Raw genomic sequence first — 43,637 nt, forward strand, 5'->3', positions numbered from 1 at the left:
CAATGGAGCAGGCTGACTAAGCCGATATTCGACAGCGGGAGAGAATTTACATGCGTCCTTGGAAGCGCAAGCGATCCCTTCTCGGCGGTGGCGTCAAGTACGTCACGGCTTTTGAAGGCACGGAGCGGGATTTGCTGCTGAATCTGGCTGCTACTGTGGCGGACTCGCTGATGGAGCGAGCCCGGTCGGCACCGAAGGATGAGCTCGCGGAAATGACGGGAATGCCTGTCGGACACTCCGAGGCCCCATCCGATCCGAAGCTTGCGCGCCTGTTGCCGGACTTCACCAAGCCGGGTGAGGAGAGCGTGGAGGGGGAAAACGCCCTCATGCGCCAGCTGCATGAATCGGAGATTGTAGAGAGCAAGCTCCATTCCCTGCGTGCGATTATCGACGCCCTGGAGCCCGCCGAGTCGGGGCAGGTATCCATTTCCGAAAGTGATGCCCATGCCTGGGTGGCGGGTATCAATGACCTACGTATTTACCTGCATGTTTCCATGGAGAACCTCAATGGCTCCATCGAACAGATTGAGCAGACCGACGCGATGTACCAGTGGCTGTCCTACAACCAAGAGTCACTGTTGGACCAGCTCATGGGTGAGTAGCGAATCCGAGCAAAACCCCGAAAAGATGCAGTAATCAACTGAGGTTAGCTGCCATGAACTGTGGTGAAAGGTGCCGTGGTCGACAATGAATTCTGAGATCTTCGCAATCAGCCCCACCGACATTCGACACCAAGCCAGCAGTGCTGCGCTGGGCGCGAGCATCGACATCGGCGCAGGCTGTCTCGACTCCATCGACGGCATCTCTATCGGCCATGCTTCTGAGGGGGATACCGGAGTCACCGTCATCGCCGCTCCAGGCGGTGCTGTCGGCGCTGTCGATGTCCGCGGCGGCGGTCCGGGCACCCGCGAGACCGACCTGCTCGCACCGGAGAATACCGTCGAACGCGCCCACGCTGTCGTTTTGGCTGGCGGCTCCGCGTACGGCCTCGCAGCTGCCGACGGAGTTATGCGCGAACTGCGCGACCGCGGCATTGGCTTTGAGGTCACCCCAACTCGTCCGGATATCCTCGTGCCCATCGTTCCCGGTGCTGTCATCTTCGACTTGCTGTTGGGGGAGCCGACGCTGCCCACCGCTGAACTAGGGCGCGAGGCGTTGTCGCACGCGCTTGACGACGTCCCGGAGGACACTCCCTCCGGGACAGTAGGTGCCGGTGTCGGTGCTATGGCCGGGGCAATCAAGGGTGGTTTTGGACAAGCCCGTGTGACCTCCGCCGATGGTAAGTACTTTGTGGCTGCCGCAATGGTGGTGAACTCCTTTGGTGCGGTCATTGACCCGGAGGGACACCTTTACGGAATGCCCGCGGCTGCCGGTGCCAGCAAGGAGGCATTGGCCCGGCTGGACCAGGTTTTCGTCGGTAGAACCAAAATTCTCGCCGATGCGGCTGGCGACGGGGAGTCGTCGGCAAACACGCGAAACACAACGATTGGCACGTTGATAACCAATGCGCCGGTGACAACTGCGCAGTTGAAGCGGTTGGCGATGTGCGGTCATGACGGGTTGGCGCGAGCGATTCGGCCGGCTCATGCGCCGATGGACGGTGACACGCTGTTTGCCCTCAGCTCGGCCGAGGCGGCGGATAGCGGAAACGCTGAACCCGTGGGCTCGGATGTGGTGGCCCTGTTGGCTGCGATGGCGGCCGATGCGGTGCAGATGGCTATTGTCGATGCCGTGATGAGTGCAACGGGACGCGCGGAAGTAGCCGCGCTGTCAGAGATGCTGGACAAGTAGTGAAGGAAGTTCGCCAATGAATCCGCAATGGAGCTCGGGACAACAGCAGAATTACCAGAACTATGCGCAGTACCCGATGGGCGGTCCCGTGCAGACGCGGCGGAATAATCAGATTGTTCCACAGGATCGCGACGGCGGGCTCGGGGCGGCCATCAGTACGGCTATTGGGTACCTGGCACTTATCTGGACGGTCTTTCTTGTCAACGAATTCATCTTTGGTGGGGCGCTGAACAACTTCGGTGTGCGCCCACGCGAAACCTCGACGCTGTGGGGAATTTTGACCGCACCGCTGCTGCACGCAGATTACGGGCACATTGTGGCGAACTCTCTGCCCGGGGCGTTGTTCGCCGGTTTGATTGCAATGTCGTCGAAGCGGCTATTTTGGCAGGTCACACTCTTGATTACGGTCGTTGGTGGCGGTCTGACCTGGCTGGTCGGCGGTGTAAATACCGTCCACATCGGTGCGTCCGGCCTGATTTACGGCTGGCTGGCGTTTTTGGTCGTACGCGGTTTCGTGAATCGTCGGGTGATGCAGATTATTTTGGGCGTGATTCTGGCATCGATGTATTCGGGTCTTATCTGGGGAGTGCTGCCAACACAGATGGCTGTTAGTTGGCAGATGCACCTCTTCGGTGGGCTTGCGGGCATCTGGGCTGCGGTGATGTTTAAGCGCGGTCGTGCACGTGGCTAAGAGTGCACGTCGCTAAGAGCCCGAGGTACGTGGCATCAGCTCCTGACGAAATCGGCCTAGAATAGGAGCTTCGGTGTTTGACCAACGATATGAGGAGTCCAGATAGCGGTGGGAGCAGGAGCAGAAACTCAGGCAGTCAATCAGCTGAGAGCGCAGGATAGCGGCTTCCCCGACCGAACAGCGCCGATTGGCATCTTTGACTCCGGCGTCGGTGGGCTGACAGTGGCACGTGCCATCATGGATCAGCTGCCGCACGAGTCGATTATGTACATCGGCGATACTGCCAACGGCCCTTACGGCCCGTTGCGCATCGCCGAGGTTCGTCAGCACGCGGAAGCGATTGCCGATGAACTGGTTGCACGCGGCTGCAAGATGATTGTCATTGCCTGCAACACGGCTTCGGCCGCATTTTTGCGTGATGCCCGCGAGCGCTACCCAGTCCCAGTAGTCGAGGTCATTCTGCCCGCTGTGCGCCGTGCGGTCTCGACTACCAGGAATGGAAAAGTCGGCGTAATCGGTACCGCCGCCACGATTCGCTCCCGTGCCTACCAAGATCTCTTTGATGCAGTGCCTGGCGTGGATGTCTCTGCGGTCGACTGCCCGCGATTCGTGGACTTTGTCGAGCGAGGAATCACCTCTGGTCGCCAGATTCTGGGACTTGCGGAGGGCTACCTCGCGCCATTGCAGGCCGATGGTGTAGACACCCTCGTTCTGGGCTGCACCCATTATCCGCTGCTGTCTGGTGTGATTCAGCTGGCTATGGGGGAGGACGTCGCCCTAGTGTCGTCGGCGGAGGAGACGTCGAAGGATGTTCTGCGCATCCTCACAAAGACCGACATGCTCGCTGACCCGGAGAGTAATCCGAACCCTGTGCGCACATTCGAATCCACTGGAGATCCGCAAGTTTTTGCATCCCTGGCAAAGCGCTTCCTTGGGCCGGGTATTAGCCAGGTCACTATGCATTCCCAAATGTGACCTTTCTTATTAAATCCAGACACTCCATTGGTTTTTTGCTCGTTTTTGATCAATTACATGGCAAGCTTGAAGTATGCGATTGAAGGTTCTGGGATGTACAGGCAGCATGGGTGGCCCATCGGCGCCAGCATCTGGCTACCTCATTGAGCTGGATAACGGTCGAACCTTTGTCATTGATTTGGGTCCCGGTGTCCTCGCCGAATTGCAGAAGATCTCTGATCCTGCAGCTTGTGATTTGTTACTAACTCATGTGCACCCAGACCACACTGCAGACATTCCAGGGCTGCTCGTCTGGCGTCGCTTCCACCCGACAGCCCCGGCGAGTTCCCGGAATCTCCTGGTTGGCCCCGGAGACATTCACGACCGGATAGGCACCATGTGCAAAGCACTGGGAAGTGAAGAAGATGCCAACCTGGAAGACACTTTTGACCAGGTTGTGAGTAACCCAGGTGAGCCACTGTTAGTCGGTGGGGGCGAAGCGGACGGAGGCGCCGTCGTCACGCCGTATAACATGGTCCACCCGGTGCCAGCTGTTGGATATCGCATTGAAGCAGATGGTCTGACCATTGCGTACACCGGAGATACTGCGTGGACCGATGAACTGGTGGAGCTGGCGCGGGATGCGGATATCTTCATTTGTGAAGCCACATGGTGCAGCAACGAAGAGGGCACCCCACCGGATATGCACCTGACGGGCTACGAGGCCGGAAAGGCAGCGACGCTGGCGGGGGTTAAGAAGTTGGTGCTGACTCACATTCCGCCATACGCCGACGGTGAAGAAGCACTACGTGCTGCGAAGAGTACCTTTGTCGGTGACGTTGAATTGGCCTACCTGGGCATGGAGCTAGGCGGCTAGTCTCAGCGACTATCGGGTTTCCGTACAGCTGTCGCACCGCTTTCGCGCCGGGCGGTAGGGTAGTTGGCATGACTACAGCTAATTCCGATTTTCGCCGTGCCGATGGACGCGCGGTTGATGAAATGCGCAAGGTGACCATCACTCGTGGCTTCACCGACAATCCGGCCGGTTCTGTGCTGGTTACTTTCGGTAATACGCGTGTAATGTGCACCGCTTCCGTCGAACAGTCGGTGCCACGATTCAAGCGTGACTCCGGCGAGGGCTGGTTGACCGCTGAGTACTCCATGCTGCCGGCCTCTACCCACGAGCGCATGCCCCGCGAGTCAATGCGCGGCAAGGTCAAGGGTCGCACTCACGAGATTTCCCGTCTGATCGGTCGCTCCTTGCGAGCTGCTATCGACTTGAAGGAACTCGGTGAGAACACCATCAACATCGACTGTGATGTTCTGCAGGCGGATGGTGGTACTCGAACCGCTTCCATCACCGGTGCGTACGTCGCGCTGGCTGATGCCCTGACCTACCTGCATGCAGTGGGCGCTGTTCCGGGCACCCCGCTGAAGGCACCAGTCGCAGCTGTTTCGGTTGGCATTATTGACGGCCGTGTCTGTCTAGATCTGCCTTACGAGGAGGACTCCCGCGCTGAGGTCGACCTCAACGTGGTGATGACCGCAGAGGGCAAGTTCGTCGAAATCCAGGGCACTGGCGAGGAAGGCACCTTCGACCGCGATCAGCTGAATGACATGCTCGACTCGGCGGAAAAGGGCCTGCGTGAGCTCGTTGCCCTGCAGCAGGAAGTTCTGCGTGCGCCGTACCCGGGTGAGCTGCCGTGAAGCTCCTCGTCGCTACCCGAAATTCTAAAAAACTAGTCGAGCTCGACCGCATCCTGCGTGCGGCGGGTATTGATTCGGTGGAACTTCTTTCGCTTAGCGACGTCCCGGAGTACCCAGAGCGCCCCGAAACCGGTCGCACTTTTGCGGACAACGCCTACATCAAGGCTTTCGATGGTGCGAAACACACCGGCTACGCGTGTTTGGCAGACGATTCGGGGCTCAGCGTCGATGAGCTAAACGGCATGCCGGGTGTGCTCTCGGCGCGCTGGTCGGGCACTCACGGCGACGATGTCGCTAACTACGAGCTGCTGCTCGCCCAGATGGGGGACTGCCCAGATGAGCGTCGTACGGCGTCCTTCCGTACCGCCTGCGCGTTGGTCGTCCCCGGTGCCAAGGAGGTGCCGTCCGCGCTTGCCGACGGCGGTTTCCCAGCGGTCCTCGATGAAGCCGGTAATCTGCTGCTGGTTGTAGAGGGCCGCTGGCCTGGCGCCATTCTGCGCGAGCCTGTTGGGGACAATGGGTTCGGCTACGATCCGGTGTTCGCGCCCGCAGTTGGGGAGGGCAACGAAGCTGAGGGGGCCTTGTCTGCGGCACAAATGAGCGCCGAAGACAAGGACGCTTTTAGCCACAGGGGGCGTGCACTGCGTGCCTTGACTCCGGCGCTGAAAATTCTGGCTGAGGTTGAGGCTAAGGGGTAGCCCTGGGGCGAGCCCTCGGGCTGCCGAGAGCCCGCTACTTCAGCTGGAAAGCGGTCTCGACTTCCTCACGGCGCTTCTTCTCGACAAAGAAGGAGAGGAACGGGACCACGCCACCGAGCGCGGTGATGATCCACTTTGCTGGTTCCCAGCGGGCTTTGGTGCCCAGGTTTACGGTGGCAATGAGGAATGCCATGTAGCCGAAGCCGTGAATCTGGGCGGTGTAGAAGAACCACCGCGGCGCGTCGGCGGAGTTGTCGAGGATGAGGTACTTGTAAATCATCTCGGCACACAGCAAGAGCAGCATCACACCCGTGAAATAGGCGGTGACGGAGAAGTACGTCAGTGCCTTCCTTACGCGCTCTTGACGATCTGGATTGATGTTGGTCACTAAAAGTCCTTTTCTCGAATAAGCAGTTATCGCCTAGGCGTTGGTGCCAGAATCCGTCGATTGTGTCTCATCCACACGCTGCACCTTTCGCGAGCCATCCGGGTTGGTCGGCAGGAATTCGTCTGGAATTTCCGTCATGACATCGTCTTTAGCCTCAAATGCGGCCTCGCTATTGCCGCTCAGGCGTTCGCGTTCGTACTCCATGTACTTGCGGTAGGCCCAAATAAAGAACAGGCCGAAAGCTGGCCACTGCAGTGCGTAGCCCAGGTTTTGGAATGAGCTGGTTGTGTTCCACCTGCTGAGCTGCCAGTAGGCGAGTACAAGAGTGGCGCCGACTGCAAGAGCCAAGAAGATTAGTTGCACCACGCGGGTACGAGTGGGAATCTTCGCTGGCTTGTCAGTGGTATTGGGATGCTGTGAAGTGGACACATAACCACCATAGCTAGTCCGTGACCTGCCAAGCTAGCGCGCTCGCTGGATAAGGCAGGGGATGGGACATTAGGAATTCAGCTAGGACATTAGGAAATCTGCGGCAAACCCGTTAAAGTGTGTACAGTCCAAATGAGCTGTGAAAGTTCGTTGCGCCTGTAGGTGGCTTATCAGTAGTCCATGCTTACGGGGACTGTACGTAACTGTCACGGATTCGCGACGGGCGCCTGTGGCGGAATTGGCAGACGCGCTGGATTTAGGTTCCAGTGCCTTAGGGCGTGGGAGTTCAAGTCTCCCCAGGCGCACACATAAATACCCCGTGACTATGCAGGTCACGGGGTATCTTCGTTCTCCACCCCGTCAGATTTTCCGCCCTCATTAGGCCGCGTGCCCAAAATCTGGCCCATTTCCCGCCCGAAGCTATTCCAAGGTCGCTAATCTCCCGTGCACGGTGTAGAACCATGACTATGAAAATTGTTGTCTGCGTCGTTTATCCCCGCTACCCAGATAACACTGAACCTCTCGGCGGGTTCGTCGAGTCTGAAGAAACCGCCCTCGCGATTGACAACTGGTGGCGCGCACAACCCGGCGACATGATTGGCACCTGGGAAGACTTCGAAGTCGAGGTTGAAAGCCGCGACCAGCTCCTCTACGGAGTGTTTAGTGGTACCCCCACTCTTGAAATCACCGATAGCAATTTCTGGGACCCCATCTGTCACGGGGTGTACACCGACCGCAAGGTGGCTGAACACGCGGCAAAACCCAAGACAATGTGGGAGGCCAACAACTGCCCGCCAAAGTTCGTGCTCCCCTTCCGTCTGGGCTGGAAATTTGACCGGTATTTCCCCGATGGAAAACCCTGGCCGCCAGACCAGTTGTAGACCTGCGACAGTCCTGCCTCTTTTAGCGGGAACGCAAGACGGGGCAGTCGCACAGCGCGCGTGAGTGCCATTCTGGGAAACCTTTGTTCGCTCATTCCACTGCGTAGGGCAATCGAATCTGTCGATACAATGACGCTGATCGAATCGTATCTTGAATCGTAAGGTGGAAGCAGGGAGGCAACATGAGCATCTCGATGCATCTGGATGAGTACATGGCGCGTCGTGGCATAGTTCCCGACGACACTGTGGTCAACGATGATCCCTGCGCAATCTTCGACGGCAAGGTCGAGCGCGATGGTAAGTCGCAGCAGGATCTTGAAGAGTCAGAGCGGCGCTTAGAAGAAGCGGAGTCCACAATTCTGGATATGCTAGGCGATTAATCGAGGAAAGATTGAGCGTTCTCGGCGCCCATTGACACGCATTCCGGGTGTGATGTTCATCACCGATTGGGCATAAATTGGCTCGGTCTTCCGCGTTTTATTTTCCACCGCCGGCGCTGCCAGGGTGGTGAAGCGCAAGCAACTTTTCGACAGGGGAACACTGTTTCCTACCTGCGAAGTTCTTGCGCTTTCGAAGCGTTGTACTCGCTGATTTCGCAGCCGTGTTCAGCCTCTCGTTTTGGGGCTGCAAATTATCTTCGCGTTGATGGCGCCGCGAAACTGCGCGAGAAAAACATGATGGATTCCTCATGATTTATGGCATAGTGTCCTGGCAAGGATTTGGAAACAAAAGATGTTTTCATTTCGTACTCCACAAGACAAGGACCTCAGCCACGTGAAATACGAAAAACTCGCCACTTTGCAGACCAACGTCGTAACTGCTCCAGACCTGGGCACTTTTGCAGTCACTTTCGCCGGTCAATCGCAACCATGGCTGGACACTCTCTCCAGCGTCATGGCCAGTGGCAACTCAAAGAAACTACGGGAAGTTTTCACTCGCGCTGAGGAACTGCTCACACCGCTTGACGACGATCTCATCGGCCAGCTTCCCGCAGGTTTCGACCCCTTTGGCTGGGCAATCTCACTCGTTACAGACGAGCCATTTACCGGAGATACAACCAACCCTGCGGTCAGCGTCCCGGGCATCGTCTTGGCACAGTTGGGCATTGTCGAGTTGCTGGAAAAGCAGGGAATTAATATCACCGAAGCGGTAGCGGTAACCGGTCATTCGCAAGGTGTTCTTGCCGCTGAGATTGTCGCTCGCCCAGAGAAGGCAGCAGAGCTTCTGGCGCTAGCTCGCCTCATCGGTGTGGCGTGTGCGCGCGGAAGCCGAGTAGCCGGATTTGGGCACGCGCCGATGATGAGTATCTCTGGCCTGACGGTCGAGGAGTTGGAGCCTTTCCTCCCCCAGGGCTGTGTCATCGGTCTGAAGAATACGCAGACTACCAGCGTAGTTATCGGCAAGCAGGATGAACTAGACCAGCTGGCAGAGCAGCTCACAACGCAGCAGCCGAAGGGTCGGAAAGTCGAATGTACAGTTCTGCCAGTTAGTGGCGCATTCCATCACCCAGCGCTGGTACCTGCTGTGGCATGGGTAGTGGAGCGAGCTGAGCGCATTGGGCTAGATGCGGAAACGGCGGACCGGCTTGCGCGTGCAATCTTGGTTGACCCCAGTGACTGGAGCGCCGAGGTACGGGGGCTCATCGACCAAGGAGCAACCACCATTTTGGATCTGGGGCCGAACACAGGCGTCGTCAAGCTGACAGAACGCAACGCTGAAGGCTATGGCGTGGCGGTGATTCCTGCGGCGACAGCTGCGGGGAGGGGCGTCCTGTCTGAGAGCGACATTGAGCACCCGACATCGTGGCTGGAGTTTGCGCCGCGTCTGGTCACTGGAGACAAGCCCCGTGTCGAGACGAAGTTCACCAAGTTGACCGGGCGCTCGCCAATTCTGCTCGGCGGTATGACCCCGACAACCGTTGACCCTGAAATTGTGGCGGCTGCTGCGAATGCGGGGTTCTGGGCGGAGCTGGCCGGTGGCGGCCAAGTCACGCCGGAAATCTTCGAGGCTAATGTGGCGCGACTCTCCGATCTGCTCGAGGAGGGCCGCAGTGCACAGTTCAACACCATGTTTTTGGATCCGTACCTGTGGGGTTTGCACATTGGAAGCCGCCGTTTGCTCCCGCGCGCAGTGGCAGCGGGGCGACCGATTGATGGCGTCACCATCTCCGCGGGAATCCCCGAGGTGGACGAGGCAGTTGAGCTAGTAAAGCAGCTGCGTGAGGGCGGGATTCCGCATATCTCCTTCAAACCGGGCACAATCGCTCAAATCGAGTCGGTGCTCGAAATTGCAGACACCTTGGCGCAGCAGGGCACGCCGTATCCAATCATCATGCAGGTTGAAGGTGGGCGTGCCGGTGGCCACCACTCCTGGGAAGATCTCGATGACCTGCTAATTAACACCTACGCAAAGATCCGCAAGCGAGATGTGGTGCTTGCTGTTGGCGGCGGTATCGGCAAGCCAGAGCAGGCCCGTGATTATCTGATGGGCACGTGGTCGACACGGTGCGGATTGGCGCCGATGCCGGTAGATGCTGTCATCATCGGCACAGCTGCGATGGCAGCAAAGGAGTCGACCGCCTCCGAGTCCGTGAAACAAATGTTGGTCGACACCGTCGGCACTGACAACTGGATTCCCGCTGGTAGCGCCATGGATGGCATGGCGTCGGGGCGCAGCCAGTTGGGTGCTGATATCCACGAAATTGATAACGCCGCAGCACGCGCAGGCAGATTGCTTGACGAAGTCGCAGGTGACCTCACTAAGGTGACTGAACGACGCGCAGAGATCATCGAGGCGATTAACGCCACCGCGAAGCCGTACTTCGGAGATGTCAGCACCATGACGTATGCCGAGGTGCTGAACCGCTATCTCGAACTGTGTGCGCCCGAAGGGACGTTCCTCGATCCAACGTGGTCGACGCGCTTCGTCGCACTCGTCGACCGCGTAGAGGCACGACTGAATGCAGTCGACGCGGGCACGTTTGACGCGCTTGCCGACGGCGACAGCTTGCACACCCAGCCGCAGAACGAAATCTCGCGACTGTCCGGCCTGCTGGATCTGGATACCCAGCTCCACCCAGCAGATGTCACCTTCTTTATCTCTGAGCTCTGCCGCACACCTGGCAAACCTGTGCCATTCGTTCCGGTTATCGATGATGAGGTTCGTCGCTGGTGGCGATCGGACTCCCTATGGCAGGCGCATGACTCTCGCTACGATGCGGATCAAGTCTGCATCATCCCAGGGCCGCAGGCTGTTTCGGGCATTACCCGCGCGAATGAGCCAGTAGCGGAAATTCTGGGTCGGTTTGAAAAAGCTACTGCACAGGCATTGACGGATACCGGCTACCTGCCGGAGGCACCTGTTGACGCCCTCAGCCGGATGCTCGCAGCACCTGTGATTTGGTGGGCTGGTCGACAGCAGCCGAATCCGGCGCTGGCACTTGGCGCGGAACATGAGTGGGTATGTGTATCTGACGCAAGTGATGTCTCTCGTTCACAACGCCTGGAGCACCCAGGTACTGGTGCCATTTTGGAGACCATTGGAGCTGATGGCAGCAATGATGAGGGCGGGGAGGAGCTCGTCTGGGCACAGCTGACCGTTCCGCTGCCCGATGCTGCGGGGGAGAATACGCAACTGCGAATTCGCCTGTGCCAGAGTGCAGCGGTGGGCGCAGTGCCCGTCGTCAAGCATGAGGATGCGGCAGCCGCGATGCGGGAGCTGACGCGAATCGCGGCTGGCGGTGAGCTTGCAAACATCGTCGATGGGGTCGCGGAGTGGGAATCCGTGTGGGATCCGATGGCGATGGCTGACTACGATGCGGTCACTATTGCAGCTGCCGGCGATGAGTCACAGGCGACGGTGCCGGACGCGTTGGTCGGGCATGCTTGGCCAGCGATTTTTGCGGCAGTCGCGCAGGCGCGTACTGAGACCGGCATTGATGTTGTTGAGGGCATGCTCGCGCTTGTTCACCTTGAGCATCACATTCGTATGATTGGAGCTCTGCCGCAGGAAACCACAACGTTGCGGATTAGTGCGCGTGTCGACGAGGCCGTTGATACGGACTTAGGGCGACTAGTTGTGGTGCGCGCGGAGGTTCGTGATGGCGATACGCTGCTCGCCACCTTGAGTGAACGCTTTGCCATTCGTGGCCGAAACGGCGGCGAGACAGCGCGGACCAATACTGTGCCATTTCCAACGGTCACGGATACGCCACGGAGTTTCCGCGGTGCCTTGACCGTGGAAGCGCCTAAGGCGATGGAGCCATTTAGCTGTGTCACGGGCGATCGCAATCCTATCCACGTCGATTCCCGGGCAGCAGCGCTAGCTGGTCTACCAGGGGTTATTGTCCATGGAATGTGGCTGTCGGCGATGGCCGAGCATGCGGCTGTTGCCACGTCGGATGCCGGCATTGGCAATCGGGTGATTGAGTTCACTGCGACTATGCTGAGTCCGGTTCTACCTGGTCAGGAAGTGAAATTCTCTGTCGAACGCCGTGGTTTTGATGACCGTCCAGGCGCCGGTGAAGTCCGTGAAGTCACGGCCACAGTAGAGGGCGAGCTGGTACTGACTGCCACTGCTGTAATTGCCGCACCGACGACTGCATATGTCTTCCCTGGCCAGGGGATTCAATCACAGGGGATGGGGCTGTCTGCCCGGACTCGCAGCGTAGCGGCCCGCCGCGTGTGGGACCAGGCGGATGCGATGACCCGAGAGAAGCTTGGCTTTTCCGTACTGGCTATTGTTCGGGACAACCCGGTAGAGGTGGTTGTGGATGGTGTGCGCTATTTCCACCCAGAAGGTGTCCTGAATCTGACTCAGTTCACCCAGGTTGCGATGGCGACGTTGGGGCTGGCGCAGGTTGCGGAGCTCCGTGAAGCAGGGCTGCTGGATGAAACAGCTCACTTTGCGGGACACTCTGTCGGTGAGTACAACGCGCTGGCGGCTTTCGCTGGTGCGCTTGACGCAGATGCCGTGTTGGAGGTTGTCTACCGCCGCGGTTTGACCATGCATGAACTGGTCGAACGTGATGAGCAGGGGAGGTCCAACTATGGTTTGTGCGCCCTGCGTCCGGACAAGATCGGCGTACGCGAGGACGAGGTCACTGAGTTTGTTAATCGGTTGTCGCAGGAAACCGGTGAGTTCCTCGAAGTCGTAAATCTCAACCTGGCAGGCAAGCAGTACGCCGTCGCCGGCACCGTCGCGGGCCTTGCGGCACTGGCTGAACAGTGCGAGCGCCGCAGCTCGGACGGCAAGGGATACGTGCGTATCCCAGGTATTGATGTGCCATTCCACTCCAGTGTCCTACGCGACGGTGTGGATTCCTTCCGTAAACACCTGGAGCGGCTGCTGCCAGCGGAAATCGCTCCAGAACGCCTGGTGGGACGCTATATCCCGAATCTCACCGCGACCTCTTTTGAGCTGACCGAGAAGTTCGTCCGCCAGATGGCTGCAGTCGTCGACTCAGACATTCTGGAAAACATCCTTGCCGACTTTGATACTGCTGCTGAAAACCCGGCGCGCCTGGCCCGCATGTTGCTGGTCGAGTTGCTGGCCTGGCAATTCTGCTCACCGGTGAGGTGGGTCGAAACTCAGGATCTGTTGCTTGAGGATCTCGGTGTCAGCCGCATTATTGAAGTCGGTGTAGGTACAGCGCCCACACTGGCAAACCTGGCTGCCCGTACCTGCCAGTTGCCCCGCCACCGAAGCCGTGACATTCGAGTGCTCAATCTCGAGCGTGATGCTGATGCAGCGTTTATGCGCGACCAAATTCAGCCGGAAAAGACTGAGCCCGAGTCGGAGGTGACACCAGAGCAGGACGCGGCGCAGACCCTATCTGGAGCAGCAGGAGCATCGGGAGAAGCAGGATCAGCGGCGCCGGCGGTATCCGCAGACCAATCCGCGGCGACCGAACAGGCAACCACGATCACGAGTGCTGCCACTCCGGCTGCCGAAGTTGCTGATATCGCAGTCAGCCCGGCAGAAGCGCTGGAAGTTCTTATTTGCCAATGGACGAAGGTGCGCCCCGACCAGCTCGGCGCCGCCGACTCCATTGAGACTCTGGTCGATGGAGTCTCATCTCGACGCAATCAACTGCTGCTCGATCTCGGAGTGGAATTCGACCTCGGTTCAATCGAAGGGGCCGCAGATGCGGAACTGGCTGATCTAAAGGACAAGATTGATAGCTTGGCCAGTGGGTATTCGGCATTCGGTCCGATTCTCTCCGAAGCCATTGCCGACGGTATTCGCCGGATTACCGGTCCTGCCGGTGCAGGCGCGAATTACATCGATGACTATGTGGTCGATGAATGGCAGCTCGGCAAGGGGTGGGCAACCGCAGTTAGCGCCGAGATGATGCTCGGTACTCGCGAGGGCGCATCCCTGCGCGGCGGTGATCTTGCGCATCTGGCACCGGCCGCCCCAACCAGTACTGCTGAACTCAACCAGCTGATCGATGAAGCAATCCTCGCGGTCGCCTCGCAGCGAGGTGTATCTGTCGCTAAGCCGTCGGCAAGCGACAGTAGTGCTGGGATGGTCGACTCGGCTGCACTCACTGAGTTTGCAGATAAACTGACTGGTCAACGAGGAATTCTTGCCACCGCTGCACGCACGATTCTGGAGCAACTCGGCCACGAGATTACCGGTGCCATTGACTTCGATGCCGAAGACGCCGACAGCAACCTGGTAAATCTCGTCACTGCTGAACTCGGTGCGGACTGGCCGAAGCTGGTCACCCCGACGTTTACGCCCACCAAGGCAGTGCTGCTCGACGACCGCTGGGCCACCTCCCGCGATGACCTAGCACGCCTCTGGGCAGCCGCTGATGAAGACGTGGCTGACACCGCGCCGGGCAGTATCCACGAAACCGCAGTCGAGCAGGCACAGTGGTGGGCTGCCAAGGCAGACGCGGCAGGGCGAACACAGTTGGCGAGTATCTACCGACAGCTGGCGGATGAGTCCATCACGAATGTGGACGAACTATCGATGAATGCCGACATCGCAGTTGTTACCGGTGCATCGCCAAATTCGATTGGCTCCGCTGTGACTGCACAGTTGCTGTCTCAGGGAGCAACCGTTGTTGTCACTACCTCACGCCTGGGACATGAGCGCCTGAGCTTCTACAAGCAGCTCTACCGCATGCATGCGCAGGGCGAGGCGAAGCTGTGGGTGGTACCGGCGAACCTGTCCAGCTTCCAGGACCTGGATTCCCTTATCGACTGGATCGGAACCGAGCAGACTACGACGATTGGTGCGGAAGTGGTTGTGACCAAGCCTGCACTGTCACCGACGTTGCTATTCCCGTTCGCGGCGCCTACGGTTTCGGGTTCGCTTGCCGACGCCGGTCCTGCGTCCGAGACCCAAATGCGTCTGCTTCTGTGGTCGGTGGAACGACTCATCGCAGGGATGTCAGCACTTGGCGGGGACAATAATCTGGACCATCGTTTGCATGTGGTGCTGCCGGGTTCACCGAACCGTGGTCGCTTCGGCGGTGATGGTGCCTATGGTGAAGCCAAGGCCGCACTCGATGCAGTGGTGGCGCGCTGGAATGTGGAGGACGCTTGGCGCACCCGCACCACTCTGGCTCATGCACAGATTGGTTGGGTTCGAGGCACCAACCTGATGGGTGGAAACGACCCATTGGTTGCTGCAGTGGAAGCAAAGGGAGTACGCACCTTCTCCACCGAAGAAATGGCAGCTGAACTCATTGAGCTCGCGAGCTCGGAGGCTCGGAAGAAGGCACAAACCCGCCCGATTCAGGCCGATCTCACCGGCGGATTGGGTGACGTCGACCTCAACATTGCGCAAATGGCGCAGGAGGCTGCACAGGCGGCTGCCCCAGCAGCTCAAAACTCTGAGATCTCTAGCGGGGCGAGCTCGCAGGAGCCGTCGTCAAGCCGTGTTTTGAGCGGCCTGCCAAGCCCTCGCCGACCAATTGCGCAGACAACACCGACCTTTGGTGACATCGCAGCGGCTCTGGAGGACATGGTGGTCATCGTGGGCGCCGGTGAGCTTGGGCCGTACGGTTCTTCCCGGACGCGCTTTGAGGCTGAAGTCGATGATATTTCTGCAGCAGGAATTGTGGAATTAGCCTGGTCAATGGGGTTGATTTCCTATGAGGGTGGCTGGCGCGACGCCGACGGGCAACCGTTGGCAGAAAGCGACATTGCTTCGCGTTACCGCGATGAAGTGCTGGCGCGAGTTGGTGTGCGTCGTTACGCCGATGATGGCGATTTGGTTGATAATACGATGACTGAGCTGACCACGGTCTACCTGGATCGTGCGTTGAGCTTTGCTGTGCGTGACCGCGCGGCAGCGGAGACTTTTGTCAGTTCCAACCCGGACAACACCACTGCGAGCTTCGATGCCGAGACAGGGCAGTGGCTTGTGACACGAGCCGCTGGCACACCAGTGCAGGTTCCGCGCCGAATGGCGATGAGCCGCTATGTTGGCGGTCAAATTCCGCAGGGCTTTGACCCGGCACGATACGGTATTCCGGCAGACATGATGGACAATCTGGACCGCGTGAGCTTGTGGAACATTGTCTGTACTGTCGATGCCTTCTTGTCATCGGGCTTCAGCCCAGCGCAACTGCTGGAAGCGGTCAACCCGGCGCGAGTGTCGTCGACCCAGGGCACAGGTATTGGTGCGATGGAGTCGCTGCGCAGTCTCTACATCGACGGCCTGCTGGGGCAACCGCGAGCCAATGACGTCCTGCAGGAGGCATTGCCAAATGTTATTGCCGCCCACGTTATGCAGTCTTATGTCGGTGGCTACGGGCAGATGATTCACCCTGTCGCAGCCTGTGCGACGGCAGCGGTGTCGGTGGAGGAGGGCGTCGACAAGATTGCCCTGGGTAAGGCAGATTTCGTTGTCGCAGGTGGCTTCGATGACCTATCCACAGAGGGAATTACAGGTTTCGGCGACATGGCCGCCACAGCTGACTCCGCCACCATGGAAGACAAAGGCATCGACCATGAGTACTTCTCCAGGCCGAACGATCGTCGACGCGGAGGCTTTGTGGAATCGCAAGGCGGTGGCACGGTGCTGTTGGCTCGCGGAGACATCGCTCGTGACATGGGGCTCCCCGTGCTCGGTGTCGTCGCATACGCCCAGTCCTTCGCCGACGGCGCGCACACGTCCATTCCGGCGCCGGGTTTGGGTGCGCTAGCGGCCGCTCAGGGCGGCGAGAAGTCTCGATTGGCTCGCGCACTTGCAGTACTCGATGTCACTGCGGATCAGGTCGCGGTGTTGTCCAAGCACGACACCTCGACCAATGCCAACGACCCAAATGAGTCCGAACTGCATGAACGCATTGCAGATGAACTCGGTCGCGAGCGCTCTAACCCGCTGTTGGTGGTCTCTCAGAAATCGCTGACGGGACACGCTAAGGGTGGTGCTGCAGCGTTCCAGATCATTGGTCTGACCCAGGTATTGCGCAGCGGCATTGTGCCAGGTAATCGATCGCTGGACTGCGTCGATCCCGCATTGGCTGCGCATTCGCGTCTGGTATGGCCAACGAAGGCAGTCAATTTCGGCAATACGTTGCCGCTGAAGGCTGGCTTTGTTACCTCGCTCGGGTTCGGACATGTCTCGGCACTGGTGGCAGTCGTCCATCCGGAAGCTTTCTACCAAGCGATAGTGCAGCACGATGGCGCTGAGGCTGCGGAGCGTTGGCGGTCCGCGGCGCACAACCGCGAAGCGGCTGGTCTGCGTCGCATTGATGAGGCTATTTACGGTGGGGAAGCTCTCTACGAGCGTCCACGCGAGCGAAACCTGGCGGACGGTGGTCGGTTCGGTTCACCCGCTGCATTGGAAAAGGCAGTTCTGCTTTCCGACGGCGCCCGTCTGATCGATGGTGTCCTCCAGCCATGATTGGCGTAGACCTCGTCTATATTCCGGGCTTCGAAGAGCAGCTGAATATGCCAGGAAGTCAGTTCGCGCAGGCTGTTTTCACACCTGCGGAGCTACTGGTAGCTAGGCGCCGCGGAGCAGTCGGCGGCGCTCTGGCGCGTCACTTAGCGGGCCGCTGGGCTGCGAAGGAAGCCTTCATCAAGGCCTGGTCGCAGACTCTCTTCGGCAGCCAACCGCCGATTGCGCGCGATCAGCTGGACTGGCGGGAAATAGAGGTGCAGCCGGATGCCTACGGTCGCGTGAGCATCAGTCTCCACGGGGCTGTGAGCCGCCATTTCCACGATCAGGAGTGGCAGCTGGGGCCGTCGTTAAGCATCTCGCACGACGGCGACTACGCAATCGCCGTCGTACGCTTGGACTAGCCCGGCGCCGTGCTAATCGACGGACTTCTGACGGCGACCGACCAAGATGCCGGCACCGAAGATTAGCGCGCCCAGGATTGCGCCGGTTCCGGCGACTGCGGCGGTTTGGAGCGGGGAGTTGGTCGCGGCCTGCTGAGTCTGCACATCAACTTCGTCGAGGCCATTGCCGGAAGCGTTGGACTTTGCGGAAGCCTTGCCAGATGCCTTGGATGAGCCGCTGGCCTTGGACTCTCCGGTCTTGGAGGCACCGGTCTTCACAGCTTCTTCGCGTTCCTTGGCGGAGCCGCCGACGCTGAGGTCCGTGGCCGTGTCCTGGCTGCGGTCGGAGGAACCGTGAGCAGCAAAGGTGTAGAGTGCGCAGTCATTTTCGACGCAGTTGGCGGCCGATGTGACGGCCTCGACATTGAGCGTTGTGGAGAAGCTGCCGTCGGAGGACATCTGGGAGGTGCGGACAAACTCAGCGGCGGAGAAAGCATCAGCGTTGGTGGTGGAGAACTTGTTCTTCTCAGCCACTGCGACGTAGATGCCGTTGCCACTGGTCTTGAATCCGGTGCCGGAGACGGTAATTGGGGTGCTGCCCGATGGATTCAGTTCCGTGGTGGACAGGCTTACCGACGGGGTGCCGGTCGAGGAGCTGCTGCCGTTGGAGCTGCTGGAGCCGCTGGAGGCGCTGGTGCTACTCGTTCCACTAGACCCTGTGCTGCCACTGGTGCCGGAGCTTGCGCTGCCTGCGGACTGTGAGGAGCCACCGCCGGAGGGCAGGGTAGCGTCCTGCTTGGCAGCTCCGCCGGCAAACGATACCGCGGTCGCCGTGTCCTGGCTGCGGTCAGAAGAACCGTGAGCAGCAATGGTGTAGACCGAGCAAGCGTTCTGCATGCAGTCTGCCGTGCCGAACTTCGCGCTGACCGGAAGATCCACGCTGAAGCTGCCGTCGGACTTCAGGTTGCCGCGAGAGGTAGACACAAACTTGGTATCCGGGCCGAAGGAATCGGCGTTGGTCACATCCATCTGGTCATTTTGCGCGATACCGACGTAGATGCCCGGTCCAGAGGTCTTGAAACCCTTGCCTTCGACTCGAATGGTGTCGCCGCTCGGGTTCAAGTCTGAGGTCTTGGACAGGCTCACCGATGCGTTACCCCGTGACTGCGACGGTGACTGCGAGCCCGACTGTGACTGGGAGCCCGAACCAGCGCTCTGGCCACCGCTCGGCGCCGCGCCGGTGGAACCCTGCGATTGAGCAGCCTGGGAAGTAGCACCCGCCTTGAAGGTGATGGGGACCCACTGGTCATTGCTGCGGTCAGAAAGATTAGGGAACGCAGTAAAGGAGGCTACGTAGCACTGGGTAGAGGTGCAGTCGACATCGCCAAAGCTGGTCGCGACCTTCATCTCCTGCGTAAAACTTCCGTCCGCGCCAACCGTGACCTTGGCCGCTTCGCCGTAGGTCGAAGGGTAGCCCGACTTTGGCTTCTCGATTGTCTGGGCCAGGTAAATATTTGCGTTAGCGGGGTAGCCGACTCCCTTGATGGTCACGGTGGCGCCGTCGGACAGATCGGTGGCAGGGGTCACGGAGAGCTGGCGCTCAGACTGATCGGTGCTGCCGCCGAGAAGGTCGCCGATGCCGGGGAGCGAACCGCCGAGCTGTCCAATCGATGGCAGTGACTGTGCCGATGCGGGGACTGCGGGTAAAAATCCCGTACTCACTACGATTGCCGAAGCTAAAACAATAGAGCGGGGAAGCAGGCTCCGTCGGAAAGCGCCCTGCGTCGTGGACATGTGAACCTCTGATTCTGTTTGGGAGTTCCGGCGCAGGCGCGGCGAAAAACAGGGAACCCCACCGCGCTGACCAGAGTAAAGCGTAAACTAAGGCAAGCCTACCCTCCGCGTATTGATAAGGGCAATAAATGCCCCTGCCGAGGTGGGCGAGGGGTGCTCTCTAGTCTGCGGCCTCCGCGACGCTCATGAGATAAGAGATTGTCATGCGTTTGATTTCCTGCACCGTCAGCTCGTAATGAGCTTCCCGCTCAGCATCGCTTCCCGGATGGTCCACCGCATAATTCAGCAGGGCGTACGTGGCGTTAATCATGAGGTCGGAGATGAAGTTCAGTTCCGCATCGCTTGACGACGGCACCAGCGGGCGCAGCACCTTTGAAATCTCGGTGACCAGGCGTGACTTCGTATCTTCTGCGGTTGCGCGTGTGGCGGGCGTTGATTGAACAGCCAGCCATACGGCTCTTCTGGAAACGTCCTCGCGCCAGAGTTTTGCCAGGTGATCGATGAACTCCGAGAGAAACTCCGGCCATTTCAAGGTGGGGACTGTTTCGCCGAAGCGTGAGACTTCCTCGATGACGGCCTCGGTGTCCTGACGGTCGAGCTCGCAGATCATCACATACTTGTTTGCGAAGAATTGGTAGAGCGTGCCAATGGGGATATCTGCGATGCGAGCGACTTCGTCGAAAGTGAAAGACTCAAACCCGTGCTCGATGAGCACTGTGCGTGCCGAGCTGAGCATGCGTGCGTACCGCTCTCGGCTGCGTTGCTGAGCCGGAGTGCGACGGGGACGAAGAATATTCGGTGCGTCCTGGGATTGAGTCACTACTACGAAACCGTCTAATCGGGATGATGTGGGAGGAGAGTTTGGGGCCAGGGTCAAAGTAGGCCTTGCGGCTAGTTAGCTTTCGGAAGCCTGTGATTCCACGCCCAAGTCACGCAGTACGCGCTGGACGTGCCCCTTGGCGCGAACGTTGTACCAGGCCTTTTCAATTTCTCCTTCGGCATTAACCAGGAAAGTCGAGCGGATGACGCCCTGGACAATCTTGCCGTAGTTCTTCTTCTCGCCGAAAGCGCCGAATGCGGTCATGGTTTCCTTGTCCGGATCGGACAGAAGGGTGAAGTTTAAGCCGTGGTCCTCGCGGAACTTTGCGAGTTTCGCCGGCTTGTCCGGAGAAATACCTACGACAGGAATGCCGGCATCGTTCAGGGCAGCGGATTCATCGCGGAAGTCGCATGCCTCAGTGGTGCAACCTGGGGTGTTGGCCCGCGGGTAGAAGTAAATCAGCACGGGCTTGCCCGCGTAGTCCGACAGAGAAACCTGCTCTTCGGCGTCGTTGAGAAGAGTAAACGCTGGGGCAGGGTCGCCAGCTTCCAGACGGATGTTGTTCTGGCCGTATTCTTTGTCGCTGGAGGAAGAAGTAGTCATGGCTTCATCGTATCGACTCTGGAGCGGTGCGTGTCGACTCTGAAGCAATGCGTTGAGTTTTTCCCCGTGCTCGCCCACGTTGCTGTAGTGGAAGTGTTAGTCTTTTAGGCGAACAATCACTTTAGATATTCAACTTTTTAGGGAGTTTACGTGGCTCGCAGCATTGAAGATATCCAGCGCGATATTGAGCGTAACCGTAACCAGCTCGCCCGTACTCTGGATGAGCTAACCGTGCGAACGAATCCGAAGAACGTTGCGGATGACGCAAAGACCCGTGTTTTCGATGCTCTGAATGAGCCGAAGGTGCAGGCAGCACTGGGCGTCGTTGCCGCACTTGTTGTTGGTGGCATCGCAATGGGCATTCGTCGCAACCGCAATCGCAGCAAGGAAATTGACCGCATTCGCGAGATGATTGAGACTGCTGCTAAATAGTTTTTCGGTAATTAGCGCACGCGCTTCGGGTGGTTGCCTGGGGTCGTGCGCTTTTGCGTATCTAACCCTTGTTTGAGTCAGGCGTGGGGTGCGAGCGAGGGTTGCAAGTTGGCGCCTACGCTTGTTATGCAACAAAAAGACCGGGAGGGTATTTCTACCTTCCCGGTCTGTATTGTGCGCCATCAGGGACTCGAACCCCGAACCCGCTGACATTAAGCCATTGTGACAGTCAGACGATTTCCCCGCATGTGGTGGAAACTACTACAGCCACGTTCACTATCTTTCAGTTTCAGTGTCATGGTGTGACATGGCAAAAAGGGAACAAAAAGGGAACGTGTTAAAGAGTCAACGCCGCCGACTCACGGGAGGGGAGAGGGCTAACGCACTCGCTAGCGCTCGTTTGTTCTGCCGCGCAAAAGCTAACGCTTTTGCTTGCCTAACATTCTCACCTTTGGTTAAAGATGAGTTTTAAAGATAAGCCTCTGACCTGTGAAGATACAGAAGAAGTTGAAGATGAGGGTATATAGAGACAGTCCGCATCTTCGCAGGTCACGGGGACGCGCCGAACAGGGCGCGGGGTTTAGCTTTTCGGGCGATAATCACCGAGCGCGCCGGAAACATCGGGCGCTACCGCCGCCCGCTGGACGTAGTGCGATTCAGTGATAGCCGTCGTGGTGTGCCCGGCGACGTCACGGGCTGCAACCATGCCGTAAACGTCCGCAACCGCCGTGAGAGCGGTCGAACGGAGCAAGTAAGGGTGAAAGGCAATCCCCGTGTGCTTCAAGGCGTCTCGCAGCGACCGGCGGACGTTGGCTAGATCCATCAGGCCGCCGCGACTGCTCGGAAAGACTAGACCGGGTGGCGTCGTAAGTTTCCCGCTGTCTTCGCCCCACGGGCTTAGCCGTTGGAGCTCGAGCGCTGTCATTGACCAATCCGGCAGGGTGACCGCGCGGAAACCCCGCGCCGTCTTTGTCGCTTCCTGTAAAAACAGGTGACTTTTTCCATCTTCGCCGCTATGTCGCGTCACTGTTGACCGGAGCGTAATTTGCCGCGTCGGAATATCGACGTCTTCCCAGCGGAGCCCCAAAATCTCATTGGGGCGCGCACCGGAGCCAATGAGCACATCGAGAAAGTGCAGCAGGTACGGAGCGCGGCCACCGGCCACGGGGGTGGCACTCTGCCAAGCGCGGATAGCCGCGCGCACGGTTTCCATATCCGCCGGGGTGATGGCCGCCGCTGTCGGACGTGGCCGGGGGACGGGTGTTGTTCCCTCAACGGGGTTGGACGTCACAATTCCGATGCGCAGGCCGTGCGTATACGCGCCACGCAGCAGGACGCGCGCCGCGCGCCGCCTAGAGGGTTGCTTAATGGCCTGTAGGTGGTGCTCGAAAATTGGGGTCGTTCCCTCACGCGCCAAGAGCGACCCCATAGCCGGGTACACGTCTTTTTCCGCGTGATAGTCGTATATGTCGGCTGTTTGTGGCCGCCACTTATGGGCGCGTCCCCACTCAAGATAAGTCTCTACGAGTTCTTTCACCGTGCAATTGGATTGGGAGCCGACGCCAACGCGGGCAACCTGTTCGACGGCTCGCAAGGCGTCACGTTTCGCCGCTGTCTTCGTCGTGGCCACGCGCTGCACGCGCTTAGTCTCGCCGCTGGCCGCGCGATAGAGCACGCGGGCGCGCCAACGGCCATTAGGTATTTGGTGAAGCTGTACGCCGCCCCATTCACCGGGAGCTAATCTAATCCGCGCCATTATCACGCCTAAATTCATCGGGAAGATGTTCAACCAATGGCGATTGTGAGACATCTAAGCCAATTGGAATACCTAAGAGTGCCGCCACGCGCAGAACCTCGCCCCCCGTGACCTGGAGGGACTTAAGCGAGTCCTTGTAAAGCAGTGCGCCAACCTCAGCGCCGTATTTTTCTTTCAATGTTTCCAGTGGCTGACTGCCCCTAGCTTCAGTGAGATAGGAAATTAGCGCGTTGTAAACGTTTCTGTATCTGTCGTCTGAGGTGTAGCCCTCCACCATTCCAACGAACCGTAGTGCTCCATATCCAGAAGCGTCGTGCTCGCCTGGCAAGTAAGTGACTGTCTCACCAGCGGGGTTAGGGAAAAGCAGATACAGGGGTGGCATGTCTAACGCGCGGGCTAAGACCAGGAGATCAGCGACCGATACGCGCGGGCGTCGATTCTCGTTTGAATAATCGGCAATTGCTGACCGGGAAATTTTGTGACCGAGCTCAGCAGTCTTATCGCTCAATGCTTGCGCGCTTAGTCCTAGTTCTTGACGCCGCGCATCGACCGCCCGGCCAATTTGCACCGTTAGTTCACGTTCCCAGTCCATAGGGGTAAGCATACAGGCGATAAATCTAGCGTAACTGAACGCAATCCACGCAGTTATTGCGTTGCTGTTCAAATTAGACTACTGTCGTTCATGTACGCAGAGAAAGTGTGAACTTGCGTACAGCAACCGAATAGGAGTCTTTTATGTCGAAGTCGGAGCCCCCAGCCGCGACGCTCACGGTTCCCCAAGCGGCTGCCGCGCTCGGAATCAGCACCCGAACCGCCTACTACCTCATAGCCGAAGACAAGTTTCCCGTCCCTGTCATTCGTCTAGGGCGCTCTATCCGCGTTCCCCGCGCCGCTCTGAACAACCTCGCAGAGACCGGAACCGCAACAAATGAGGGCGAACTATGAGCCGGCCGGCAATGACCGCGCGGCTCGCCGGCGGCATACAGATTGAAGTCGACGCCGACGGAACGACACGGCTCAACGGCCACCGCGTCAACACCAAGGATCCCGAGACAGTGATAAATCTGCTTGCCCTCGTAGCGCGCCTAATGGCCGTAGCCAACGACTGAAAAACAAACCCCCAGAAACAGCGAAACCCGCCGCCCCTTTAACTGCTAATGCCTTTGGACTGGAAACCAGCAGAGAAAAAGGGGCGAACGGGAGCCGTCTACGCAATCCACGAAAAGAGGAACTGCAATGAACACCATACCAGCACCCCGCATTCATCGGTCTACCTGCGGATACGTCCCCACCGCTAAGGCACACGAGGAACTGGAACAGCTCGAACTATTCGCCGTCGACCTGTTGGACAACCTCGACACCGCCGCTTTGATTGGAAAGGAAACCCAGGCATGAACTTCACTGAATACGACTTCGCCGACAAGCTGAAAATCCGCGACGAACTAGCCCGTGACCTAGCCGACATCATTTGCGTTGCCGCCGCCGCTGATAGTGCTGTGTTCACCCGCCCAATCCCGGCGGTTATTGCCTACCGGATTGACGCCTACCAGCGCGCCGACGCTCACATCAAGGCATGGCAGGCAGAAGTAAACGCCGTAACACCCGAAACCGTAGAGCAGGTAACCCGTGACGCTAAGTAACCGTGATTACAGCCCATTGATTGAGTCCCTTAGTGTCGCGCTTGTCGAAGCCCGCGAAACGGCTGATTTGCTGGCCGCTGAACTGTCCGACGCCGCCGAAAACCGCGATACACAGAACATCGTTGAAATCGCTGCGGAGTGGCTACAAATCACCGAGATAGCCGCCGATATGGCAACCAACCGCGCAGCCCTAGCCGAAAGCGAAAGGTGAAACCATGTCCCGATTAATTGACCACCGCGTTAGTCGCACAGCGCTGCTAGAAATGCAGGGCTTCGCTCTGAATGTTATTTGCCCCGATATTCCTATCCTCGAAGAAGTCGAAAAGGGCGAATGCATAACGATGGAACACGTATCGATGATGACCCAAGCGCTCAAAGACATCACTGGTAAAGATTTACGCCTGGACGTTTCCACGTTGCTAGAGGTGATTTTCTTTCCGCTAAGGGACGAAAAACGCCAATGACCGAGCCGACACCTACAAACGTGTACCAAGCCGTGTACGACGGACTAGCCCAAGTCGCATTTCTGCACTGCTTCCCATCGATGCCGCTTCCCGCGCCGGACGTGATTGCAGACCTGACCGTCCACGATATTCACCGCGCGTGCCATGAATTCGCCGCCAAAACAGGAGGGCAAACCGCCGATGTTCTCCAAGCTGTCTTACGCGCCGCGCTCGTGGCCACCGAAACGCAACCAATGTTTACCGTCCTTGACGGCCACAGCGTCCCCGATATTGTCTAGAAAGGCCAACCCATGACCACACCACACCGGCCAACCGCCACCGCCCTCTATGACGGGCTTACGAACGAAACTGCCGCCTACGCGCGCGGAATCGCCGCCGGGCTGATCCTCGCATCGTCCACGCCGAACACTGAAAACTACTTTGTGGCGCTGGTGACGAACTTCGAAAACGTCGCTATCGGTGCGTACCTCACCGACACCACTAAAGCGGTCGACGCCGCCGCCCCGAACCTCGCCACGATGCCCGCCGGGAAAAAGATTGTCATTGGTTCCACGACACGGCACGCCATGATTTCCGCGTGGGCAGAGCTCAACGCCGCGAATCAATGGAGCCCCCGCGATTTCCTGATAGGCACCGACGTCACCAACGACACAGGTCTTGTAATCAGCATCTGCCATGAATCGGAATACACCCCAGCGTCTAGAGGTGAGTTCATTTCGGGAATGTACGAAGCCCTACGCCTTGTAGCAGCAAAGTCACAGTGACGAAAAAGAGCCGGGCGCTCGCACAGAAACGCCCGGCTCATTCCCACCCGAAAAGGCAAATCATGGAAACTCCGCCCCCACAGAATAGCAGCACCCGCGAACTCACACCCCGACGAGCAAGCGACGTTAAACCCGCGCGCCTGTCCTGGCTTATCCCGTCATGGCTACCCGCCAACGCGCTAACCCTCATCGCAGGCCGTGAGGGCATCGGAAAAAGCACTATCGCCGCCGACTTCGCCGCCCAAGCGACCAAAGGCCAACTAGGAGCACCCACCCGCGTGCTCTACGTCGCTATCGAAGATTCCCGCGCACTGGTCACCGTCCCCCGGCTCATTGCCGCCGGAGCAGACCTCAACCGCGTTGACTTCCTCGACGTCACCAGCCACGGCCAACCCGGCGCGCTCGACCTACCCCGCGATATGCAGCGCCTAGCCGCACTAGTCGAAGCCGGAGACTACGGCATGATCGTCATCGACCCGATTACCGCCGTTTTGTCGCCGCGTCTTAACCCCAATCACGCCGGAGACGTCCGCCAACTACTCGACCCGCTGGCAGCGCTAGCCGAACGCCACCGGCTGGCAATCCTGGCCGTGACTCATTTCGGAAAGACCGCTACCGCCGACACTGGCCGCGCCGTCCTCGGTTCCGCCGCATGGTCACAAGTACCCCGCAGCGTCCTAGCGGTCGCCGCCGACGAAACCAACGGCGACATTCTTGTGACCAACACGAAAACCAACCTTGCCGCCCGCACAATCACCCGCCCGGCGCGGATTGTGGACACTCTGGTGCCTATCCCCGGCGCGGCTGCTACCCGTGTGGGTGCTGTGTCGTGGGGTGAGGTTACCGATCGGGACGCGCGTGACGTTCTCGAAGCTGACCAGAACGGAGACACCCGCGCCACGCGCCGGGGTGTCGATACGTGGCTAAGGGAGTACTTGGCTGACGGGGCGCGCTGGTCGACGGACATTAAGGCCGACGCTTCCGGCGCGGGGTGGAGTATGCCCCAAGTTCGGGACGCTAAAACCCGCCTTGGAGTCCAAGCCCGTAAACAGGGCTCAGGTGGGTGGGCATGGCACCTACCGGGCACAGACCCCACGCCGCCGACCACAAACGCCGCAGCTAAGCCAACGGGCATGATAACTAGCGCATAAATGCCCGTGGCCACGCTTGCGCATAATCCATCAACCAGCACAAACAACAAATTTAATGTTGTTTAGAAAGGCAAAAAGTAGTGACATGGAAGAGCAGCCAGAACCAATTAACGCAATGCTGTTAACAGACCCGTGGGCATGATAACTAGCGCATAGACCGGATAAGGAGAATAGCCGCCGTGACACACAAACGCCGACGCCGCGCCGAGATAGAGATCAGCACCGCGCTAGCCAAGCACGCCGCCGAACTGGCCTCCTGGTCAACACACCACATGCCCGGCGCCGCGTGTCGCGGCAGCGGCTGGCTATTCGACCTTTCCCACCACAAAGAACGCGAACACAAACAAACGATTCGCCACCGCGCCGCCGCCCGCATATGCGCCACCTGCACGGCCAAACAGTCATGCAGAAAAGCAATCGAACAACTACCACCAGAACAACGCGCCGGAGTATGGGCAGGAATGGTTTACGACAACGGCCACAAATACGCGCCGGGCTGCAAAAAGGAGAAAGACCAATGAGCAATAAACACGATGCCGCTGGAATATGCCCGACATGTTCGACACCGGTTAACTGGTGGCTTAATCCTGTGACTAGTCACGCGCCGGGGTGCCGGATTGGCAGGGCTGAAGATTCGGCGCGTGCTGCTGATTTGGCGGCTATTGAGTGTTCCCCGGCTGCTGTTGGTGGCCGGTTGCCGCGTTTTATTTTGGCGCATGAAGCCGAGCTTTTGGCCGCTACTGGTCGTGTGCCTGGCCGTCGTGTGGTTGTCCACGCGGTGCGTCCGACGGCTATCACGTCCGGGTATTTGCCGCCGGATAGGCAGGGTATGCCCGCGCAGTGGCTTAGGCATTTCGAGTTCACGGAGAAAAAGGAGACTGACAAATGACAGATGACACCGCCGCCGATGCTGTGGAGCAGGCCGACGGAGATGCCGCCGATGCTTCACCGACCGATAAGCAGGAGCGACACGGAAGCGTTGCAAATCCAGACGCCGCCGACGGCCACGCCGCCGACGGTAGCGACGATGGGAAGCACCATGACCCACGCCTCGCGGCTGCTCGGAAAGACGCCGCGAAATACCGGGAGCGCCTACGTGAGACAGAAAGCGGACTAGCCCACGCCACCGCGCGGGTGACTGGCCTAGAGCACGCCGTTATCGAGATGGCTAACCCCATTGCTCATAACGTGTCGACCGCCGCGCTGGTGAAGCTCGGTCTCAATATCGGCGACTACATCTCTGACAGTGGGGAGGTTGACCTGGCTGGCATTAAGCAAGCCTGTATCGACATTGCCGCCGACGCTGGTATCAACACCGCCCCACAGTCGGGCTTGCCGATTGTGGAGTCGGTCGGTCGTGTCAATGGCACGGCTGGCGCGGCTGGCAATTGGATTGGCCGGGCTCTCGATCAACGCTGATAGGATTAGCGGCAGGGGGAGCGTCAACGCCCCCGCGTGACCGGATTCATGCGAACAGTTGACCTCTATCACCCGCCCGGAGCGGGGGCGTTAGCCGGTACGACACCGACTAACAGCAATTTCTCGTACACGTACACCGTCGTGCGGAATGCACCCCCGCCCCGGGCGTTTGCATACCCCAAGGGGCACCGACCGCCACCGCCCCCTACAGGCTTGACCACGGGGCACCCCGGCGACACAGGCAGGAGGGTGCAGCCCCGCGCGCCAACCTCAATAGGAGGGGCAACCCAATGCCAAGCTTCACATCTAACGACGCGCTACAAGGCAGCGCACTACTGACCCCGGACGTCGTGGCCACCGTCATTGAAAAGCCCGTGATGGAACAGTCACTAGCCGCGCTGCTCTCGCAGCAGATGCAGACCGGCAGCGAGTCCGTCATCGTCCCAACCGTGACCAAAGACCCAACAGCGCGATGGACAGCAGAGGGCGCGGAAATCACAACCGACGACATGGAAATGAAGCCGCTGGTTATCCGACCGGCAAAGGTCGCAGGTCTCACCGTGGTCACACGTGAGCTCGCAGACGATTCCAGCGCAGACGCCGCGAACCTCGTCGGTGCAGGACTGACACGCGACATCATTCGACAGATTGACGCCGCATACTTCGGCGCGCTCGAAGCTCCAGCGCCAAGCGGTCTTGCAGCACTGGACGGCACAACCGAAATCAAGGCAGGAGCCGCATTCTCAAGCCTTGACCCATTCATTGACGCCATGCAGGCCGCGCAGTCTCAAGGCCACCCGCTGACCGCTTACGCCGCCAACCCCGCCGACGCCGCAGCGCTGGCCAAGATCAAGAAGGCAACAGGCAGCGCCGAACGGCTGCTAACCACCGAACGCGACGCCACCGGCCAACTGGTGCGCCACATCGATGGTGTGCCGCTGATGGCCACGCCACACGTCGAACAAGGCACGATTTGGGGCGTGCCGTCGACAACCTCAATCTTCGTTCGACGCACCGACACCCGCGTTGAAGTAAGCGACCAAACATATTTCAGCTCTGACCGCATCGCTATTCGCGCGATCATGCGGGTTGGTTGGGGCATCATCAACCCGGCTGCAATCATCAAACTGACCGCCGCCGAATAGGCGACCCAGGGGAGGGAACCCTGTCCCAACCACGGAAGCAAAAGGGGCACGGCATTGCCTGGATACCTCCCCTGACCTGCGAAAACGTGCCGGGACAAATTAGGGACAGCCTATTAAAAACCAGGACAAGCAGACCCCAATCAATCACCCGCCGACACCCCACCGACAAAGGTGGGGGCGCGCCGGGCTGTAGGTGCCTGACCTGCAAAGATGCGGAATAGGTCTATATACCCTCATCTTCCTTATCTTTGTATCTTCACAGGTCAGAGGGTGTTTCTTTGGTCTTATCTTCCTTGCCTTTGCCCTTATCTTTCGTTGACCTGCGGAAACGTCCAAAAAGGGAACAAAAAGGGAACAGCCCCCGGTAGTCGAACTATCAAAGTCCGTCTACCAGGGGCTTTTGTGCGCCATCAGGGACTCGAACCCCAAAGGGGTTTTAAGTCACTATCAGGAGCGCATCAGCGCAGGTAGAAACGTTTTTAGCGGCTTCTCTGTTCTAGGGAAAACAGTAGCACACAGCCGTGTGCCCAATTTGTGCCCAATAACAGAGGAGTAAAAAACAATGAAGGTGTCAATCCGGGACATGATGAAGCATGAGAACATCACCTTGGCAGACGTGGAAGATGGTCTCATTATTGAGATTGCAAGCACCGTTTACGCCCGCATTCATGACGGTGTTCTGTTCGTGTCCTTCGATGCTGGAGCAAGTCCGAAGGCGGTAGGCATGTCCGTGGTGCAAGAAGTCGTGCAGCACACCGGGGCAGCTCTGAAGTTCGAGACGGTTGTCGATTCGCCTGATTATCCCTCGGGCAAAGAAGTTATTGCCTGGTTGTCGTGATTACGCTGGGAACGGGGCAGAGATGACCGTCATACTATTCCGGTCACCGACCGTTTTACCAGGTCACAAGGCGTAACAGGGTGTAACTTCCGTGTCGTCTGGACGAAGCGGACAAGGGGCTAGGTTCAATCTACACCCCTGGAGGAAAACAGCAGGTCACAGTGGTTAATGAGTCTAGCCTAGATAGTTGTAGACCGATTGGCGGCTAATACCGAAGTCGTTAGCTAGTTTGGTGACTGACACGCCCTCTGCCTTGAGTTTCTTGAGTTCTGCAATCCGTTCGGAGTTGAGGGCCTTTTTGCGGCCCTTGTACTTTCCTTTAGCCTTAGCGATTGCAATTCCTTCCCGCTGACGTTCCAGAATCATGGAGCGTTCAAACTCTGCCACAGCCCCAAGCATGGATAGGAGGAGGTTGTTCATCGGGGAATCTTCTCCGGTGAAGGTAAGAGCTTCTTTGACAAACTCTACTCGGATTCCGTTGCTGGTTAGTTCCCTGACGGTGCGACGAAGGTCCTCTAGATTGCGTGCGAGGCGGTCCATAGAGTGGACAACGAGCGTGTCGCCTTCTCTACAGAAGCTAATCGCGGCCTGAAGCTCCGGCCTGTTGGTGTCCTTACCGCTGGCCTTGTCCTCAAAAACGCGGTCGAGTTCCACGCCCTCTAGTTGCCTATCGGTGTTCTGGTCTACGGTGCTAACTCGCTTGTACCCGATACGAAGCGCCTTGCTGGTCATTGTGTCCTACTCCCTTTGTCTGCCATGCCGTGGTGTCAAAATAGACTCTAAGACATTCCTGGACATGTGTCAATAAATAGACAACCCCACCCTATTTAGACGGGGTTTAGGTGGAGGCTCGCCTGTCTAGTTAGGGTGTACCCCAGGTGCCCCTACCAGCGCCCGCAGTTGAAGGCTTCACCTACCAAATGGTAAAGTTAGCTATATGCGAACCGGTCAGCGCTCCGAGATCCTGGAAGCTGCCCTCCGCGTCATGAACGCAGCGGAGGGTGGCGACATTACCCTTGACGCAGTGGCCCACGAGGCCGGGCTCACCAAACCGGGATTGCTATATCACTTCCGCAACCGCGACGTACAGCTCGCCGCGATCGTCGACCACGCTGCGGCCAACGTCGAGAACGACATGACTGCCACCCTTGGCAAGCCCCTCGAGAACGCCAACGCCACCGAGCGGCTCCTGAGCTACGTTCACGTCGCCGCCCACGGGGCCGCCAAGCGCGCCGAGTTCATCATCTGGGGCCAAGCGACGTACCGGCCCGAACTCACCGAACCGTGGACTACGCGGATGGGCCGCTGGCTCGAACTCCCGGACGATCTCGACGCCGCCACCCGAGCCAGGCTGACCACCGCCCGACTCGCCGCCGACGGACTCTGGGGCGCCCAGGCCACAGGTGTGTCCACCCTCCACGGCGCGGATCTCGAAGCCGTCGTCTCCAGCATTCGCTCCCTGATCGAAGGAACAACCCCATGAAGCAGTGGTTCCTGCTCGCTGGTGCCATCACTACCGAAGTGGCGGCGACGCTGTCTCTCAAGGCGGCGCTCAATCACCCATCCTGGTACATCGTGGTTGCTGCCGGATACATCGGCACTTTCGTCTTCCTCACCTTCTGCCTGCGCGAAGGAATGCAGATCGGCGTCGCCTATGGCATCTGGGGAGCCAGCGGGGTCGTGCTCGCCGCTGTGCTATCCGCCGCGATTTTCGGTGAACCTCTGACTGCTGTGATGGGTCTTGGAATGGTTCTGATCATCAGCGGTGTCCTCACCGTCGAACTCGGCTCCCAGAAAGCTCAGCAAACCGCAGCCCAGGAAGCAGGAGTCAACTCATGAGATGGATCTTCCTCGCAGGCGCCATCTTGTCCGAAGTCGTCGCGACCATGTCGCTACGAGCCTCCGACGGTGGCCGGGTGAAGAAATGGTTCATCGGCGTCATCGCGGGGTATCTCGTGGCGTTCGTCGCCTTAAGTCTCGCCTTGGCCGACGGCATGGCCCTTGGCGTCGCCTACGGCATCTGGGCAGCATCCGGCGTAGCTCTCACCGCGATCCTCGCCCGGGTCATCTTCCACGAACCCCTCACCCGAACCATGGCCCTCGGCATCCTCTTCATCGCCGTCGGAGTTCTCACCGTTGAAATCGGCGCCAACTTGGCGAACTGACGCATTTCCGCAGGTAAACCAGGCAGATTGGTGTGCCCCAGGTGCACCACGAGGCGCACAGACAAAGGCTCCCCAATGAGCGCCTGTGGGCCTAGCGTTGTGGATGTGATCACCTGTGTCGTCCACTACACCATCGACCCCGACCAGATCGCGGCCTTTGAACAGTTCGCCCGCGCTTGGATGCGGCATGTCGACGAACACGGCGGCACCCACCACGGGTACTACCTACCCGCGGAAGGTGTGAGTGACCGTGCGGAATCCCTGTTCAGCTTCCCCAGCCTGGCTGCCTACGAGCAGTACCGCACCTTGTTCGGCACCCACCCGGACTTCATCGCCGCTGACCGGATTCGAGACGAGTCCGGGTGCGTCCTGCGGTACGAGCGCACCTTCATGCGGCCGCTCCTACCCCAGGGACACTGAAAGGGACTCCGGCAGCACGCTCGGCACAACCCACAACGCCGCAGGTCAGCGCGTACAGATGGGTGTGCCCTACTTGGACACCGGCAGGGTGGTCCTTGGGTTGCCTAGTGTGAGACACCCGGACGGCGGGGGCCCGCCGGGACACCTCCGGGTAGGTGGCACCACCCTAGGAGGGTGGTCGGGGTGCTAGGCACCCGCTAGGCAGGTTAGGGCGCGCTAGGCAGGTACGCCCGGCGCGCCGGGCAGGTCTAGAGGCTTGGACGTAGACAGGGTTGCACACGGGGGCGTGGCACCCCTCCTAGAGGCCTCCTGTGGCGAAGGTGGGTGTCGTGGTGCGAGTCCTCCGGCGGTGTTGGATAGTCCTCCGGAGTGGGGGTAGGTGGGCACCGTTTGCGACCCACGGGGGTTACCCCGCCCCGTGTAGGGGCACCGTACGTGATAGCGGGTGTTCTCCCGTGTACGGGTTGCAGGGTCGATAGAGAGTGATGTTCCTCACAATCCTCGATTTTTATTTTGACACAACAAAACGCCCTACTGTAAAATGGTAGGGCTGAGGTTTTTGCATCTCGGCACCGTTGTTTGAAGAACTGAACAGTGTAGCCACCGCGCCCGGTGACGTAGATAACCAAGGGAGGATTGTATGAATTTATAGGAAAAAGACACACCAAAGTAATGCGGAAAATATACGCGGTCTAGCCGCCGCGCCAATCGCCTCAAAAGAGGCAGTAAGGACAGTATGACGGGACTTAAGAAAGAAGTCAAGCTACTACAGGAGTTCTACGCACTCCAGGGAAAAAGGGTTTGCAACACGTGCAACGATGTTCTAGAGCTGTGTGAAGACAACTTCACCAGAGACAAGAAGGGCTTAGGCGGGTTTATGTCCCGTTGTAAGCGGTGCACCCGCGCAGCAGTACGGCAGCGGGCTAAGTCCGGGTACGGCTTCGGGTACTCGTTAGAAAACGGGTTCACTCGGGCTAAGGCGAAGGGACGTAAAGCATGGAAGGTCACCGAGCCGCAGCTAGTAAAGTACCTCCGGAACCAGCGCAACCACGACCCGGAGAAGTGCTACTACACCGGGGTGACTCTCCAGGACCAGGACAGCAGCAACAGGGCGACCTACAGGCACTTAGAGCACGTCGTTCCGCTGAGTAAAAAGGGGTCAATGCACCGGGTAGGCAACCTTGTGCCCTGTAGTGCAGCGTTCAATCTGTGGAAGGCAGACCAACCGGCACACATCGCAGTGTTAAGAGCACCGGAGCACCTGCGAGCAACAACGTCTTACCTGGGTTGGGTAGACGGCTTTGCACAAGCCGATGCTAACGGTAACCCCGATGTTCCTGGGCAATTAGTCACCTGGGAACCTAACGGCTGTGACCAGCCACCACGGGAATTGAGTCTAGAAGAGGCTAAGGCAATCCTAGGCTAGACCGGACACCACCACCGGGGAAACTACAGCGGGCATCGCTGCAAGTCCCCGGCTTACCAAAGGAAAAACAATCACCGACTACATCGACAACGACGGCAACCTGACGGACTTGGGAGAACGCTCACTAGCGTGGCACAAACTAGGGGCCGTGTGGCTCGAAGATATGCAAGAGGTTTCTCACAAGGACTTTTGGATTATCGAAGGAGCATTAGCCAAACAAGGCACCACGTACGTTTACGGCATGTCCAAGATGGGAAAGTCCTTCTTTGTCTCGCAGGTCATTAATGCAGCCTTACAAGGCACCGACTTATTAGGCTTACCCACCTACGAAAAAGTAGACAGCGTTTTAATTCTCACCACCGACGTAGGCAGTGACCTGGAATACAAGAAGCGCTTAGACGCACTCGGAACAGACCCGGGGCGGGTCGGTATCCGCAAACTAGACACAGCGGCCTCCGAAGTACCTTGGGAGGACATAGCCGGGTACGCTAACGCATTCGGCTTCGGTCTTGTCGTCGTAGACCACGCCACAGCCCTTGTAGAGGGCGAAATAAACTACCGAGAAGGCTGGGTAAGGCTGTACGAGCACCTAGCAAGGTTTAACGCCCCAACGGTGTTGGTGGGGCACTCTACAGACTCCAGACAAGAAGGCAAACAGATTAAGCGACCGGCGGGCAACGCCGCAGCAACTCAGTTCGCACGAGCCAGAGTGTTTTTAAACGCGCCGGGCGGTCTCGTGCAGTCTCCTAAGAGGGTTCTTGAGTTTCTAGCCAATAATGCAGTGGTTGACCCGATTCATTGTGTGAGGGATAAACACGGCTTCTTGGTTGTTGATTCCGGAGCTCCGAAGGAGTCCGAGACGAAACGACAACGCAGCGAACGGGCCAAAGACCTAGATGCCATGGTTCGAGACCTTGCAACGAAGGCACCCCGGGGATTGAACAAGTCCGAGGTAGCTCGTTGCGTGAGAGAACAGTTATTGAACGTTCACGATATCGAACGTAGTGAAGGTACGATTAGAAACATCTTGAATCGTTCGGAGTCGCTTGCGTGGAACGACGAAGAAGGAGGCTGGGAACCGGTGTAGAGTTGCATTTTTAGATGCAAACTCGTATGCAACTTTTTTACATATCCGCAGGTCACAGGGTTGCATTTTGCATTTTGCACCCCCTATGGAGGCTCACCCCGTGCAAGTATTCCTTTTAACGGGAGGCTTACGGCCTCCCTTCTTAGGAGGAGTGAAGAAACCAAAGGGCGGCTTATTGCCGCCCGGTCACGATAAGAGGCCCTTTAGGGGCCTTGAAAAGGGGCGAACAGCCCCGGTCGTGATTGTTTCTGTGGTCGTGTTTGTTTCTCCAAGGAGGCTTTAGAAGCCTCCGTTGGTCTAACTCGTTCCCGGCGTAGGTGCCCAACACCGGAGCCGGTTGTTACCGTCGTAGGGGACGAAGCAACAAGCGGAGTCCCCGGAGGACTCCTACAGTTACCAAAGGAGACAGTAACGGAGAGACCGGCCCGCTTGGGCGGGCTGGGTTGTCTCTCCTAATCGTCGAGGTTCACCGAAGACATAAGCGCGTTAGCGCGTCTCTGTCTTGCTCTCATGTACGTGTTCACGATGGTGGACACGTCTTCTTGACCAAGGATTAAACCAATCTCCCTAGGAGTAGCACCGGCTTCAGCAAGCCGGGTAATGAGGTACACACGCCCGTAATGGGGCGTGAGGTCTTCTTCAATCCCGGCTTTATCTTTGGCTCGGTAGAAGATTGACCTGTAGGACGTATCAAACACCGCAGCACCGTTGTCGGTCTCGGTTGCATAGCCCTCCGGGCGTGGCTGATACGTGGCCAGGTGCTCGGTAACGATGTGCCGGAACTCTGGCATAACCGGGACGGTTCTATAACCGGCCTGTGTCTTGGGTGGGTGCAGTTCCATCTTCACACCACCTTTGCCGTTGGGCACCCTGGCTAGAGTGCCTTCGATTATCACCCTGTCCGGAAAGACGTGTTTGCCGTGCAGGGCTAAAGCTTCTCCCACTCTAAGACCGTGGAAGAGACACAGCACCGTAATGAGTCGGTAGCGGTGCGGAACGTTCTCCAAGATTGCCTTGAGTTGTTTGGTGGTTGGTAGTTCCTTCCGCTTGCTCTGTGGCTTGCGAGACGCAACCCTGACGTGAACCGGGTTTGATGGAAGATAGCCGTATTCGACAGCAAGATTCATGATTGTTCGGAGCTTTTGATAAGCCCGGTGATTGCGGTAAGCGGTATCGGGAAAAGCTTCTACTGTGTCCTGCCACCACCCGGCAACCTTGCGAGGGGTTAGTTTATCCACCGGGGTAGAGGCAAGCCGCTCGTGTCCTAGGACTCGGAGGTTAACTACTTCCTTGTAAGCCCGGAGCGTGGTGATTCGTACGCCCGGCGCGATTAGTTGAAACCAGTGGCGTGTTAGTTCACCGACCGTTGGGACAGTTTCCTTTTCGGTGTTTGGTGGTTCCCATGCACCTAGGTCAATCGCCTTCTTGTTTTCGGCTAACCATGCGAGCGCGCTTAGTTTGTCCGGAAACGTGGAGCTGTATCGTTTGCCGTCCGGTGCGGTGTATCGAGCTTGGTATCGTCCGCTTTTCAGTAGTCGTAAATTACCGAAGTTTTGTGCCCAATTCGTGCCCAATGTGTGCCCTTTAGAGGTCATTTTCCCGGGTACACGGGCGCCTAATGTACCCTGGGCATGTGTTACTTTAAAAACGCCCTGAACAGGGAGTTTCCTCTAAAACGCCAAAGGGCCAGACAGTAAAAACACTGTCTGACCTGGGCTTTTGTGCGCCATCAGGGACTCGAACCCCGAACCCGCTGATTAAGAGTCAGCTGCTCTGCCAGTTGAGCTAATGGCGCTTACTGTTTCCTGCTTGGTGCTCTCTGTGTGAGCTCCTCGCCGGCAACGAGAAGATATATAACCAGGTTTCTGATTGTTTGTAAAATCGGCTGGTCAGATGCTGTTTTTGAATTGATGTTTTTGCATGTTTTTTGAAAGGTTTTGCGCAACCGTTTGAAAAAAGTTCAAAAAAAGTTTGGAAATCCTCAAAGTGGGGTAGGGCCTGTATCAATGCCATCGACGTTGGGAGTGTGCATAGATGTCGGAGTTACGTTCGACAGTGTTCAGTAACGTCCGGAAGCGTCCGGTGGCACTTTTGAATAGCGAACTGATTACTTTTCGGTAACGCAGCTTCAAGGGGGCGCTGTTTTCCCAGGTCGGTTGAAGTGCCCCGGTTTTTTGGGGTTGCACAGCAATTTTCCAGAGGGTTAACTGTAGGAACCGTTGGGCTACTTTGCGTGCTGCGCCCTGTGAGGGGTTGATGACTGCGATTGGGCAGTCAATAAGGCTTTTCAGTTAGGGCGAGCGTTTTATCGGTGGCTAGTGCCGCTGCAGGGCAGTCTGACCTTTTTCGAGGGCGCACCAGGGGCTGTAGCAGGACTCCGCTGTGTGTCGCAGTGTGTCCCCGGGACTTACTACTTAATAATTGCACTGTTGGAGTGAAGCACGATCATGCGGCAATCTTTTAAGCGCCTGTCGATGGCGGTGGTGACATTTGCGACCACCATCTCGCTAGCTGCTTGTACCGTCGGCGGAGATAATGCCGAGCAGCAAGAGGCGGAGAAGCCAGACGTTGGTCTTGTCGCCAGTGTGAAGGACGACGCCACCGATGTTTCGGTGGTTGACCCGATTTCGGTTCAGGTGGAAGAGGGACATCGCCTGGACAAGGTTGTTATGACCAACCCTGAGGGCAAAGAGGTCAAGGGCAAGCTCGACTCCAGTGGTACCAAGTGGACCACTGCAGAACCCCTGGGCTACTCAAAGACCTATGAGATTAACGCCACCTCGGGCACAGAAAAGCTGGCTACTTCTTTCACCACCGTCGAGCCGACTTCTCAGGTAAATGGTTACCTGTCCCCGCTGGATGGTTCCACCGTGGGTGTCGGTCAGACTATTGCTGTGAAATTCAGCGCGAGTATTTCGGACCGCAAGGCTGCTGAGGAAGCAATTAAGGTGACCACCGAGCCTAAGGTGGAAGGCGCTTTCTACTGGCTGAATAACAGTGAGGTGCGCTGGCGTCCAAAGGAGTACTGGAAGCCGGGGACCAAGGTTACCGTGAAGTCCGATATTTACGGCACGGATCTTGGTGACGATATGTACGGTGCGGAGTCCGCCGAAACCAGCTTCACTATCGGTGATGAAGTCATTGCTATCGCTGATGACGCGACGAAGACCATGGTCATTAAGAGGAACGGTGAAGTCGTAAACTCCATGCCTATCTCTATGGGGTCGAATGTTCACCCGACTCCGAATGGCCAGTACATCATCGGTGATCGCAACGAGACCATGGTGATGGACTCTCGTACCTACGGCCTGTCTCTGGAAAACGGTGGCTACGTCACGCCGGTTAACTATGCAACGCAGATGTCTTACTCCGGTATCTACGTCCACGGTGCACCGTGGTCAACGTGGGCACAGGGCAGCGTCAACCAGTCTCACGGCTGCATCAACGTCACTGACGCCAACGCTAAGTGGTTCCTGGACAACACTAAGCGCGGTGACATCGTGATTGTGAAGAATACGATTGGTGAGACGCTCTCCGGTGTTGATGGACTCGGTGACTGGAACATCCCGTGGGAGACCTGGAAGAAGGGCAACGCCGACGAGACCAGCTCTTGGTAGTCCATGTCCTCTAAGTGAGGCCATCATTTAAGCCACGCGGGTTAGTCCGTTTCCTAATCACCCAACATTCCCAGCTCCTGCGCCCGAGCAACAGCCGCGGTGCGGGAGCTGACGTCTAGCTTGGTGAAAATATGTACCAGATGCGATTTCACAGTCGCTTCGGTGAGCACCAGCTGTTCTGCAATTTTTCTATTCGACATACCCCGCGCGACCAACTCGAGCACTTCGAGTTCGCGCGGGGTTAGTGCTGTATTGGGGTTGCGCATCCGACCCATCAAGCGCCCGGCCACTTGTGTGTTCAGCACGGTCTCGCCGCGAACGGCACGACGGATACCATCGATGAGCTCCTCCGGAGCGGCATCCTTCAGCAGATAACCAACTGCGCCTGCGGTGACAGCGCCGAGCACATCGGAGTCCGAAGAATAATTGGTCACCACCAACACTTCTGGAGCCTTTGCGCCGCGCCCGGCCAGTGCGCGGATGGCTGCGGTGGCATCAACTCCGCCTGCGCGGGTAGCAGTGCCAGGGGCCTCACCAAAGCGAAGGTCCATGAGTACCAGATCGATGTGGTCGCAAGAGTCGTCGTCAAGCGATGCGCGCACCTTCTCGACCGCCTCGTCACCGCTGGCCGCCTCGCCAACCACGACGATATCCGGCGCCGATTCAACGACTGCGCGAAGACCAGCGCGGACGATGGGGTGATCGTCGGCGATGAGGACTCCGATGGGCTTGGTCACCTGGCTAACTCCTCGGGTGATGTGAATGGTCGTTTCCTACCTGCATACCAGGCGCGGGACTTTAAGAGGCGAGCTCGTGCGGGATGCTGACGCTGACACCGCAGCCACGCCCCGGTTCCGACTCGATGGTGAAGGTGCCGCCGAGCTTCTCCACGCGTCGGCGCGCGTTGGCGATCCCCACGCTGTCGTCGTTAGTTGGTGCGGTGGGGTCGAAGCCGATGCCGTTGTCGACGCAGTCGAGCAGAATCTCGTCGGGCTGGTAGGTCAGGGTGACACGGCAACGCGTGGCGTGTGCATGCTTGACGACGTTCGCCAAGCTCGCCTGGGCCACCCTGATGATGGTTGCTTCGACGGTGGCCGGCAGCCGCGTGGGTGTGCCGTCGACGCAGAAGCTGACAGCATCGCCCAGCACCGTGGAGGAGCAGACTTTCTCCAACGCGCCGGATAGGTCTGCGCCTTCGAGGGGAGCCGGCTGAAGTGCTGCGATGATGCGCCGGGTCTCGGCGAGATTGTCGGCCGCAACCTTGCGGGCGAGCTGTAGCGAATCCACCGAGGTCTGGTCATGCTGAGTGGGAGCACTTTTCATGCGGGACTCCACCGAATGCAGCAGCAGCTGGATGGAGGAAAGCCCCTGCGCCACGGTGTCATGAATATCGGCTGCGAGGCGTGCGCGTTCGTCCAGCTCACCGGCACGACGGGACAGTGCTTCCGAGTGGGCGCGGGCAGCTGAGAGCTCCTCCAGCGCCTTGGTCTTTTCGATAGTCTCCTTCTGCAGGAGCCGGAACCCCAGCCCCACCGTGAGTACAAACGTCCCACCCAGAATGGGGCCGAGGACACCACCAAATGTCAGCGGAGTGTGGACGGCGATAGCACCGATTGCCGTCGCCGTCGTTGCCACCACCATAACCACGGCCATTAGGCCACCGGTGACCTGCAGAATTACGAAAAACAGCGGGAAGACCAGGAAAGAGGCATCCAGCGTCGCAAACGACATTGCCGCCCAGCACAGCAGCAGAATCACAAGCCAGCCCAACAGCAGGCCACGCGGCTTAGTCAGCGCGACCTCGTTGGCTACGTTGCCATGCCGAGCCCGACCAATCGGCCCGACCGAACCTGCGATGTACACCGCTAGAAAACACGCCGCATAGGTGATGATTCGCCACTGCGGATCCGGAACCACGCATACCGCCAGCAGCACCAGCACCAAAACATCCAGGGCAAACCGCAGTAATTGCCAGCTGCGGTTCAGGGTCTCAGGAGTATCCACGCTCTCGAGCTTAGGGCAGTTCCGCCTGCCAAAACACCGCTGACGAGCCGGAATTGTCAACATCAACCGAAAGTTGGAGACGAAGTTCAACCTCCATGGCGATTAAATCCGCCTTTGAATCCACGACCATAATGAGTATGTACCAGTCAATGAAAGAACTTCGAGCCGCTCCAGGCCGTGCCGCACTGATCACCATCACCGTCGGGATGATTGCTGTGATGGTCACGTTCCTCTCGGCTTTGGCCGCCGGCCTGTCCGCCCAGTCCGTCTCCGCACTGGACGAGGTCTACGACAAAAACGACGCCGTCGTCATCTCGGAGGGGGCCACGTCGCTGTCGTCGTCAAGTATCGGCGAGACGGCGCGAAAGAGCGTCCAGACGTGGGCGAACGATAACAACGCCACCATCCGCGATGTCTACGTCAGTCGTGCGCGCGTCGATGAAACGCCCGTCACCGTCATCTCCGACTTTTCGCTTAACGACGACCAGGTGGCCGTCACCGACGGCGTCAGTGAAACCGCCATTGCGGAAGGTGACTCGCTGACCCTGTCTGGCGCGATGGGCGAGCACGAGACCACCGTTGCGCGCGTGGCGGGGGATAAGTGGCTGGATCACCAAGCGGTCATTTATGCCGGGCGCGGCGTGATGGAAGACCTGACGCCGGGGCAGATGGTGCCAGCGGCGATGGTTGTCGACGAGTCCGCGGCGCAGCTGCCGAATGTCCCGGAAGGAACCATTCTGCGCGACGGCGAGCGCAATAACCTGTCGGCTTCCTACCAGGGTGAGCAGACTTCGCTGAACGCGATGACCTCGATGCTGTATGTGATTTCTGCGCTGGTGGTAGGCGCGTTCTTCACCGTGTGGACTGTTCAACGACTGCGTGGTGTGGCCATTTCCTCGGCGCTCGGTGCGTCCCGCTCCGTGCTGGTGGCTGACTCTCTGGCGCAGGTCCTGGCCGTGCTGGCAATCGGAGTCGGCGGCGGTGTTGCGGTGACTGCAGCGGCGGGCTGGGCTCTGCAGAGCGGCGACGTCATGCCAATTGTGGTCGATGCTTCCACGACCGTCGTACCGGGGCTCATTCTGGCCGTGACCGGCGTAGTTGGTGCGCTGCTGGCACTGGTGCCGGTATTCCGCGTCGATCCGACCACCGCATTGGCGAATGCGTAGTGGCTCGTTAGTACGGCCTAGCACGGCGGCTTCCCACAGAACACTCACATCGCGTTAATCATGCACAACCTGCAACTGAGGAATTGAGGAATTGAGGACAAAATGACTACCTACATCGACAACCAGGCTCCCGTGGCACTCGCTCTAAAGAACATCTCGCTGACCGTCCAAGATGGCGACAACAAACGCACCATTTTGGATGACATCTCGCTGAAGATCCGGGCAGGCGAGGTAGTGGGACTGGTCGGACCATCGGGTTCCGGCAAGTCGACTCTGTTGACCATCGCAGGTTGTTTGAAGAGTGCCGATACCGGACATGTCACGCTGTACTCCAACAAACAGGACGCGAACGGTGCAGGCGCGGACGAGAGTGCGGAAAGGAAGGCCATTGATTTGAGCGCTCGCGGCGCGGATGCTGCCAAGATTCGTCGCGAACACATCGGTATTGTTTTCCAGCAGCCGAATCTTCTGCCAGCGCTGACGGTTAAGCAGCAGCTCATCGCAATGCGGCGACTGGGCCGTGTTTTCGGGTGGCCCGCGGGTGGCCGTCGTGAAGCGGAGAAGCGCGCGGATGAGCTGCTAGAGGCAGTCGGACTGGCTGGGCTGGGAGAACGTCGCGTGAGCCAGCTTTCCGGTGGTCAGCAGGCGCGCGTCAATGTTGCGCGCGCACTGATGAATGAGCCGGAAGTGCTGCTAGTCGACGAACCGACCGCGGCTTTGGATCAGAAGAGTGCAGGGGCGGTGACGCGACTGATTATGGATGTGACGCGGAAGATGGGTGTGGCCACCCTGTACATCACCCACGACCTGGGGCAGCTCCACGGTGCCGACCGAATCGTGGAGATGGTTGACGGCAAGCTGCAGTCCGCGGATGCAGGCTTGGTGGCTACTCGGTAGTGACTATGGGGGAGGAGGCGGCATCGAAAAGGCTGGGTCAGATAACCACGCCGCCGGAAAGGCTCACATTTTTGGCCTTTAACCCCAGAAATTACGGGCTGCAAATGTGAAACTGTGTGAGTTTATGACACTTTCGGGCTATTTTTCGGGCGGTAGGTTCAGGCGGTGAATGCATCACCACTTTCGACCAGGAGAAGTAGTGAAGCAAACCCGCCGAACGAAATACAGTGCCATCAAACC

At 58.5% G+C, this 43,637-nt stretch carries 47 protein-coding genes and 2 tRNA genes (1 of these 49 only partly in view); 37 read left to right on the plus strand and 12 right to left on the minus strand.

Going from position 1 to position 43,637, the window contains the following annotated elements; translation table 11 throughout:
• From clpS to ADB08_RS10120, 8 genes are all read left to right on the plus strand, one after another.
• A protein-coding gene (clpS, locus tag ADB08_RS10085; RefSeq protein ID WP_005511165.1) for an ATP-dependent Clp protease adapter ClpS crosses the window boundary here: on the plus strand, positions 1 to 20 show its final stretch. The gene continues 274 nt to the left of window position 1, outside the view; only the last 20 of its 294 coding nucleotides appear in the window; the start codon falls outside the window, past its left edge; its stop codon occupies positions 18 to 20.
• 30 nt (positions 21 to 50) lie between these two features.
• Positions 51 to 602, plus strand: a complete 552-nt coding sequence (locus ADB08_RS10090) for a DUF2017 domain-containing protein (protein ID WP_005511188.1) — start codon at positions 51 to 53, stop codon at positions 600 to 602.
• 85 nt (positions 603 to 687) lie between these two features.
• On the plus strand, positions 688 to 1,791 hold the full coding sequence (locus ADB08_RS10095; RefSeq protein ID WP_049172868.1) for a P1 family peptidase: 1,104 nt from the start codon (positions 688 to 690) through the stop codon (positions 1,789 to 1,791).
• Positions 1,792 to 1,807: 16 nt separating this feature from the next.
• Entirely contained in the window at positions 1,808 to 2,482 is a 675-nt protein-coding gene (locus tag ADB08_RS10100) for a rhomboid family intramembrane serine protease (protein WP_016422263.1), read from the plus strand.
• 108 nt (positions 2,483 to 2,590) lie between these two features.
• Positions 2,591 to 3,457 carry a glutamate racemase gene (gene murI / locus ADB08_RS10105; RefSeq protein ID WP_370545756.1) on the plus strand — a complete coding sequence of 289 codons (867 nt, stop codon included), beginning with the start codon at positions 2,591 to 2,593 and terminating at the stop codon, positions 3,455 to 3,457.
• Positions 3,458 to 3,530: 73 nt separating this feature from the next.
• Complete coding sequence (locus ADB08_RS10110) at positions 3,531 to 4,313, plus strand: MBL fold metallo-hydrolase (protein WP_049172869.1); 783 nt, start codon at positions 3,531 to 3,533, stop codon at positions 4,311 to 4,313.
• A 68-nt stretch (positions 4,314 to 4,381) separates the two neighbouring features.
• Positions 4,382 to 5,143 (plus strand): ribonuclease PH, encoded by a 762-nt coding sequence (gene rph / locus ADB08_RS10115; RefSeq protein WP_016422266.1) that lies wholly within the window; start codon positions 4,382 to 4,384, stop codon positions 5,141 to 5,143.
• Positions 5,140 to 5,841 carry a non-canonical purine NTP pyrophosphatase gene (locus ADB08_RS10120; RefSeq protein WP_049172870.1) on the plus strand — a complete coding sequence of 234 codons (702 nt, stop codon included), beginning with the start codon at positions 5,140 to 5,142 and terminating at the stop codon, positions 5,839 to 5,841. Before rph ends, ADB08_RS10120 begins: the two co-directional genes overlap by 4 nt.
• Positions 5,842 to 5,875: 34 nt before the next feature.
• On the opposite strand, the gene ADB08_RS10125 is transcribed toward ADB08_RS10120, so the two are convergent.
• Both ADB08_RS10125 and ADB08_RS10130 read right to left on the minus strand, forming a co-directional pair.
• On the minus strand, positions 5,876 to 6,229 hold the full coding sequence (locus ADB08_RS10125) for a DUF3817 domain-containing protein (RefSeq protein WP_005511118.1): 354 nt from the start codon (positions 6,227 to 6,229) through the stop codon (positions 5,876 to 5,878).
• Positions 6,230 to 6,262: 33 nt separating this feature from the next.
• Positions 6,263 to 6,658, minus strand: coding sequence for a hypothetical protein (locus tag ADB08_RS10130; RefSeq protein WP_049172873.1), 396 nt, complete (start codon positions 6,656 to 6,658; stop codon positions 6,263 to 6,265).
• Between the two features lie 223 nt (positions 6,659 to 6,881).
• On the opposite strand from ADB08_RS10130, the gene ADB08_RS10135 reads away from it, so the two are divergent.
• From ADB08_RS10135 to ADB08_RS10155, 5 genes are all read left to right on the plus strand, one after another.
• Positions 6,882 to 6,963, plus strand: a tRNA-Leu gene (locus tag ADB08_RS10135).
• 162 nt (positions 6,964 to 7,125) lie between these two features.
• Complete coding sequence (locus tag ADB08_RS10140) at positions 7,126 to 7,539, plus strand: hypothetical protein (RefSeq protein ID WP_224783804.1); 414 nt, start codon at positions 7,126 to 7,128, stop codon at positions 7,537 to 7,539.
• A 182-nt stretch (positions 7,540 to 7,721) separates the two neighbouring features.
• On the plus strand, positions 7,722 to 7,919 hold the full coding sequence (locus ADB08_RS10145; RefSeq protein WP_016422270.1) for a hypothetical protein: 198 nt from the start codon (positions 7,722 to 7,724) through the stop codon (positions 7,917 to 7,919).
• 352 nt (positions 7,920 to 8,271) lie between these two features.
• Positions 8,272 to 17,409 (plus strand): type I polyketide synthase, encoded by a 9,138-nt coding sequence (locus ADB08_RS10150; protein ID WP_224783803.1) that lies wholly within the window; start codon positions 8,272 to 8,274, stop codon positions 17,407 to 17,409.
• Positions 17,406 to 17,810 (plus strand): holo-ACP synthase, encoded by a 405-nt coding sequence (locus tag ADB08_RS10155; RefSeq protein ID WP_016422272.1) that lies wholly within the window; start codon positions 17,406 to 17,408, stop codon positions 17,808 to 17,810. The genes ADB08_RS10150 and ADB08_RS10155 overlap by 4 nt, the downstream gene beginning before the upstream one ends.
• Positions 17,811 to 17,822: 12 nt before the next feature.
• Here the strand turns inward: ADB08_RS10155 and ADB08_RS10160 are convergent, their stop codons facing one another.
• From ADB08_RS10160 to bcp, 3 genes are all read right to left on the minus strand, one after another.
• On the minus strand, positions 17,823 to 19,583 hold the full coding sequence (locus ADB08_RS10160) for a neocarzinostatin apoprotein domain-containing protein (protein WP_080971516.1): 1,761 nt from the start codon (positions 19,581 to 19,583) through the stop codon (positions 17,823 to 17,825).
• Between the two features lie 160 nt (positions 19,584 to 19,743).
• The gene (locus ADB08_RS10165; RefSeq protein WP_049172878.1) at positions 19,744 to 20,403 is read right to left on the minus strand and encodes a TetR/AcrR family transcriptional regulator; all 660 of its coding nucleotides are present in this window, start codon (positions 20,401 to 20,403) and stop codon (positions 19,744 to 19,746) included.
• A gap of 75 nt (positions 20,404 to 20,478) precedes the next feature.
• A complete protein-coding gene (gene bcp, locus ADB08_RS10170; protein ID WP_049172881.1) occupies positions 20,479 to 21,006 on the minus strand; it encodes a thioredoxin-dependent thiol peroxidase in 528 nt (175 codons plus the stop codon).
• Positions 21,007 to 21,156: 150 nt separating this feature from the next.
• Here bcp and ADB08_RS10175 point away from each other — a divergent pair, with 150 nt between their 5' ends.
• Positions 21,157 to 21,438: a DUF3618 domain-containing protein gene (locus tag ADB08_RS10175; RefSeq protein ID WP_038628049.1), complete on the plus strand. Its 282-nt coding sequence runs from the start codon at positions 21,157 to 21,159 to the stop codon at positions 21,436 to 21,438.
• A 580-nt stretch (positions 21,439 to 22,018) separates the two neighbouring features.
• On the opposite strand, the gene ADB08_RS10180 is transcribed toward ADB08_RS10175, so the two are convergent.
• Together ADB08_RS10180 and ADB08_RS11540 are read right to left on the minus strand one after the other, a co-directional pair.
• Positions 22,019 to 23,194: a tyrosine-type recombinase/integrase gene (locus ADB08_RS10180; RefSeq protein WP_049172883.1), complete on the minus strand. Its 1,176-nt coding sequence runs from the start codon at positions 23,192 to 23,194 to the stop codon at positions 22,019 to 22,021.
• On the minus strand, positions 23,181 to 23,786 hold the full coding sequence (locus ADB08_RS11540; protein ID WP_141752980.1) for a helix-turn-helix domain-containing protein: 606 nt from the start codon (positions 23,784 to 23,786) through the stop codon (positions 23,181 to 23,183). The genes ADB08_RS10180 and ADB08_RS11540 overlap by 14 nt, the downstream gene beginning before the upstream one ends.
• 143 nt (positions 23,787 to 23,929) lie before the next feature.
• Here ADB08_RS11540 and ADB08_RS10190 point away from each other — a divergent pair, with 143 nt between their 5' ends.
• The 14 genes from ADB08_RS10190 to ADB08_RS10245 all read left to right on the plus strand — a co-directional run bounded on the left by ADB08_RS10190 (position 23,930) and on the right by ADB08_RS10245 (position 30,615).
• Entirely contained in the window at positions 23,930 to 24,139 is a 210-nt protein-coding gene (locus ADB08_RS10190; protein WP_049172885.1) for a helix-turn-helix transcriptional regulator, read from the plus strand.
• Positions 24,136 to 24,303, plus strand: coding sequence for a hypothetical protein (locus ADB08_RS11610; protein WP_161798521.1), 168 nt, complete (start codon positions 24,136 to 24,138; stop codon positions 24,301 to 24,303). Before ADB08_RS10190 ends, ADB08_RS11610 begins: the two co-directional genes overlap by 4 nt.
• Before the next feature lie 127 nt (positions 24,304 to 24,430).
• On the plus strand, positions 24,431 to 24,589 hold the full coding sequence (locus ADB08_RS11615; RefSeq protein ID WP_161798522.1) for a hypothetical protein: 159 nt from the start codon (positions 24,431 to 24,433) through the stop codon (positions 24,587 to 24,589).
• Positions 24,586 to 24,834, plus strand: coding sequence for a hypothetical protein (locus tag ADB08_RS10195; protein ID WP_049172887.1), 249 nt, complete (start codon positions 24,586 to 24,588; stop codon positions 24,832 to 24,834). The genes ADB08_RS11615 and ADB08_RS10195 overlap by 4 nt, the downstream gene beginning before the upstream one ends.
• Positions 24,821 to 25,045 carry a hypothetical protein gene (locus ADB08_RS10200; RefSeq protein WP_152682219.1) on the plus strand — a complete coding sequence of 75 codons (225 nt, stop codon included), beginning with the start codon at positions 24,821 to 24,823 and terminating at the stop codon, positions 25,043 to 25,045. The genes ADB08_RS10195 and ADB08_RS10200 overlap by 14 nt, the downstream gene beginning before the upstream one ends.
• A 4-nt stretch (positions 25,046 to 25,049) precedes the next feature.
• A complete protein-coding gene (locus ADB08_RS10205) occupies positions 25,050 to 25,298 on the plus strand; it encodes a hypothetical protein (protein WP_049172891.1) in 249 nt (82 codons plus the stop codon).
• A complete protein-coding gene (locus tag ADB08_RS10210) occupies positions 25,295 to 25,576 on the plus strand; it encodes a hypothetical protein (RefSeq protein ID WP_049172892.1) in 282 nt (93 codons plus the stop codon). Before ADB08_RS10205 ends, ADB08_RS10210 begins: the two co-directional genes overlap by 4 nt.
• Positions 25,577 to 25,588: 12 nt before the next feature.
• Positions 25,589 to 26,062: a hypothetical protein gene (locus ADB08_RS10215; RefSeq protein WP_049172894.1), complete on the plus strand. Its 474-nt coding sequence runs from the start codon at positions 25,589 to 25,591 to the stop codon at positions 26,060 to 26,062.
• 62 nt (positions 26,063 to 26,124) lie between these two features.
• The gene (locus tag ADB08_RS10220; protein WP_049172896.1) at positions 26,125 to 27,213 is read left to right on the plus strand and encodes an AAA family ATPase; all 1,089 of its coding nucleotides are present in this window, start codon (positions 26,125 to 26,127) and stop codon (positions 27,211 to 27,213) included.
• Between the two features lie 179 nt (positions 27,214 to 27,392).
• Positions 27,393 to 27,734, plus strand: a complete 342-nt coding sequence (locus ADB08_RS10225) for a WhiB family transcriptional regulator (protein ID WP_049172897.1) — start codon at positions 27,393 to 27,395, stop codon at positions 27,732 to 27,734.
• Entirely contained in the window at positions 27,731 to 28,102 is a 372-nt protein-coding gene (locus ADB08_RS11545) for a hypothetical protein (protein ID WP_152682220.1), read from the plus strand. Before ADB08_RS10225 ends, ADB08_RS11545 begins: the two co-directional genes overlap by 4 nt.
• A complete protein-coding gene (locus ADB08_RS10235; RefSeq protein ID WP_049172901.1) occupies positions 28,099 to 28,632 on the plus strand; it encodes a hypothetical protein in 534 nt (177 codons plus the stop codon). Before ADB08_RS11545 ends, ADB08_RS10235 begins: the two co-directional genes overlap by 4 nt.
• 290 nt (positions 28,633 to 28,922) lie before the next feature.
• Positions 28,923 to 29,777: a phage major capsid protein gene (locus tag ADB08_RS10240; RefSeq protein WP_049172902.1), complete on the plus strand. Its 855-nt coding sequence runs from the start codon at positions 28,923 to 28,925 to the stop codon at positions 29,775 to 29,777.
• Between the two features lie 562 nt (positions 29,778 to 30,339).
• The gene (locus ADB08_RS10245; protein ID WP_049172904.1) at positions 30,340 to 30,615 is read left to right on the plus strand and encodes a hypothetical protein; all 276 of its coding nucleotides are present in this window, start codon (positions 30,340 to 30,342) and stop codon (positions 30,613 to 30,615) included.
• Positions 30,616 to 30,789: 174 nt separating this feature from the next.
• On the opposite strand, the gene ADB08_RS10250 is transcribed toward ADB08_RS10245, so the two are convergent.
• Complete coding sequence (locus ADB08_RS10250) at positions 30,790 to 31,347, minus strand: recombinase family protein (protein WP_049172906.1); 558 nt, start codon at positions 31,345 to 31,347, stop codon at positions 30,790 to 30,792.
• Positions 31,348 to 31,600: 253 nt separating this feature from the next.
• On the opposite strand from ADB08_RS10250, the gene ADB08_RS10255 reads away from it, so the two are divergent.
• The 6 genes from ADB08_RS10255 (at position 31,601) to ADB08_RS10280 (ending at position 35,713) form a co-directional block, all read left to right on the plus strand.
• A complete protein-coding gene (locus tag ADB08_RS10255; RefSeq protein ID WP_239660060.1) occupies positions 31,601 to 32,098 on the plus strand; it encodes a TetR/AcrR family transcriptional regulator in 498 nt (165 codons plus the stop codon).
• Positions 32,095 to 32,454, plus strand: coding sequence for a DMT family transporter (locus ADB08_RS10260; protein ID WP_034666344.1), 360 nt, complete (start codon positions 32,095 to 32,097; stop codon positions 32,452 to 32,454). The genes ADB08_RS10255 and ADB08_RS10260 overlap by 4 nt, the downstream gene beginning before the upstream one ends.
• Positions 32,451 to 32,780: a DMT family transporter gene (locus ADB08_RS10265; RefSeq protein ID WP_034666342.1), complete on the plus strand. Its 330-nt coding sequence runs from the start codon at positions 32,451 to 32,453 to the stop codon at positions 32,778 to 32,780. Before ADB08_RS10260 ends, ADB08_RS10265 begins: the two co-directional genes overlap by 4 nt.
• A gap of 75 nt (positions 32,781 to 32,855) precedes the next feature.
• Positions 32,856 to 33,200 (plus strand): NIPSNAP family protein, encoded by a 345-nt coding sequence (locus ADB08_RS10270; protein ID WP_239660059.1) that lies wholly within the window; start codon positions 32,856 to 32,858, stop codon positions 33,198 to 33,200.
• Between the two features lie 877 nt (positions 33,201 to 34,077).
• Positions 34,078 to 34,626, plus strand: a complete 549-nt coding sequence (locus ADB08_RS10275; protein ID WP_152682221.1) for a hypothetical protein — start codon at positions 34,078 to 34,080, stop codon at positions 34,624 to 34,626.
• A 148-nt stretch (positions 34,627 to 34,774) separates the two neighbouring features.
• The gene (locus ADB08_RS10280; RefSeq protein WP_049172913.1) at positions 34,775 to 35,713 is read left to right on the plus strand and encodes an AAA family ATPase; all 939 of its coding nucleotides are present in this window, start codon (positions 34,775 to 34,777) and stop codon (positions 35,711 to 35,713) included.
• Positions 35,714 to 36,165: 452 nt separating this feature from the next.
• On the opposite strand, the gene ADB08_RS10285 is transcribed toward ADB08_RS10280, so the two are convergent.
• Both ADB08_RS10285 and ADB08_RS10290 read right to left on the minus strand, forming a co-directional pair.
• The gene (locus tag ADB08_RS10285; protein ID WP_049172915.1) at positions 36,166 to 37,308 is read right to left on the minus strand and encodes a tyrosine-type recombinase/integrase; all 1,143 of its coding nucleotides are present in this window, start codon (positions 37,306 to 37,308) and stop codon (positions 36,166 to 36,168) included.
• Between the two features lie 127 nt (positions 37,309 to 37,435).
• Positions 37,436 to 37,508: transfer RNA gene (locus ADB08_RS10290), tRNA-Lys, on the minus strand.
• A gap of 652 nt (positions 37,509 to 38,160) precedes the next feature.
• Between ADB08_RS10290 and ADB08_RS10295 the strand changes: the two genes are divergently transcribed.
• Positions 38,161 to 39,330: a L,D-transpeptidase gene (locus tag ADB08_RS10295; protein WP_049172917.1), complete on the plus strand. Its 1,170-nt coding sequence runs from the start codon at positions 38,161 to 38,163 to the stop codon at positions 39,328 to 39,330.
• Positions 39,331 to 39,383: 53 nt separating this feature from the next.
• On the opposite strand, the gene ADB08_RS10300 is transcribed toward ADB08_RS10295, so the two are convergent.
• On the minus strand, positions 39,384 to 40,067 hold the full coding sequence (locus ADB08_RS10300; protein WP_080969579.1) for a LuxR C-terminal-related transcriptional regulator: 684 nt from the start codon (positions 40,065 to 40,067) through the stop codon (positions 39,384 to 39,386).
• 61 nt (positions 40,068 to 40,128) lie between these two features.
• Complete coding sequence (locus ADB08_RS10305) at positions 40,129 to 41,334, minus strand: sensor histidine kinase (protein WP_065421673.1); 1,206 nt, start codon at positions 41,332 to 41,334, stop codon at positions 40,129 to 40,131.
• 149 nt (positions 41,335 to 41,483) lie between these two features.
• Between ADB08_RS10305 and ADB08_RS10310 the strand changes: the two genes are divergently transcribed.
• Complete coding sequence (locus tag ADB08_RS10310) at positions 41,484 to 42,500, plus strand: FtsX-like permease family protein (RefSeq protein ID WP_239272274.1); 1,017 nt, start codon at positions 41,484 to 41,486, stop codon at positions 42,498 to 42,500.
• A gap of 102 nt (positions 42,501 to 42,602) precedes the next feature.
• Positions 42,603 to 43,397, plus strand: a complete 795-nt coding sequence (locus ADB08_RS10315; protein ID WP_049172923.1) for an ABC transporter ATP-binding protein — start codon at positions 42,603 to 42,605, stop codon at positions 43,395 to 43,397.
• Positions 43,398 to 43,637 lie beyond the last annotated feature (240 nt).

Origin of the sequence: Corynebacterium sp. 239_CJEI, assembly GCF_001055995.1 — a bacterium.
GTDB classification, from domain to species: domain Bacteria; phylum Actinomycetota; class Actinomycetes; order Mycobacteriales; family Mycobacteriaceae; genus Corynebacterium; species Corynebacterium jeikeium_D.

Coding starts and splice junctions, on each gene's coding strand:
- ADB08_RS10100 (WP_016422263.1), top strand. CDS start 1,808: ATGAATCCGCAATGGAGCTCGGGACAACAGCAGAATTACCAGAACTAT.
- ADB08_RS10145 (WP_016422270.1), top strand. CDS start 7,722: ATGAGCATCTCGATGCATCTGGATGAGTACATGGCGCGTCGTGGCATA.
- ADB08_RS10150 (WP_224783803.1), top strand. CDS start 8,272: ATGTTTTCATTTCGTACTCCACAAGACAAGGACCTCAGCCACGTGAAA.
- ADB08_RS10110 (WP_049172869.1), top strand. CDS start 3,531: ATGCGATTGAAGGTTCTGGGATGTACAGGCAGCATGGGTGGCCCATCG.
- ADB08_RS10220 (WP_049172896.1), top strand. CDS start 26,125: ATGGAAACTCCGCCCCCACAGAATAGCAGCACCCGCGAACTCACACCC.
- ADB08_RS10295 (WP_049172917.1), top strand. CDS start 38,161: ATGCGGCAATCTTTTAAGCGCCTGTCGATGGCGGTGGTGACATTTGCG.
- ADB08_RS10090 (WP_005511188.1), top strand. CDS start 51: ATGCGTCCTTGGAAGCGCAAGCGATCCCTTCTCGGCGGTGGCGTCAAG.
- ADB08_RS10285 (WP_049172915.1), bottom strand. CDS start 37,308: ATGACCTCTAAAGGGCACACATTGGGCACGAATTGGGCACAAAACTTC.
- ADB08_RS10250 (WP_049172906.1), bottom strand. CDS start 31,347: ATGACCAGCAAGGCGCTTCGTATCGGGTACAAGCGAGTTAGCACCGTA.
- ADB08_RS10255 (WP_239660060.1), top strand. CDS start 31,601: ATGAACGCAGCGGAGGGTGGCGACATTACCCTTGACGCAGTGGCCCAC.
- ADB08_RS10205 (WP_049172891.1), top strand. CDS start 25,050: ATGTCCCGATTAATTGACCACCGCGTTAGTCGCACAGCGCTGCTAGAA.
- ADB08_RS10275 (WP_152682221.1), top strand. CDS start 34,078: ATGTCCCGTTGTAAGCGGTGCACCCGCGCAGCAGTACGGCAGCGGGCT.
- ADB08_RS10270 (WP_239660059.1), top strand. CDS start 32,856: ATGAGCGCCTGTGGGCCTAGCGTTGTGGATGTGATCACCTGTGTCGTC.
- ADB08_RS10215 (WP_049172894.1), top strand. CDS start 25,589: ATGACCACACCACACCGGCCAACCGCCACCGCCCTCTATGACGGGCTT.
- ADB08_RS10315 (WP_049172923.1), top strand. CDS start 42,603: ATGACTACCTACATCGACAACCAGGCTCCCGTGGCACTCGCTCTAAAG.
- ADB08_RS11610 (WP_161798521.1), top strand. CDS start 24,136: ATGAGCCGGCCGGCAATGACCGCGCGGCTCGCCGGCGGCATACAGATT.
- ADB08_RS11545 (WP_152682220.1), top strand. CDS start 27,731: ATGAGCAATAAACACGATGCCGCTGGAATATGCCCGACATGTTCGACA.
- ADB08_RS10310 (WP_239272274.1), top strand. CDS start 41,484: ATGAAAGAACTTCGAGCCGCTCCAGGCCGTGCCGCACTGATCACCATC.
- ADB08_RS10160 (WP_080971516.1), bottom strand. CDS start 19,583: ATGTCCACGACGCAGGGCGCTTTCCGACGGAGCCTGCTTCCCCGCTCT.
- ADB08_RS10265 (WP_034666342.1), top strand. CDS start 32,451: ATGAGATGGATCTTCCTCGCAGGCGCCATCTTGTCCGAAGTCGTCGCG.
- ADB08_RS10240 (WP_049172902.1), top strand. CDS start 28,923: ATGCCAAGCTTCACATCTAACGACGCGCTACAAGGCAGCGCACTACTG.
- ADB08_RS10210 (WP_049172892.1), top strand. CDS start 25,295: ATGACCGAGCCGACACCTACAAACGTGTACCAAGCCGTGTACGACGGA.
- ADB08_RS10180 (WP_049172883.1), bottom strand. CDS start 23,194: ATGGCGCGGATTAGATTAGCTCCCGGTGAATGGGGCGGCGTACAGCTT.
- ADB08_RS10235 (WP_049172901.1), top strand. CDS start 28,099: ATGACAGATGACACCGCCGCCGATGCTGTGGAGCAGGCCGACGGAGAT.
- ADB08_RS10155 (WP_016422272.1), top strand. CDS start 17,406: ATGATTGGCGTAGACCTCGTCTATATTCCGGGCTTCGAAGAGCAGCTG.
- ADB08_RS11615 (WP_161798522.1), top strand. CDS start 24,431: ATGAACACCATACCAGCACCCCGCATTCATCGGTCTACCTGCGGATAC.
- ADB08_RS10195 (WP_049172887.1), top strand. CDS start 24,586: ATGAACTTCACTGAATACGACTTCGCCGACAAGCTGAAAATCCGCGAC.
- ADB08_RS10140 (WP_224783804.1), top strand. CDS start 7,126: ATGAAAATTGTTGTCTGCGTCGTTTATCCCCGCTACCCAGATAACACT.
- ADB08_RS11540 (WP_141752980.1), bottom strand. CDS start 23,786: ATGGACTGGGAACGTGAACTAACGGTGCAAATTGGCCGGGCGGTCGAT.
- ADB08_RS10245 (WP_049172904.1), top strand. CDS start 30,340: ATGAAGGTGTCAATCCGGGACATGATGAAGCATGAGAACATCACCTTG.
- bcp (WP_049172881.1), bottom strand. CDS start 21,006: ATGACTACTTCTTCCTCCAGCGACAAAGAATACGGCCAGAACAACATC.
- ADB08_RS10095 (WP_049172868.1), top strand. CDS start 688: ATGAATTCTGAGATCTTCGCAATCAGCCCCACCGACATTCGACACCAA.
- ADB08_RS10260 (WP_034666344.1), top strand. CDS start 32,095: ATGAAGCAGTGGTTCCTGCTCGCTGGTGCCATCACTACCGAAGTGGCG.
- ADB08_RS10190 (WP_049172885.1), top strand. CDS start 23,930: ATGTCGAAGTCGGAGCCCCCAGCCGCGACGCTCACGGTTCCCCAAGCG.
- rph (WP_016422266.1), top strand. CDS start 4,382: ATGACTACAGCTAATTCCGATTTTCGCCGTGCCGATGGACGCGCGGTT.